We start from the raw sequence: 57,671 nt of genomic DNA, 5'->3' as shown, positions 1-57,671 counted from the left end.
GCCGCCTGTTCGTGACCTGTACGACCCGAGGAGGACGGAAATGAAGGCTGACAGCTGGGGCTACGTGACGCGGCTGCGGAAGTGGTTGGACTCGGACGCTGCCCCGACGTCGGTGGAGGACGCCCGGCTCCTGCGCGTGCTCAAGATCAGTGAGGAGCTGGGCGAGGTGGCGGAGGCCCTTCACGGGGCGCTCGGAGCGAACCCGCGGAAGGGCGCTTCCCACGGGTGGAACGATGTGGCGAAGGAGCTCGCGGACGTCATCGTGACGGCTGCGGTCGCCCTGGACAGCGTGAGCGGGGACGGCGCTGCCGTGGTGGAGCACCAGCTCCAGGCCCGCGTGGAGGACGAGATCGCGGCGACCGGGGACGTCCGGCTCCTCCAGGTCCTCGCGATCAGCGGCGACATGGGCGAGGTCGCGACCGCCGTGTACGGCGCGCTGGGCACTGGCCCGCGCGGTGAGGCGGCCGTGATCACGCACACGTGGGACGACGTCGAGGCACGCCTCGCCGAGCTGATCGGCACGGCGGCCGCCGCGCTGGACGAGGTCACCGGCGACGCCTGGGCGATCGTAGACGAGCGCCTGCGGGCTCTCGTGGACAGGGTCTCGGTCTAGGCCCGGCCATACCTTGGCCCCGGCACCAGAAGGGAGTGGTGCCGGGGCCGAGGTGTGCGCCTGCTGCTTAGGGGGAGGGGCCGGGTCAGCATGGCGGTCGTAGTCGGGAATGCCGCCGGGGCCGGGCGTTCCCGCGCTTGTTCCCGTGGGAACAGGCGCGGGAGTCGAAACGGCTTCGCTCGGGGGAATCCGGGTAATCTCGGGGATATTCGTGCAGGTCAATCACGTCTTCGCAGGTCAGGGGTCAACTCAAGGCCCACTGTGCGGGGGTTCGGGCCGTTCCGCGTTTCCCCGGAACGGGGTCGTCCGGCGCCCTCCCGTGCCCCGACACCCCCTCGCGCAAGGGCCTTTCGGGCCGTCTCGCGGGACGCACTGTCCGCGCACACAGGTGTTGCGGCAACAATGGGGGGCATGAGCGACAGCCCTGCCCCCCTCGCCGATCCGCATCTCGTCTTCGACGCGACGGAAGGCCGACGGGATCTCGTCATCCTCGGCTCCACCGGTTCCATCGGCACCCAGGCCATCGACCTGGTGCTGCGCAACCCCGACCGTTTCCGCGTCACCGCGCTCTCCGCCGCGGGCGGACGGGTCGCCCTCCTCGCCGAGCAGGCGCGGCGGCTGCGGGTGCGCACCGTGGCCGTCGCCGACCCCGCCGCCGTACCGGCCCTGCGCGAGGCACTGAGCGAGCAGTACGGGACGGGCGAGCCGCTCCCCGAGATCCTGGCCGGCCCCGACGCCGCCGCCGAACTGGCCGCGAGCGACTGCCACACCGTGCTCAACGGCATCACCGGCTCCATCGGCCTCGCCCCGACCCTCGCCGCGCTCGAAGCGGGCCGCACGCTCGCCCTGGCCAACAAGGAGTCGCTGATCGTCGGCGGCCCGCTGGTCAAGGCCCTGGCGAAGCCCGGCCAGATCATCCCGGTCGACTCCGAGCACGCCGCCCTCTTCCAGGCCCTCGGCGCCGGCACCCGCGCCGATGTGCGCAAGCTCGTGGTCACCGCCTCCGGCGGCCCCTTCCGCGGCCGCACCAGGAGCGAGCTGGCCGACGTCACCCGCGAACAGGCCCTCGCCCATCCGACCTGGGCCATGGGGCCGGTCATCACCATCAACTCCGCGACCCTGGTCAACAAGGGACTGGAGGTCATCGAGGCCCACCTCCTCTACGACATCCCCTTCGACCGGATCGAGGTCGTGGTCCACCCCCAGTCCTACGTCCACTCCATGGTCGAGTTCACCGACGGCTCCACCCTCGCCCAGGCCACCCCGCCGGACATGCGGGGCCCGATCGCCATCGGCATCGGCTGGCCCGGCCGCGTCCCCGACGCCGCCCCCGCCTTCGACTGGTCCACGGCGTCCACCTGGGAGTTCTTCCCGCTGGACGACGAGGCCTTCCCGTCGGTCGGCCTGGCCCGGCACGTCGGCACGCTCGGGGCGACCGCACCGGCCGTCTTCAACGCCGCCAACGAGGAATGCGTCGACGCCTTCCTCGCCGGACAGCTGCCGTTCAACGGAATCATGGATACGGTCACCGAGGTGGTGACCGAACACGGCACCCCCGCCACGGGAACTTCGCTCACGGTCGCGGACGTCCTCGAAGCGGAGACCTGGGCACGCGCCCGGGCCCGTGAACTCTCGGCGAAAGCGACAGCGGAGGCGCGCGCATGAGTCTGACGACGGTCCTGCTGACGATTCTCGGCATCGCCGTGTTCGTCCTCGGCCTGCTCTTCTCGATCGCCTGGCACGAGCTCGGCCACCTGTCGACCGCGAAGCTCTTCGGTATCCGCGTCCCCCAGTACATGGTCGGCTTCGGGCCCACCATCTGGTCGCGCAGGAAGGGCGACACCGAGTACGGCATCAAGGCCATCCCGGCCGGCGGCTACATCCGCATGATCGGCATGTTCCCGCCCGGGGCGGACGGCCGGCTGGAGGCGCGGTCCACCTCGCCCTGGCGCGGCATGATCGAGGACGCCAGGTCCGCCGCGTTCGAGGAGCTCGAACCGGGCGACGAGAAGCGCCTCTTCTACACGCGCAAGCCCTGGAAGCGCGTCATCGTCATGTTCGCCGGACCGTTCATGAACCTGGTCCTCGCCGTCGCGATCTTCCTCGGCGTGGCGATGACCTTCGGCTTCCAGACCCAGACCACCGAGGTGGCCGGGGTCCAGAAGTGCGTGATCGCCCAGAGCGAGAACCGCGACACCTGCAAGAAGTCCGACCCGGTCAGCCCCGCCCAGGCGGCGGGACTCAAGAAGGGCGACAAGATCGTCGCCTTCGACGGCAAGAAGGTCGACGACTGGGCCACGCTCTCCGACCGGATCCGCGACACCATCGGCCCCGCCACCCTCACCGTCCTGCGCGACGGCCAGGAGCAGACCCTCCACGCCGTGCTCAGGGAGAACGCGGTGGCGAAGAAGGACTCCAAGGGCGAGGTGATTCCCGACCAGTACATCCGGGCCGGCTACCTCGGCTTCGCCGCCCAGACGGAGATCGTCCCGCTCTCCTTCGGCGACTCGGTCGTCCGCATGGGAGACATGGTCGAGAACGGCGTCGAGTCGATCATCGCCCTCCCGTCCAAGATCCCGGGCCTGTGGAACGCGGCCTTCGGCGACGGCGAGCGCGCCGCGGACTCCCCGGTGGGCGTCGTCGGCGCGGCCAGGATCGGCGGCGAGGTGATGACGCTGGACGTACCGGCGGAGAACCAGGTCGCGATGATGCTGTTCCTGCTCGCCGGGTTCAACCTCTCGCTCTTCCTCTTCAACATGCTGCCGCTGCTGCCCCTGGACGGCGGACACATCGCCGGAGCGCTCTGGGAGGCCCTGCGGCGCAATGTCGCCCGGGTCTTCAAGCGCCCCGACCCCGGCCCGTTCGACGTGGCCAAGCTGATGCCGGTCGCCTATGTCGTCGCCGGTGTCTTCATCTGCTTCACGCTGCTGGTGCTGGTCGCCGACATCGTGAACCCGGTCAAGATCTCCTGATCCCGGCCCATTCCGCGCATCACGGACGACGGTTCCCCGGCACACGGTGTGTGCCGGGGCCGTCACGGCTTCGCGGCACTCCCGTACAGGTGTGCTTCCGCCCTCCGCCGGTGCCGTAACCTCGAAGCTCAAAGCCCGCCGTCTCGGGACCTTGATCCACACCTTGGGGATGCTCAGCGCATGACTGCGATTTCTCTCGGAATTCCGTCCGTTCCGACCAAGCTCGCCGACCGGCGGGTCAGCCGCAAGATCCAGGTCGGGTCGGTGGCCGTCGGCGGGGACGCGCCGGTCTCGGTCCAGTCGATGACCACCACGCGCACCTCGGACATCGGCGCGACGCTCCAGCAGATCGCCGAGCTGACGGCCTCGGGCTGCCAGATCGTCCGCGTGGCGTGTCCGACGCAGGACGACGCGGACGCGCTGGCGACCATCGCCAAGAAGTCGCAGATCCCGGTGATCGCGGACATCCACTTCCAGCCGAAGTACGTCTTCGCCGCGATCGACGCGGGCTGCGCGGCGGTGCGCGTGAACCCCGGCAACATCAAGCAGTTCGACGACAAGGTCAAGGAGATCGCCCGGGCCGCCAACGACGCGGGCACCCCGATCCGCATCGGCGTGAACGCGGGCTCGCTGGACGCGCGGCTGCTCGCCAAGTACGGCAAGGCGACCCCCGAGGCCCTGGTCGAGTCGGCGCTCTGGGAGGCGTCCCTCTTCGAGGAGCACGGCTTCCGCGACATCAAGATCTCCGTGAAGCACAACGACCCGGTCGTGATGGTCAACGCGTACCGTCAGCTGGCCGAGCGCTGCGACTACCCGCTGCACCTCGGTGTGACCGAGGCCGGCCCGGCCTTCCAGGGGACGATCAAGTCCGCGGTGGCGTTCGGCGCGCTGCTGTCGGAGGGCATCGGCGACACGATCCGGGTCTCGCTCTCGGCACCGCCCGCCGAGGAGGTCAAGGTCGGCATCCAGATCCTGGAGTCGCTCAACCTGCGCCAGCGCCGGCTGGAGATCGTCTCCTGCCCGTCCTGCGGCCGGGCCCAGGTCGACGTCTACAAGCTGGCCGACGAGGTGACGGCGGGCCTGGAGGGCATGGAGGTCCCGCTCCGGGTCGCCGTGATGGGCTGCGTCGTCAACGGCCCCGGCGAGGCCCGCGAGGCCGACCTGGGCGTCGCCTCCGGCAACGGCAAGGGCCAGATCTTCGTGAAGGGCGAGGTCATCAAGACCGTGCCCGAGTCGAAGATCGTCGAGACGCTGATCGAAGAGGCCCTGAAGATCGCCGAGCAGATGGAGAAGGACGGCATCGCCTCGGGCGAGCCCGAGGTCTCCGTGGGCTGACCCGCCGCCCATGGCAGCCGCGCCCCGCCGGACGGACACCGACCGGCGGGGCGCCGCCATGAGCGGACCCGTCGCGACCTCCGCCCACCGGCGGCGTCACTGGGCCACTTCGGTTAAAGTGCGGAAATCAGCAGACCATATGGTGAGGCCCCCTCGTGTTGACGCAGACCACCACCCGGGTCCTCGAACCCGGCGACCTCGGTGCCGCTCTCGCCGTCCTGGAGAGCGAGCCCGTCGCCAACGCCTTCGTCACGTCCCGGGTCCGGATCGCCGGGCTCGACCCCTGGCGCCTGGGCGGTGAGATGTGGGGCTGGTACGCCGACGGGCGGCTCCGCTCCCTCTGCTACTCCGGCGCCAACCTCGTCCCGATCTGCGCCACCCCCGAGGCCGTCCGCGCCTTCGCCGACCGGGCCCGCCGGACCGGCCGCCGCTGCTCCTCCATCGTCGGCCCCGCCGAGCCCACCGCCCAGCTCTGGCGGCTGCTCGAACCCGGCTGGGGCCCCGCCCGCGAGGTCCGCGCCAACCAGCCGCTGATGGTCACCGAGAGCCCCTCCGCCGACATCACCCCCGATCCGCACGTCCGCCGCATCCGCAAGGACGAGATGGAACTGCTGATGCCGGCCTGCGTGGCGATGTTCACCGAGGAGGTCGGCATCTCCCCGCTCGCGGGCGACGGCGGGCTCCTCTACCAGGCCCGCGTCGCCGAACTCATCGGCGCCGGCCGCTCCTTCGCCCGGATCGAGGACGGCGAAGTCGTCTTCAAGGCGGAGATCGGCGCCGCCACCCCGCAGGCCTGTCAGATCCAGGGCGTCTGGGTCGCCCCCGGACACCGCGGCCGCGGACTCTCCGAGACCGGCATGGCGGCGGTCCTGCGCTACGCCCTGGCCGACGTCGCCCCCGTCGTCAGCCTCTACGTCAACGACTACAACACCCCCGCGCGCCGGGCCTACGCCCGGGTCGGCTTCCGGGAGACCGGCGCGTTCATGAGCGTGCTCTTCTGAGCCCGGGGCGGGCCGCACCCCGGTCCCGTACCCCGCACCCCGCCCCGGCCAGTAGGGTCGGCACATGGCAGCACACTCCGAAGGCGGCCCCCGCGGCCCCGGCGTCCGGATCGGGCCCGTGGACCTCGCCGCCCGCGTGGACGAGGCACTCGCCGTGCAGGCCGTCGCCTTCGGGCTCGGGCCGGAGGAGGTCGAGGTGCGCCGCCACATCGTCCTCAGACACCTCGACCACCCCGAGGCCCGCGCCCTCGGCGCCACCACCGCGGCCGGACGGCTCGTCGGCTTCGCCTACGGCATGCCCAACGAGCGCGGCCAGTGGTGGTCCACCGTCGTCGAGCCCTACCTCCGCGACACCGGCCGCGCCCACTGGCTCGACGACGCCTTCGTCGTCACCGAACTCCACGTCCTGCCCGGCTTCCAGAACCTCGGCATCGGCCGCGCGCTGATCACCACCCTCACCGACGCCGTCGGCCACCCCCGGTCCATCCTCTCCGCCATCGACACCGACAGCCCCGCCCGGGGCCTGTACCGCAGCCTCGGCTACCAGGACCTGGCCCGGCAGGTGCTCTTCCCCAGCGCCGCCCAGCCCTACGCGGTCATGGGCGCCCCGCTCCCGCTGCGCCGGCGCCCCCGGGACGGGTGATCGCGGGGGTTATGGATTTCCGCCCACCCGCACCGCCCGGCTAACCTCCTGCACATCACCCTTCCAAGCAGGAGTTCACCATGGCCCAGGTCCAGCGCATGTCCCGGTTGATGATCAAGACACTGCGCGACGACCCGGCCGACGCCGAGACGCTCAACCACAAGCTGCTCGTCCGGGCCGGATACGTACGTCGCACCGCGGCCGGAATCTGGACCTGGCTGCCGCTCGGCAAGAAGGTCCTGGAGAACATCACCCGCGTCGTCCGCGAGGAGATGGACGCCATCGGCGGCCAGGAGGTGCTGCTCCCCGCCCTGCTGCCCAAGGAGCCGTACGAGGCGAGCGGCCGCTACGACGAGTACGGCGACCTGCTCTTCCGTCTCAAGGACCGCAAGGGCTCCGACTACCTCCTGGGCCCCACCCACGAGGAGATCTTCACCCAGGTCGTCAAGGACATGTGCTCGTCCTACAAGGACCTGCCCGTGATCCTCTACCAGATCCAGACCAAGTACCGCGACGAGGCCCGCCCCCGCGCCGGTGTGCTGCGCGGCCGCGAGTTCCAGATGAAGGACTCGTACTCCTTCGACACCACCGACGAGGGCCTGGCCGAGGCGTACCAGCTGCACCGCGGCGCCTACATCCGGATCTTCGAGCGGCTCGGCCTCGACCACCGCATCGTCTCCGCCGTCTCCGGCGCCATGGGCGGTTCGGCCTCCGAGGAGTTCCTCGCGCCCGCCCCGGCCGGTGAGGACACCTTCGTCGACTGCCCCGCCTGCGACTACGCCGCCAACACCGAGGCCGTGACCTTCAACGCCACGGCGGCGGACGGCTCGGCGCACGGCCCCGTCGAGGAGCTGGACACCCCCGACACCCCGACCATCGAGACGCTCGCCGAGCACCTCGGCGTCCCCGCCTCCGCCACCCTGAAGAACCTGCTGGTCAAGGTGGACGGCGAGATCGTGGCCGTGGGTGTGCCGGGCGACCGCGAGGTCGACCTCGGCAAGCTCGGCGAGCACCTGGCGCCCGCCGTCGTCGAGCTGGTCACCGCCGAGGACTTCGTCGGCCGCCCCGACCTGGTGCGCGGCTACGTCGGCCCGCAGGGCCTGGAGAAGGTCCGGTACATCGCCGACCCGCGCATCGCCCCCGGCACCGCCTGGATCACCGGCGCCAACCAGGAGGGCAAGCACGCGAAGAACGTCGTCGCGGGCCGCGACTTCGAGGTGTCCGACTACCTCGACGTGGTCGTCGTCGAGGCGGGCGACCCCTGCCCCAAGTGCGGCACCGGCCTCCAGGTCGACCGCGCCATCGAGATCGGCCACATCTTCCAGCTCGGCCGCAAGTACGCCGACATCTTCCAGCTCGACGTCCTCGGCCAGCAGGGCAAGCCGGTCCGGGTCACGATGGGCTCGTACGGCATCGGCGTCTCCCGCGCGGTGGCCGCCCTCGCCGAGCAGACCGCCGACGACAAGGGCCTGTGCTGGCCCCGCGAGGTCGCCCCGGCCGATGTGCACGTCGTCGCGGCGGGCAAGGCGCTCCAGACCGAGCTGGCGCTCGACGTCTCCGAGAAGCTGGGCGCGGCGGGGCTGCGGGTCCTGGTCGACGACCGCGCGGGCGTCTCGCCCGGCGTGAAGTTCACCGACGCGGAGCTCATCGGCGTCCCGAAGATCCTGGTCGCCGGCCGCCGCTCGGCCGAGGGCGTCGTGGAGCTGAAGGACCGCCGCACCGGCGAGCGCGAGGAGCTCACGGTCGACGAGGCGATCGCCCGCCTCTCCGCCTGAGCCCCGGACACCCGGCAGGCCCCCGCGCACCTCGCGCGGGGGCCTGCCGGGTACGGGCCCTCAGAGCCAGCTCGCGAACTCCAGCGTCAGCTCGCCCTCCTGGCGGCGGCCCGCCGCCAGCGCCCGGGCGCCCGACTCCACCGCGCGGAACAGCGTCCAGCCGCGCAGCCGCTCCCGGTCCACCTCCAGCGAGTCGGCGAGCTTCCCGATCCGCCGCCGGGCCGTCACCGCCCCGTTCGACGAGGCGATCAGGTCCTCCACGCGGTCGCGCACCAGCCGGGCCAGGTCGTAGGCGCGCTCACCGACCAGCGGTTCGGGGCCGACCGTCAGCCATGGCACCCGCTCACCGGCGAGCACCTTGCTCTGCCGGAAGTTGCCGTGCAGGAGCAGCAGCTCCGGGGCGTCGGCGACCAGCTCCTCGCGGACCGAGAGCGCGGCCGAGACCAGCGGTGCCAGCTCGGGCTGGGCACCGGCCAGCGCCCGCATCGCCCCGATCCGTTCCCCGGTCCGCCCGGCGACCGTCTCGAAGGCGTGCCCGGCCGGCGGCTCGACCCAGAGCCGGCGCACCGTCCCGGCCGCCTCCAGCAGAGCCTTCGCCTCCGGAAGCGAGCGCAGCGACACCTCGGGGTGCAGCCGCTCCAGCAGCAGCGCGCCCGGGGCGTCGGCCAGGAGCAGCACGGCGCCCCAGCCGTTCCAGTGGGCCAGCGCGGCCCGTTCCCGCTCCGGGGCGGCCGCGGGCGGCGCGAGCTTCAGCGCGGCCGGAGTGCCGTCGGCGCAGGTCACCAGCAGGACCAGGCTGCTGCGGCCGCCCGGTGCGGCGACCCGTTCGACGGCCGGTGCGCGCCCGGTGGCGGCCAGCGCCTCCTCGGTCAGCGCGGGAAGCCGGCCCAGCCAGTCGGCGGCGGACGTGTCCTCGTGCGACTCGCCCAGCGCCCGGACCAGACGCTGCGGCGGTTCGAAACCCATACGTGCTGTGTTCCCTTTCAGAGCCTGATCAGTGCGGAGCACCCGGCCCGTTCGTCACATCGGCCCCGTGCGGGGCCGTACGGGCCCCGGTCTGCGCCGCGGCCCCGGCCCGTGTGCCGGCGGTGTTCCGCTCGACGAGCCCGGGAAAGGGTACGCCGCCGCCCCGCCAGCGGACCGCGCGCACCGCGGCCTCCCGCAGCGCGTCGGCCGCCTCCCGCCGCAACGGCCCCTCGGCGGCGCGGACGAGGTCGGAGTACACCCCGGCGACCCGGTCCTCCAGCACGGCCGCCAGCCGTACCGCCGCGGCCGGGTCCGGCACGGTGAACGGCAGGGCGTACGCGGCGCGGGCCGCCTCCGGCTCACCGCCCAGCCCGCGCACCGTCCGCACCAGCGCGTCGCGGCGGGCCCGGTGCGCGTGGTACGCGGCCGCGGCCTCGGCCCGGCGGCCGGCGGCGACCCGGCCGCCGACCACCCCGTAGCCGTACACCGCCGCGTGCTCGGCGGCGAGGGCCGCCTGGGCGGCCCGCAGCGTCGTGGCGCTCATGCCCCGGCCTCCTTGGCGATCCCGGTCAGCAGAAAGGCGTGGGCCGCACCGGCAGCGGCGACCGACGCCAGCAGCCGGGCCAGTTCCGGCGGGGCCGCGGCCAGGGCCGCCAGCCGGGCGTCCGAGGCCCGGCGCTCCGCCGCGGCGAGCTCCTTCAGGGCGGACCGGGCGCTGCCCGGGGCGGCCGGGGACGGCACGGCGACGCCCTTGCCCGCACCGGCCGGGGCCAGCGCCTCGGCGTGGGCCCGTACCGCGTCCCGCAACGGCGCGAGGGCGGTGGCGGCCGACGGATGGGCCGCCGCCACCCGCTCGTACCGGCCGAGCAGCTCCAGGCTGGTCCGGGCCTCGGCGGTCCGGATCCGCTTCTCCACCCGTACCGCGGCGGCCTGCTCGGCCGCGGTCGCCGGGCCGGACCGGCCGGAGCCCTCCTCGCGCCCGCCGCCGCAGCCGGCCAGCACCGCCCCGAGGGCGGCCGCTCCCGTCGCGGTGAGCGCACCCCTGCGCGTCGTCCCCGTGCGCCGCACTGTTCTCCTCCGGGCCTGTACGTGTCTTGACTGGTTCTGTCCTGAAGTGATCACCGCAGGCGAGCGTACCCGCGGCGGGGGAGCGGGCGGACGGCAACACCCCTCGGGACCGGATACCCTTTGACCTGACACACGACGATCCCCACAACAGCACACGCGGCCGAGGAGTCACCCGGATGAGCACCACCCAGAGCGAGAGGCTGCGAGGGCTGCTCGAACCGCTCGTCAGCGCCGAAGGACTCGATCTCGAGGAGATCGACCTGTCCCGGGCCGGCCGCCGCCGCGTACTGCGTATCGTCGTGGACTCCGAGCAGGGCGTCGAGCTGGACGCCTGTGCCGATCTGAGCCGCGCGATCTCCGAGAGGCTCGACGAGACCGACGCGATGGGCGAGGACGAGTACGTCCTCGAGGTCAGTTCCCCCGGTGCCGACCGTCCGCTGACGGAGCACCGCCACTACGTACGTGCCACGGGCCGCCTGGCCAAGCTCCAGCTGCGCGAGGGCGGCGACCTGGTCGCCAGGATCCTCGCCGTCGACGAGGAGGGCCTCGACCTGGAGGTGCCGGGCGTCAAGGGACGCAGGCCCACCTCCCGCCGGGTCGCCTTCGACGAGATCGCCAAGGCGCGCGTGGAGATCGAATTCAACCGCAAGGACAAGAAGGAAGAGGAGGCGTAGCCGTGGACATCGACGTGAAGCTCTTGAAGGGCTTGGCGCAGGACAAGGAGATCCCCTTCGACGTGCTCGTCGAGGCGATCGAGTCGGCCCTCCTCATCGCTTACCACCGGACCGACGGAAGCCACCGCCGTGCGCGGGTCGAGATCGACGAGCGCGGCCATGTGACGGTGTGGGCGAAGGAGGACCCGGCCGACCTGGAAGAGGGTCAGGAGCCCAAGGAGTTCGACGACACCCCGTCCGGGTTCGGACGGATCGCGGCGACCACCGCCAAGCAGGTCATCCTCCAGCGGCTGCGCGACGCGGAGGACGACAAGACCTTCGGCGAGTACGCGGGCCACGAGGGCGATGTCGTCACCGGCGTCGTCCAGCAGGGCAAGGACCCGAAGAACGTCCTCGTCGACATCGGCAAGCTGGAGGCCATCCTGCCGGTGCAGGAGCAGGTCCCGGGCGAGGAGTACACCCACGGCCTGCGGCTGCGCACCTATGTCGTGCGGGTCGCCAAGGGCGTGCGCGGCCCGTCCGTGACGCTGTCGCGGACCCACCCCAGCCTGGTGAAGAAGCTCTTCGCGCTGGAGGTCCCGGAGATCGCCGACGGTTCCGTCGAGATCTGCGCGATCGCCCGCGAGGCCGGCCACCGCACCAAGATCGCGGTCCGTTCGACCCGCTCCGGGCTGAACGCCAAGGGCGCCTGCATCGGCCCGATGGGCGGCCGGGTGCGCAATGTGATGGCCGAGTTGCACGGCGAGAAGATCGACATCGTGGACTGGTCGGACGACCCGGCCGAGATGGTCGCCAACGCGCTGTCACCCGCGCGGGTGAGCGAGGTCGAGGTCGTCGACCTCGGTGCCCGCTCCGCCCGGGTCACCGTGCCCGACTACCAGCTGTCGCTGGCGATCGGCAAGGAGGGGCAGAACGCCCGCCTCGCCGCCCGGCTCACCGGCTGGCGGATCGACATCCGTCCGGACACCGAGACCGACGACGAGCGCGACGCGGCCGACCGGGAGCGCGCCGAGCGGGCCCGCGAGCGGTCCGAGCGCCGCTGACCCGGCCCGTACGGCAGGGAATACATCTCGGCGCCGAGTCGCTGAGATCACGACAACATCCGTTCGATTCTTGCCCCAAAGGGGTGAGGTCGATGCGGGGAGGTAGACTTAGCCGTGTCTGGCCGAACGCGCGCCCGCGCTTGCCCTGAGCGAACCTGTGTGGGATGCCGGGAGCGGGCGGCCAAGAGCGAGCTGCTGCGCATCGTCGTGGACGGGGACACCTGTGTTCCCGATCCTCGCGGTACGCTGCCCGGCCGGGGTGCCTACGTACACCCCGCCTCCGTCTGTCTGGACCTGGCGGTTCGCCGCCGGTCCTTCCCCCGGGCCTTCAAGGCCAAGGGACCGTTCGACCCCGCCGAGGTACGGCGGTTCGTCGAACGGGGGACACCGTAGAAGAACGAACGGCACGGAACCCCGTGCGGTCAGGTACCTCGCGAGTTGGAAGTAGGTCGAGATTGCGATGAGCACTCGATGAGTACGCGATGAGTACGCCCATGAAGTAGCGACGGTCCGGCGGTAACCCGGACCTAAAAGGAGCGAAGTGGCTAAGGTCCGGGTATACGAGCTCGCCAAGGAGTTCGGTGTGGAGAGCAAGGTCGTCATGGCCAAGCTCCAGGAACTCGGTGAATTCGTCCGTTCGGCGTCCTCGACGATCGAGGCGCCGGTTGTACGCAAGTTGACTGACGCACTGCAGGGGCCCGGCGGCAACGCCGGCAAGTCCGCTGCGAAGCCCGGCGCGCCCCGCAAGGCGACGCCGGCCAAGCCCTCGGCGCCGTCCCCGGCCGCCGCGGCACGTCCCGCTGCCCCGAAGCCCGGCGCACCGGCCCCCAAGCCGGCCGCCGCCGCCCCGGCGAGCAGCACCCCCGCGCCGTCCGCGGGCCCGCGTCCGGGTCCGCGTCCCGCGCCCAAGCCCGCCCCGGTGACCCCGGTCCCGGCCGCCGAGTTCTCGGCGCCGGCCCCGGCCCCGCAGCAGGCTCCGCGTCCCTCGGGCGCCACTCCTGGTCCGCGTCCCGCCCGTCCGGCCCCGGCCGGCGGTCAGCGTGACGGCGGCCAGCGCGGCGGCGACCGTCCGGCGCGCCCCGGTGGCCAGGGTGCTCCGCGCCCCGGCGCCCGTCCGGCGGGTCCCCGTCCGGGCAACAACCCCTTCACGTCCGGCGGCTCGACGGGCATGGCCCGTCCGCAGGCCCCCCGTCCCGGTGGCGCCCCGCGTCCCGGCGGTGGCCAGGACCGTCCCGCCCCGCGTCCGCAGGGCGGCCCCGGTGGCGCCCCGCGTCCCCAGGGTCAGGGCGGCGCCCGTCCGACCCCGGGTGGCATGCCGCGTCCGCAGGCGCCCCGTCCGGGTGCCCCCAGCGGTAACCGCCCGAACCCGGGCATGATGCCGCAGCGTCCCGCGGCCGGTCCGCGTCCCGGCGGCGGCCCCGGTGGCCGTGGTCCCGGTGGCGGCGGTCGTCCGGGCGGCGGCGGTGGCGGTCGTCCCGGCTTCGCCGGTCGTCCGGCCGGTCCCGGCGGCGGTGGCGGCGGCTTCGCCGGCCGTCCCGGTGGCGGCGGTGGCGGTGGCGGCGCGGGTCGTCCCGGCGGCGGTGGCGGCGGCTTCGGCGGTCGTCCCGGCTTCGGTGGCCGTCCCGGCGGCCCCGGTGGCCGTGGTGGCACGCAGGGTGCGTTCGGCCGTCCCGGCGGTCCGGCGCGTCGTGGTCGCAAGTCGAAGCGGCAGAGGCGCCAGGAGTACGAGGCCATGCAGGCCCCGTCGGTGGGCGGCGTCATGCTGCCCCGCGGCAACGGGCAGTCCGTCCGTCTGTCGCGCGGTGCCTCCCTCACCGACTTCGCGGAGAAGATCAACGCCAACCCGGCGTCGCTCGTCGCCGTGATGATGAACCTCGGCGAGATGGTCACGGCGACGCAGTCCGTCTCCGACGACACCCTCAGGCTGCTCGCGGACGAGATGAACTACGTCCTCGAGATCGTCAGCCCGGAGGAGGAGGACCGCGAGCTGCTCGAGTCCTTCGACATCGAGTTCGGCGAGGACGAGGGCGGCGAAGAGGCTCTGGTCTCCCGTCCGCCGGTCGTGACCGTCATGGGTCACGTCGACCACGGAAAGACCCGACTGCTGGACGCGATCCGCAAGACGAACGTCGTCGCGGGCGAGGCCGGCGGCATCACCCAGCACATCGGTGCCTACCAGGTCTCCGCCGAGGTCAACGGCGAGGACCGGAAGATCACCTTCATCGACACCCCGGGTCACGAGGCGTTCACCGCCATGCGTGCCCGTGGTGCGAAGTCCACCGACATCGCGATCCTCGTGGTGGCGGCGAACGACGGTGTGATGCCCCAGACGATCGAGGCGCTGAACCACGCCAAGGCGGCCGAGGTGCCGATCGTGGTCGCGGTCAACAAGATCGACGTCGAGGGTGCCGACCCGACCAAGGTGCGCGGTCAGCTCACCGAGTTCGGTCTGGTGGCCGAGGAGTACGGCGGCGACACGATGTTCGTCGACATCTCCGCCAAGCAGGGTCTGCACATCGACCAGCTGCTGGAGGCCGTGGTCCTGACCGCGGACGCCTCGCTCGACCTGCGGGCCAACCCGGAGCAGGACGCGCAGGGCATCGCGATCGAGTCCCACCTCGACCGCGGCCGCGGTGCGGTCTCGACCGTCCTGGTCCAGCGAGGCACGCTGCGCATCGGTGACACCATGGTGGTCGGCGACGCGTACGGCCGTGTCCGGGCGATGCTCGACGACAACGGCAACAACGTCGAGGAAGCGGGTCCGTCGACCCCCGTCCTCGTGCTCGGTCTCACCAACGTCCCGGGTGCCGGTGACAACTTCCTGGTGGTCGACGAGGACCGTACGGCCCGTCAGATCGCCGAGAAGCGTGCCGCCCGCGAGCGCAACGCCAACTTCGCCCGCAAGGGTGTCCGGTTCTCCCTGGAGAACCTGGACGAGGCGCTCAAGGCCGGTCTGGTCCAGGAGCTCAACCTCATCATCAAGGGCGACGCGTCCGGTTCGGTGGAGGCTCTCGAGTCCTCGCTGCTCCAGCTCGACGTCGGCGAAGAGGTGGACATCCGGGTCCTGCACCGCGGTGTGGGTGCGGTCACCGAGTCGGACATCGACCTGGCGACCGGCTCCGACGCCATCGTCATCGGCTTCAACGTCCGCGCTGCCGGGCGTGCCCAGCAGATGGCGGAGCGCGAGGGCGTCGACGTCCGCTACTACTCGGTGATCTACCAGGCCATCGAGGAGATCGAGGCGGCCCTCAAGGGCATGCTCAAGCCGGAGTACGAAGAGGTCGAGCTCGGTACGGCGGAGATCCGCGAGATCTTCCGCTCGTCCAAGCTGGGCAACATCGCCGGTGTGCTGGTCCGCTCCGGCGAGGTCAAGCGCAACACCAAGGCGCGGCTGCTGCGCGATGGCAAGGTCATCGCGGAGAACCTCACCATCTCCGGTCTCCGTCGCTTCAAGGACGACGTCACCGAGATCCGCGAAGGCTTCGAGGGTGGTATCAACCTCGGAAACTTCAACGACATCAAGATCGACGACGTCATCGCGACCTACGAGATGCGCGAGAAGCCGCGAGGCTGATCCACGGGGAAACCCGGGGGTGCGCCCCCGGGTCCTTCCGCAACAGTCGGGGCCGGTCGACGGGTCGTATTTCCGTCGATCGGCCCCGGCCGTTCCGTGTACGGTTCTGGTGTCCCCGCCCAGCACGGGCGGGGCACGAACCCGAACCGGCGGGACATCCGGACACTCATGTATGTGGGGACACTGTCCTTCGATCTGCTTCTCGGCGACGTACGGTCGTTGAAGGAGAAGCGCTCCGTCGTCCGCCCGATCGTCGCCGAACTCCAGCGGAAATTCGCGGTGAGCGCGGCGGAGGTGGGCGGTCAGGATCTCCATCGCAGGGCCCAGATCGGCCTTGCCGTGGTCTCCGGGGACACCGGACACCTCACAGATGTTCTGGACCGGTGCGAGCGGCTGGTGGCCGCTCGCCCCGAAGTGGAGCTGCTGTCCGTACGACGGCGGGTACACAGCGACGAAGACGACTGAGCAAGGCGAAGAAGGAGACGGACCAGTGGCCGACAACGCGCGGGCTAAGAGGCTGGCGGACCTCATCCAGGAGGTGGTCGCCGAGAAACTGCAGCGCGGCATCAAGGACCCGCGACTGGGTACGCACGTGACCATCACGGACACCCGGGTCACCGGTGACCTGCGGGAGGCCACGGTCTTCTACACGGTCTACGGCGACGAGGAGGAGCGGGCGAGCGCCGCGGCCGGTCTGGAGAGCGCCAAGGGCATCCTCCGGTCGGCGGTCGGCGCCGCGGCGGGTACGAAGTTCACCCCCACGCTCGCCTTCGTCGCGGACGCCCTGCCGGACAACGCCAAGGCGATCGAGGACCTCCTCGACCGGGCACGCGCCTCGGACGCCCGGGTGCGCGAGGCGTCCTCGGGCGCCAGCTACGCGGGCGGGGCCGACCCGTACCGCAAGGCGGACCACGAGAACGACGAGGACGCCGCCTCCGAATGACATCGCAGAACACGCCGGACGGCCTTGTCATCGTCGACAAGCCGTCCGGCTTCACTTCGCACGACGTCGTCGCCAAGATGCGCGGCATCGCCCGGACCCGGCGGGTCGGCCACGCCGGCACGCTGGACCCGATGGCGACGGGCGTCCTGGTGCTCGGCGTCGAGCGGGCCACCAAGCTGCTGGGCCACCTCGCCCTGACCGAGAAGGAGTACCTCGGTACGATCCGGCTCGGCCAGAACACCGTCACGGACGACGCGGAGGGCGAGATCACCTCGTCCACCGACGCCTCCGGGGTGACCCGCGAGGGCATCGACGCCGGGGTCGCCGCCCTGACCGGCCCGATCATGCAGGTGCCGTCCAAGGTCAGCGCCATCAAGATCGACGGCAAGCGGTCCTACGCGCGGGTGCGCGGCGGCGAGGAGTTCGAGATCCCGGCCCGCCCGGTGACGATCTCGTCCTTCCGGGTCTACGACGTCCGCCCCGAGACCGCCGAGGACGGCACCCCCGTCGTCGACCTGATCGTCTCGGTCGTCTGCTCCTCGGGCACGTACATCCGTGCCATCGCCCGGGACCTCGGTGCCGGGCTCGGCGTCGGCGGGCATCTGACCGCGCTGCGGCGCACCCGGGTCGGGCCGTACGGTCTCGACGCGGCGCGGACGCTCGACCAGCACCAGGAGGAGCTGACCGTGATGCCGGTGGCCGACGCCGCCGCCTCGGCCTTCCCGCGCTGGGACGTGGACGAGAAGCGCGCCCGGCTGCTGCTGAACGGCGTACGGCTGGACATGCCGGCCTTCCCGCCGGGACCGGTCGGTGTCTTCGGGCCCGACGGGCGCTTCCTCGCCCTGGTGGAGGACCAGAAGGGCAAGGCCAAGAGCCTCGCCGTCTTCGCCTGAGGACGGGGCGGCCCTCCCGGGGCCACATTCCCGCCGCGGGGCGGGTGCGGAACGATCCGCACCCGCCCCGCATCCGTCCACCCGGCGCCGGTCATTCACCCGCCCGGGGCAGCGCTCGGAGTGAATCCAGGGTGCATACAGGGGCGTTTCTACTCCGAGTGGCGCAGTCGCCGATCATCCGGGCCTAACGTCGGACCATGCGAAGCGGGGACCGGGCAGCGCTGGTGTGCATCTGCGATCCGGGCGGCCGGCCGAGAGGCACCGGATTCGTCGCCGACGACCGGGGCACGGTGGTGACGAGCCACGAAGCCGTGACCGGCCTGGCCCGGCCGGTGCTCCACGGGCCGGACGGCCGCGGCCACACGGTGGGGCCGGGCGACATCACACCGCTGCCCGCCCTGGGCCTCGCGCTGCTGCGCACCCCGGGCCCCGGCGCGCTGGGCGCGGAGCCGGTCCCGATCGCCCGGCGGGACGACATCGAGCCCGGAACGTACGTGACGATCGCCGCACACGGCCGGCGCGAGGCCCGGGTGCTCGGCACCGCCCCCGTGACGTACACCGCCGACGGCCGCCCCCACCGGATCGGCGCGGCGCTGGAGCTGGCGCTCGGGACGGACGGCCGGGACGCCGTGCGGACGGGCGGCGCGGCCGTCGGGGGGCCGGTCTTCGACCCGGAGAGCGGTGCGGTCCTCGCCGTACTGGGCACCGCGCTGCGTGCCGAGCACCCGGGCGCGGCCTTCGCCGTGCCGCTGTGGACGGCGGCGGGCGGTCGCGGCCCGCTCGACGAGCTGCTGCGGCGCAACGCGTGCACCGTCCCCGGATACGGCCGGGACCTGAACCTGGCGGGCGCCCTGCACCTCACCGCGACCTCGCTCGGTTCGGCGGACGGGCCGGGCGGCGGCCCCGATCCGGTCGAGCGCCCCGACGTCATCACCGAGTTCAACGCCTTCGCCGCCCCGGACCGGACGACGCCGGCGGTGGTCCTCGGCCTGGTCGGGGCGCCAGGCACCGGCCGCACCACGGAGCTGGCCGCGCTCACCGCGCGGCGGGCGCGCGGCCCGGTGCCCGCCCCCACCCTCTGGCTGCGCGGCGCCGACCTGCTGGCCGACGACACCTCGGTCGCCGACGCCGTCGCCCGCGCGCTGAGCAGGGCAGGGCGGATCGTCTCCGCCGCAGGGGCCCCGGGCGACATGGCGAGTGCCACACCCGAGCGGGTGGCCCGGCTGGCCGAGGAGTCCGGCAGCCCGCTGCTCGTCCTGCTGGACGGACCCGAAGAGATGCCGCCCGCCCTGGCCCTCGAACCGGCCCGCTGGACCACCGCCACGGTCGCCTGGCTGCGCGAGCACGGCGCGCGGCTGGTGATCGGCTGCGGGCCCGAGCACTGGGAGACGGCCGGGGCGCTCTGCCCGCCCGGCTCGCTGCACCGCCCCGCCCGCCCGCTTAAGCGGCTGCCGGACGCGGTCCCGCTGGGCGAGCTGACCGCCGTCCAGGCGGAGCGGGCCAAGGAGCGGTACGGCATTCCGCCCGACGCCCTCGCCCCCGGCCACGACCGGCACCCGCTCACCCTGCGGCTGCTCGCCGAGGTGCGCGCCGCGCTCCCCGGGGAAGTGGCCGGACAGCCCGACACCGAGGAGGTGTTCGCCGCGCATCTGGACCTGATGTGCCTGCGGATCGCCGTCCGCATCGCGGCGGCGGCCGGTCCGGCGCCGGGCGGGACGGCGGTCCGCAGGCTGGCCGCCCGGGTGGCGGGGCAGGTCCACGAGGCGGCGCGGCGCTGCCTGGGCCCCGGGCAGGGGGAGCTCGGCCGGGAGGTGTTCGAGGCAGTCTTCCCCTGGCGCACGGGCTGGGCCTCGGCCGTCCTCACCGAGGGCCTGATCGTCCCGGCGGGCAGCGGCTACCGCTTCGCCCACGAGGAGCTGGGCGACTGGGTGCAGGGCACCCACCTGGACGTCGACGCGGCGCTGCGCGCCCTGGTCCACCGCTGGCACGCACCGGCCGGCCCGGACGGGGAACCGGCCCCCGACACCACCGCGGCCGCCGGGGTCCGGGTACCGAGGCCGAGGCGCTCGGCCGCCCCACCCCCGCCGGAACGGGCACCGGAGCCGGAGCCGGACGCGCCGCGCACCCTGCCCGTGCCGCGCCACCGCATCGGTCCGGTGGTCCAGGCCCTCCTGCTCATGGGCCGCCGCCAGGGGCCCGCCGCGCTCTCCCACCAGCTGGCCGATCTGATCGGCGCGCTGGACCGCCTCCCGGCCCGGGGCGTTCCGGAGCCGGAGCGGGAGCCTGATGCCGGTTCCCCGGAGCGCGACGCCTGCTGGTGGGCGGTCCGGCTGATCGCGCAGACCCTGCTCCGGGTGCCCGACGCGCGGCCGTACCTCGGCGTGCTGCGGCTGCTGGCCGGCCGGGTGGTGCGCCGGGCGGCCACCGGAGGGCCGGGCGGGCCGGGGACGTACGCCGTGCTCGGGCCCTGGTTCTGGCGGCGGCTCAGGCTCGCCGAGAAGGACCGGCTCGACCTGTTCCGCCTCCTGCTGCCCGCCGACGTTCCGGGCGGGGGCGGCGAGCGGTTCCTGGACGCCGTCGCGCGGCGGCTCGCCGAACGCCCCCGGGAGGTGCAGCCGCTGCTCTGCGGCTGGTTCACCGACGAGCGCCCGTTGGCCGCCGGGGCCGGGGACACCGCGCGCCCGACCGTGGCCACCGCCGTCCAGGCGCTTCTGCACACCCGCCGCGACCTGGCCGTCGACGATCTGACCGACGCCCTCGTCTCGACCCACCACCCCAGGGCCGAGGAACTGCTCGCCGCCCTCGCCGAGGACGAGCCCGCCGCGCTGTGCCGGGCCGTCCACCGCTGGGCCCACGACGAGGAGCGCAGCGCCCGCCGCACCGCCGCCGCCTCCTACGCCCTGCTCGCCCAGGCGCACGCCACACCGGAGACCGACCGGGAGCTGCTGCGCGGCACGGCCCTCGCCCTGCTGGCCCGCCCCGCCGACGCCGCCCAGCACGGGGCCGCGCTCGCCCTGCTCGTCCAGGACCCCGACACCCGCGACCGCTACCTCCCGCAGGCGCTGCGGGCCTTCGTCGCGGGGGAGGCCGGGCCCGGCGCCGAGGCGCTCGCCACCGCGCTGCCCTCCCACCCGGAGCAGGTCCTCGCGGCCTTCCGGGAGCGGCTGACCCGGCCGGACGAGGGGGCCGGCGAGGTGCTGTGGGCCCTCGCCGGGGTCGACGCCCCCGCGCTCGCCCTGCACACCGCGGGGCTCGTCCGCGCCTACGTCGACAGCCACCCGCGCGACGCCGTGCACGCCGCCGGGTACGTGGACCGCAGGCTGGAGCGCGGCCCCGCCGCCCGCGCCCTGCTGCTGCCGCTGGTGACCGGCCTGCTGCGGGGCCGGCCGGTGCCGCCGACGGTCCGGGCCTCGCTCGCCGGAGCGCTCGCCTCGCCCGGCAGCGCCGCCTCCGGGCCGCTGCGCGAGCAGCTGCTGGAGGTCCTCCTCGACTTCGAGCAGGAGGACCACCGCGACCCCGTCGTGCTCGACGCGCTGCTGCGTGCCGCCGCGACCGGCTCGGGCACCCGCGCCCCGGTCCGGACCCGCGCCCTGGTCCACCGCACCGGCACCCTGCTGTCCCGTACCCCCGAGGGCGCGGCCCGGTTCGAGGCCCGGCTGGTGGAGCTGGCCCGTGCCGTGCCAGGATTCGCCGGGCTGGTGACCGGCTGGCTGGCCGACGCGCCGGGGCAGTGGGAGTCCCTGATCGGGCCGGACGCGCGGCGGGCGGTGGCGGGGGCGGGCGACCCGAAGGCGATGCCGATGCAGGCCGCGCGGCGTGAGCATGGCAGTCTTAGACCTGCGTAAGGGACACCCACGTACACAGGTGAGGGCGAGGAGCGGTCAGAGTGCAGCGCTGGCGTGGCTTGGAGGACATCCCCGAGGACTGGGGACGCAGCGTCGTCACCATCGGCTCCTACGACGGGGTGCACCGTGGGCACCAGCTGATCATCGGGCGGGCCGTGGAGCGCGCCCGCGAGCTGGGCGTGCCGGCGGTCGTGGTCACCTTCGACCCGCACCCCAGCGAGGTCGTACGGCCCGGCAGCCATCCGCCGCTGCTCGCCCCGCACCACCGGCGCGCCGAGCTGATGGCGGAGCTGGGTGTGGACGCGATGCTCGTCCTGCCGTTCACCACCGCGTTCTCCCAGCTGGCGCCCGCCGACTTCATCGTGAAGGTGCTCGTCGACAAGCTGCACGCCCGGCTGGTCATCGAGGGACCGAACTTCCGCTTCGGCCACCGTGCCGCGGGCAATGTGGAGCTGCTCACCGAGTTCGGCGCGACGTACGACTACCGCGTCGAGGTCGTCGACCTGTCCGTGAGCGGCGAGGCGGGCGGCGGCGAGCCGTTCTCCTCCACCCTGACCCGGCGCCTGGTCGCCGAGGGCGACGTCGCGGGCGCCGCCGAGATCCTGGGCCGCCCGCACCGGGTGGAGGGCGTCGTGGTGCGCGGGGCGCAGCGAGGCCGCGAGCTGGGCTTCCCCACCGCCAACGTGGAGACCCTGCCGCACACCGCGATCCCCGCCGACGGCGTCTACGCGGGCTGGCTGAACGTGGACGGCGAGGCGATGCCCGCCGCCATCTCGGTCGGCACCAACCTGCAGTTCGACGCCACGGAGCGGACGGTGGAGGCGTACGCGATCGACCGCGTCGGCCTCGACCTGTACGGGCTGCACGTCTCGGTGGACTTCCTCGCGTACGTGCGCGGGATGCTGAAGTTCGGCTCGGTCGACGAGCTGCTGGTGGCGATGGCCGCCGACGTGAAGCGGTGCAGCGAGCTGGTCGCCGCGTACGAACGGGGCTGAGAGCAGCCGGGGGCCGGGACCGTGCGGAACGGTCCCGGCCCCCGCGCGTCTACGCCCCGGCCTCGGTGGCGGCGGCCCAGTGGCAGGCCACCTGGGTCTGCCCGCCGCCCGTGAGCACCGGCAGGTCCTTCGTACGGCAGTCCGCCGCGACGCCCGCCCGCTCGGCCTCGCCCGAGGCCAGCACCTGGCACCGGGCATGGAAGCGGCAGCCGGACGGCACCTTGGACGGGTCCGGCGGCTCGCCGGTGAGGATCACCGGTTCCTCCCCGGACTCCGGCAGCACCGACAGCAGCGCCCGGGTGTACGGGTGCCGGGGCGCGGTCAGTATCTCCTCGACCTTGCCGGTCTCCACGATCCGCCCGAGGTACATCACGGCGACCCGGTCCGCGATGTTCCACGCCAGGCCGAGATCGTGCGTGACGACCAGCGCGGAGAGCCCCAGCTCGTCCCGGAGCCGCAGCATCAGGGCCAGGATCTCGCCGCGTACCGAGGCGTCCAGCGAGGCCACCGGTTCGTCGGCCACGATCAGCTCGGGCTCCAGCACCAGCGCGCCGGCGATCACCACCCGCTGGCGCTGCCCGCCGGACAGCTCGTGCGGGTACCGCAGGAAGAACCGTTCCGGCGGCCGGAGCCCCGACCGCGACAGCGCGTCGGCGACCGCCGCCCGCTCGTCGCCCGTGTATCCGTGGATGCGCAGCCCCTCGGCGACGGCGTCGTACACCGTGTGCCGGGGGTTGAGGGAGCCGCTGGGGTCCTGGAGCACCAACTGGACCCGCTTGCGGTACTTCTTCAGCGCCCGGCTGCCGTAGTCGAGCGGTTCGCCGTCGAAGGTGACCCGGCCGGACGTCGGGGGGACCAGGCCGAGCAGCGAGCGCGCCAGTGTGGTCTTGCCGCAGCCGGACTCCCCGACCAGGGCGACGATCTCGCCCGGCCGGATGTCCAGGTCGACACCGTCCACGGCCCGCGCCGGGGCGGCCCCGCGCCGGCTGGGGAAGGCGACCTTCAGCTCCTGGGCGCTGAGCAGGGGAGGGGGCGTGGTCATGTTGTGCTCCTTGCTTCCTCGGCGCCCGGCAGGGCCGTTTCCACGGCCGCCCCGGGCCCCACCAGCGCGCAGGCGACCCGCCGCCCCGCGTCCACGGCCCGCAGCTCCTGGTCCTCGCTCGCGCAGGACTCCACGGCCGCCGGGCAGCGCGGGTGGAAGGTGCAGCCGCCGGGCAGGGCCGCGGGGTCCGGCGGATCGCCGGGCAGCCCGCGGGGGGCGAACCGGGAGGCCGGGTCGCCGATGCGCGGGAACGCGCCGGACAGGGCCTTGGCGTACGGATGGTGCGCGTGCTCGTAGACCTCGGCGGCCGGGCCCTCCTCGACGACCCGGCCCGCGTACATCACCGCGAGCCGGTCGCAGGTGTCCGAGAGCACCGCGAGGTCATGGCTGATCATGATCAGACCGAGGTCCTGCTCGGCCACCAGCCGCTCGATCAGCCGGAGGATCTGCGCCTGGATCATCACGTCGAGGGCCGTGGTCGGCTCGTCCGCGATGATCAGGCCCGGATCGCAGGCGAGCGCCATCGCGATCATCACGCGCTGCCGCTGCCCGCCGGAGAGCTCGTGCGGATAGGCGGAGGCCCGGGAGGCGGGCAGCCCCACGTGCTCCAGCAGTTCGCCGACCCGCTTCGCCGCCCCTTCCGGTGTCGCCAGCTTGTGCAGCAGGATCGGTTCGGCGATCTGGTCGCCGATGCGGTGCACGGCGTTGAGCGAGTGCATCGCGCCCTGGAAGACGATCGAGGCGCCCGCCCAGCGCACCGCCCGGACCTGGCCCCACTTCATGGCGAGGACGTCCTCGCCGTTCAGCAGGATCTCGCCGGTGACCTTCGTGCCGGCGGGCAGCAGCCGCAGCAGTGCCAGTGCCAGCGTCGACTTCCCGCACCCGGACTCACCGGCGATGCCGAGCTTCTGCCCCGCGCCGACCGAGAGGTTCACCCCGCGGACGGCCTGTGCCCCGCCCGCGTACGTCACCGTGAGGTCGCGTACGTCGAGGAGCGGCGGCTTCTGGATGCTCGTCGTGCTCAACGGGCCACCCCCAGCTTGGGATTGAGGACGGACTCGACGGCGCGCCCGCACAGCGTGAACGCCAGGGCGACCAGCGCGATGGCGATGCCGGGCGGGGCCAGGTACCACCAGTCGCCCGCGCTCACCGCGCCCGCCGAGCGGGCGTCCTGGAGCATGCCGCCCCAGGAGGTGGTGGTCGGGTCGCTGAGGCCGAGGAAGGCGAGGGTCGCCTCGGTGAGGATCGCGCTGGAGATCACCAGGGTGGTCTGGGCGAGCACCAGCGGCATCACGTTCGGCAGCACGTGCCGCACCATGACATGGCCGTGGCCACCGCCCAGCGCGCGGGCCCGCTCGATGTACGGGCGGGACTCCACGGAAAGCGTCTGGGCCCGCACCAGCCGGGCCGTGGTCGGCCAGGTGGTGACGCCGATCGCGATGATGACCGTCCACATCGAACGGTCCATCACGGCGGCGAGCGCGATGGCGAGGACCAGGGTCGGCATCACCAGGAACCAGTCGGTGATCCGCATCAGGACCGTGGAGTACCAGCCGTGGAAGTGCCCCGCGACGATCCCGACGACCGTGCCGATGGCGACACAGAGGAACGCCGCGAGCAGCCCCACGGTGAGCGAGATCCTGGCCCCCCACACCAGCAGCGCCAGCACGCTCCGGCCGTACGAGTCGGTGCCCAGCGGGAATTCACCGCTCGGCGACTCCATCGCGCTGCCCGGGGCCTCGGTCACGCTCTGCGCGTCGGCGCCCACCAGCTGCGGCGCGAACAGGGCGATCAGCGCGATCAGGGCGAGCGCGCCCAGCCCCCACAGCCCGCTCCGGTGCTTGCGGTACTCCCGCCAGAAGCGGGCGGCGGACCGGCGTCTGCGGGCCCGGGCCAGGGCGCGCGCACTCTGCGCGGGCGCGGGGGCCGGCTCCGTGGGAGTCCCGGTGGACGTGGGCATGGATTCGGTCGTCATCGGCCCACCCGGGGATCGAGCAGCGGATAGAGCAGGTCGGCCAGGGTGTTCGCCAGGATCACCGCGGTGGCGAAGACGAAGAACAGCGCCTGGACGAGCGGGAGGTCGGGCACCCTGAGCGACTCGTAGAACAGCCCGCCGAGCCCCGGCCAGGAGAACACCGTCTCCACCAGGATCTGCCCGGCGACCACATGCCCGAGGTTCACGAACATCAGCGTGAAGGTCGGCAGCATCGCGTTCGGCACGGCGTGCTTGCGCCGTACGGAGTCGTCCCGCAGCCCCTTCGCGCGGGCCGTCGTCAGATAGTCGCTGCCCATCTCGTCGAGCAGCGAGGAGCGCATCACCAGCAGCGTCTGCGCGTAGCCGACGGCCACCAGGGTGACCACCGGCAGCACCAGGTGGTGCGCCACGTCCAGGACGTGGGCGAAGCCGGTCGTGCCGTCGGCGGAATCCAGGCCGCCGGTCGGGAACAGGCCGGGGATCGGACCGATGCCCACCGAGAAGACGATGATCAGCAGCAGGCCCAGCCAGAACGACGGCACCGAGTAGAGGGTCAGCGCGAACGCGGTGTGGAAGCGGTCGCTCCGGGAGCCGTTCCGCCAGGCGGTACGGGTGCCGAGCCAGATGCCGAGCGCGGTGTACAGGAGGTACGAGGTGCCGGTGAGGAGCAGGGTGGCCGGAATCGCCGCGGTGATCTTGTCGATGACCGGCATGTGGTACTGGAACGACATCCCGAAGTCGCCGGTGAGCGCGTCGCCGACGTACGAGACGAACTGCCGCCACATCGGCAGGTCGAGGCCCAACTCATGCCGCATGGACTGGAGTTGTTCGGCAGAGGTGGGACGTCCGCCGGTCATCTGCTTGACCGGGTCGCTCGGGATGAGCCGGAAGAGGAAGAAGCTGGTGACCAGGACCGCGAAGAGCGAGACCGCCGCGCCCGCGATCTTGGTCACGACGTATCGGAGGTATGCCTTGGTGTTGCGCGCCCGTGGGCCGCGTGCGGGCGACGGACCGGACTGTGCCGGGCCCTCGGTCTCCGCATCCGCGTGCTGCACGAGCGCCGGAGTGCTGTCAGCTGTCATGGGGAACTCTCGTTACTCGTGCCGCACGTGCAGAGGGCCGGCCGGTGAGGTGCATATTCCCCGGCCGGCCCCTCTTCACCCGATCAGGTGATTACTCGCGATCGTCCGCCGTGGTGCTGCGGCGCCGGGCGAGGAACAGCCCGCCACCGGCGAGCACCACGACCACCACGATGATGCCGATGACGACACCGGTCGAGCCCGACCCGCCGGAGCCGTCCGAACTGTCGCCGGACGCGGGAACCGCGGACCACCAGCTCCAGTAGCCGTCCTGGCCGTAGATGTTCCCGGCCGCCTCGGGCATGGTCGTGATCGACTTGATCTGGTCGGTGCGGTACGCCTCGACCGCGTTCGGGTACGCCATGACGCTCATGTACCCGGAGTCGTACAGCCACGACTGCATCTGGTTGACGAGCTCGGTGCGCTTCGCCGGGTCGTACTCGGCGAGCTGCTTCTTGTAGAGCTCGTCGTACGTCTTGTCGCAGATGAAGTTGTCGGTGGTGGCGCTGTCCTTCGCCTTGACGGGCAGGGCGGCGCAGGTGTGGATGCCGAGCACGAAGTCGGGGTCGGGGTTGACCGACCAGCCGTCGAAGGCGAGGTCGTACTCACCGGCGTACCAGGGAACGGAGGCCTCGTCCGTGCACTCGACCTTCAGGCCGATACCGAGCTTGCCCCACCACTCCTTGAGGTACTTGCCGATCGCGCCGTCGTTCGGATCCGTGGCGTGGCAGAGGATGCGCAGGTCGAGCGGCTTGCCGTCCTTGCCGACCCGCTTGCCGCCCTTGAGCTCGTAGCCGGCCTCGTCGAGCAGCTTGGCCGCCTTCGCCGGGTTGTAGGCCAGGCTCTGCTCGGCGGTCGGCTTCCACGCGTACGCGGTGTAGCGCGGCGGGATGTAGCCCTGGCCCTCGACGGCGTGGCCCTGGAAGACCTTGTCGATGATGGTCTGGCGGTCGACGGAGAGGAAGAGCGCCTGGCGCACCTTCTGGTCGTGCAGCGCCGGGTTGCCGTCGCCGAACTTCTTGCCGTCCTTGGTCTGCGCGCCCGGGTTGACGGCCAGAGAGTAGAAGCGGCGGCCCGGACCCTCGTTGACCTTGATGTTCTTCTCGCCCTTGAGCGAGGCGGCCTGGGCGGGCGTCAGCGCGGGGGACCCGGCGACGAAGGAGACCTCGCCCTTGCGGAGCGCGGCGACGGCGGCGTCCTGGTCCTTGTACGTCTTGAAGACCAGCTCGTCGAACTTCGGCTTGCCGCGCCAGAAGTCCTTGTTGGCCTTGAGCTTCACGTACTGGTCGACCTTGTAGTCGGTCAGGATGAAGGGCCCGTTGCCGACCACCGGGAACGACTTGTCGTTGTTGAACTTGGAGAAGTCGCCGACCTTCTCCCAGACGTGCTTCGGCACGATCGGCACGTCGAGCGCGGCCATCGTGGCCTGCGGCTCCTTCAGCTCGATGACGAGCTGCGTGGGGCTCGGGGCGGTGACCTTCTTGAAGTTGGCGACGAAGTTGCCGTTGGCCTGCGCGGCGGCCGGATCGGTCATCATCTTGTTGAACGTCCAGGCCGCGTCCTCGGCGGTGGCCTGCTGCCCGTCCGACCACTTGGAGTCGGAGCGGATGGTGTACGTCCAGGTCAACTTGTCCGCGGACGGCTCCCACTTGGTGGCGAGGCCGGGGATCGCGTGGTTGTCCTTGACGTCGTAGTTGGTGAGGAAGTCGTACATGAGCCGGCTGATGCTGGTGCTGAGCAGCTTCTGCGCCAGGAACGGGCTCATCGAGTCGACGCTCTGCGCGACGGCGACGGTCAGGGTCGACTTCCCGCTGTCGGCGGCCTGCGCCTGCTGCGGCGCGGCACCGAACGGCACACCCGGGACGACGGAGCCGGCGGCCAGCGCCAGCGCGGCGGCACCGGAGGCCAGGAGAACACGCAGACGGGAACGTGGCTGGGTGGAGAGTGGTGGGACTCTTACGACCATGGTCAGGGACCTCGCGTCATGACTCGCACGGAGAAGGCGGGTTGATCTGTGGTTCGCCAGCTGGTGAAGCGAAGGTTTATCAGCGGTGGTCGAGCCACGTCAACGGTCGTCCAAACCGCGTGTGGTCTGCGGGAATACCCCAAAGGGCCCGCACCGTACGGACGGTGCGGGCCCTCATTGGTTTAGACCTCTGCTGCCTTACTGCTGAGGCGCTGACGGCGGCTGCTGCTGCCATCCCGCGGGGGACTGCGGGGCGCCCGGGGCCTGCGGCGGCTGGTGCTGCCAGCCGTTCTGTCCCGCTCCGGGGGCGGGCTGCGGCGGGTACGGCTGCGCGGGCGGCCGGCCGCCGTACGGCTGCTGCTGCGGGTACGGCTGGGGCTGCTGCGGGGGGTACTGCTGCTGACCGGGCATCGGTGGGGCGAACTGCGGCGGCGGGGTGGAGCCGTTGGCCGTCCACAGCCCCTGCTGCTGCTGGGCCCGCGCGAAGTCCTCGGCGACCAGGGCGGAGAGGTGGAAGTACGCCTCGCGGGTCTTGGGGCGCATCATGTCGAGGTCGACCTCGGCGCCCGCCGCCAGGTGCTCGTCGAACGGTACGACGACCACGCCGCGGCAGCGCGTCTCGAAGTGCTGCACGATGTCGTCGACCTTGATCATCTTGCCGGTCTCGCGGACCCCGGAGATGACGGTGAGGGAACGCTGCACCAGTTCCGCGTATCCGTGCGCGGAGAGCCAGTCCAGTGTGGTGGAGGCGCTGGACGCGCCGTCGACCGAGGGGGTCGAGATGATGATCAACTGGTCGGCGAGGTCCAGCACTCCGCGCATCGCGCTGTAGAGCAGGCCGGTGCCCGAGTCGGTGAGGATGATCGGGTACTGCTTGCCCAGCACGTCGATCGCGCGCCGGTAGTCCTCGTCGTTGAAGGTCGTGGAGACCGCCGGGTCCACGTCGTTGGCGATGATCTCCAGACCGGAGGGCGCCTGCGAGGTGAACCTGCGGATGTCCATGTACGAGTTGAGGTACGGGATCGCCTGGACCAGGTCGCGGATGGTCGCCCCGGTCTCGCGGCGCACCCGGCGGCCGAGCGTGCCCGCGTCCGGGTTGGCGTCGATGGCGAGGATCTTGTCCTGCCGCTCGGTGGCCAGCGTCGCGCCGAGGGCGGTGGTCGTCGTGGTCTTGCCGACGCCGCCCTTGAGGCTGATCACCGCGATCCGGTAGCAGGACAGCACCGGTGTACGGATCAGTTCGAGCTTGCGCAGGCGCTCGGCCTCCTCCTTCTTGCCGCCCAGCTTGAAGCGGGACGCGCCGGAGGGGTTGCGGCTGCTCTTCGCCTTCTGCTTGCCCCGTACCAGTCGGTCGGAGGAGAGCTCCACGGCCGCCGTGTATCCGAGCGGGGCGCCGGGGACGGAGCGCTCGCGCTGGTCGTGGGTGACCGGACTGGGCCAGGCGGCGCCGGTGCGCGGGTCGACGGGGGCGCCCGGCTGGTGCTGAGGCGGCTGCGGCTGCGGGTGTGGCGGCTGGCCCGGCTGGGGCTGGGGGACCGGCTGAGCCGACTGGGGCTGGGGCTGTTGGGCGGCCTGGGCGGGTGGCTGCGGGGTGTGGGGCGCCTGGGGCGGCAGCGGTGCGCCGGACTGGGCGGGCCACTGGGGCTGGGCCTGCGCCTGCGGCTGGGGAGGCTGCTGCTGGGGGAAGCCGTAACCGCCCTGGGCGGGGTGCTGCTGCGCCGGGGGCTGCTGCTGCGCCACCGGGGGAGCGGGCTGCTGGGGCTGCTGCTGGGGGAAGCCGTAGCCGCCGGGGACCTGCCCGGCCGGGGCCGAAGCGGGCCACTGCGGGGCGGACGGGGGCGCGGCGGGGTGCGGCGCGGCCGGCTGGAAGGCCGGCGGCAGCGGCGGCAGCGCCCCGCCCTGCGGAGGAGCCGACGACCAGGGGCTGGGCGCGGCGGGCGCCGGGGCGCCCGGCAGCGCGCCCGGAGGCGGAGCGTCCTGGGGCGCCGCAGCCGGGGCGGCATCGGCGGGAACGGCGTCCCGCGGCTCCTCGGCCGGACCGCTCGCCGGGTCCGTACGATCCTCGGGCGCGGACGGCTCCTCCGCGCCACCGGCGGATCCGCCCGGGGTCACGGCGGCGGGGGCGTCCTCGACGTCGCCCGCCGGGGCCGTCCCCGTCCCCGGGCCGTTCCCGTCGTCGCTCGCGGAGGCCGGACCGCTACCGGCGCCGTCCTCGGCACCGCCCTCGATCCGGGCGATCTGGCGCTTCAGCGCGGCGGGCGAGAACCGCATCGTCGAACCGCTCTCGACGTCACCGCTCCCGAACGGGTCCGACACCGCAGCGGAGTCCGCCCGGCCGGAGTCCGCCGGAACGGCGGGCTCGGGCATGACGGGCGCGGGCGGCGGAGGCGTGGCGTCGCCGCCCGCCGGGGCCGCCGGAGTCTGGGCCGCCGGGGCCGGGGTCGGCGGAGCGGGCACCTGCGCGGGCAGCGGGACCGGCGAACCGCCCGGCGGGGTGGGCGGCGCGAGGTGCGTCCCGACGCCCCCCGACGAGTCCCCCGGCGCGTTCTGCGTGTACCAGGCGGGCGGGGTGTAGTCGATGGTGAACTCACCCGTCACCTCGACGGGCTCCGCGTCGGACGACTCGTCGACGGGCTTGTTCCAGCCCCCGCGGATCTCGTCCCGATCGCCGCTCACTTTGCCTCCTGGTGTGGTCGAGCACCCTTGTGCCGTGGTGGGTGGGGGCGACCGTTTCCGTCTGCCTGACCGCCTGGCTCTCCCCCCGGGCCCGCATTGCCTGCCCGCAGGTTCTTGCCGCGCCCGGCCCCAGCCTAATCGCCAGGGGGCTCGCTCCGGCAGGCCGTTCCGCAGGACAGGAACTGTCCAGTAGGTCACGTCATGGCCACAACTCACCGGGGCGCGACGGAGCCTGTGGAACGAAGTATTCGATTGCGTGTCGAGAGTGGATGTGCCCGTCAACTCGTCATCACAGATAAGAAAAGGGGCATTCGTCCTGCCGGACGGATGCCCCTCCCGGACCGGTCGTCGCCTACGCGAGGTCGAACTCGCCGTCCCGTGCGCCGAGCACGAAGGCACGCCACTCGGCCTCCGTGTACCGCAGCACGGTGTCCGGATCCAGCGAGGAGCGCATGGCGACCGCGCCACCGGGGAGATGGGCGATCTCGACCCGCTCCTCGACTTCCTCGGTCCCCGGTGCGCACAGCCACTCCACATCCGAGATGTCGAGAGCGTAGAGCTCGTCCTTCTCCTGCTGGGTGCCCATGTCGGCGTCCCTTTCGATCGAACCGTGTCGTTCTCTGGCCATCTTCCCCGGAGCCAGTGGTTCCGGGGCGGTGAATGGACAGTATTCAGTCCATCCGGCGGGCATCCCCCAGCAGTTGTGTCTCGACCTCCGTCGCGTCCGTCCGCACCCAGTGCCGTTCACCGCCCGCGACCCAGAGCGTGACGCCGTCCGACAGGGTCGGCAGTGCCTCGCTCTCGATACGGGAGAGCCCCAGGATCCCGCCGATCCGGTCGGCCTCTTCCGGCGAGACCCGCTGGACGCCCACGAGCGCCGAAGCCCGCATCAGGCGCGGCGCCACCGGGCTCAGATAGGGCAGCAGTGTCAGCACCGACTGCCAGGGCGAGGACACCACCCGGCCCCGGGGCGGCCGCATCCCGCAGTCCCGCACCACCACCACCGGGCTGCCCACGGTCGCCCCGGTCGGCGGAACCCGGCCCACGTCATGGAGGGAGACGCATTCGAGGCCGGCGCCCGCGGCCTGCGCCAGGGCCGTCCACGCCCGGGAGCGCCCGGTCTCGACCGCCACCCGCGCCCCGGTCGCCGCCGCGCGCAGCGCCAGGACCTGGGCCGTCCACAACCCGCCGACCAGCAGGACGTCGTACGGCGCCGGCCGGTGGAACCCGATCATCTGCGAGTGCCCCTCGGCATCGGTGCCGATGATCACGCCGTCGTCCCCGACCGGCAGCGACAGGGCGCCCAGGTGCTCCGCGGTCAGGGTGTGCCCCGCGTGGCGCGGACCGCGCAGCCCCCGTCCCGATGGGATCCGTACCGTCATCGCGCACCTCCCAGCGGAAGCGTCGCCAGCACACCCGGCACCTGCTCCCGGTCCAGGCGCACCAGGCCGACCTCGGCGTGCCGTGCGGCCTGCTCCAATGTCCTTCGCACGCCGACCAGTTCCGTGTCCGATCCGCCCGTGACCCGTACATGGCCGACGACCGACACCTCGCCCCGGTGCGCCCCGCGCCGCACCGTCAGGCTGAAGGCCGTCGCGTACGCCGGGACCGAGGTCAGCAGGGAGACGAGGAGGGGGAGCGGGGTCGCCCCCCGGCCCAACTCGGGCCAGCGGCCCACCACGTAGGCGGTGTGCCGGCGGTCGTCGCACCGCCAGGCCCTCGCCGTCTCAGACGTCCGCCGCTGCGGGGCGGCGTCCGGCCGCCCGGCGCGGGCCGACAGCATGGGGCTGGCGCAGGCGGACGCGGCCACGGCGGAGTGCAGCTCCTCCTGGTCCAGCACCACGGCCCGGAACCCGGCGCCGGTGATCCGGCTCGCCACATGGTCGGCGACCCGTACCAGGCAGCGCTGGGCCCCGCCGATGCCGCCCCCGCGCGCCTCGACCGCCTCCCGGCACAGTTGCGGATCCAGCTTCACGGCCACCCAGGTCATCCGCAGCGCGGGCGCCCCGATCCGTTCCTGGAGCGGGGCGTAGGAGAGCCGCGCCGCCGACCGCTGCGGCAGATGCTGCGCCGGAGCGGGGCGTACCTGCTGCAGGAGCTGCGCGGACTCCAGCACGATGTCGTCCACCGTCAGGGCGTTGCCCAGGAGGGAGAGCGGGAGCGCCCGCGCCCCGCGCGCCCGGTGCAGCGACTCGCCGTCGGCCTCGACCCGTACGACGGCCGTCAGGAACGTGCCGTCCCCGACCATGCCCACCGTGCGCCGGCTCCGGTCGACGTAGGCGTACGGGGCGAGGCCCGGAACGCTCTCCGCCACCGGGGCCAGCTGCGGCTCCGTGCCCGGGGCGGGCGCCGCCGCCGTCCGCCTGCGCTCGCGAAGGGCGAGTGCCGTGGACAGCCAGTCGCGCACGGCCCGGCCCCGACGGCGCACCACCGCGACGACCACCAGCAGACAGGCGACCGGGACCGCGGCCACAAGCCAGGGGCCACCGAGTGCGAGGCCCGCCACGACGAGGGCCAGGGCGGCCTCGACGAGCACCATCCGCCGCAGTACGGCGGCGGGGAGGCCGGTCCGCGCGACCGACCGCAGGGCCGTCGTCGCGGGCACACTCACCGACCGGCCGGCCGGCGCGCCGGCCGAGGCATTGCCCCGTTGCTGTCGGGAAGAACCGGGTGCCCGGCGGGCCTCCCGCCTAGTGCGTTCACGCGTGGCCGCACCCATCGCCGCGTTGCCCCCTTGTGTTCAAATGCGCAGTTTTCTCACGGGTCCTGATCGGGCGATCACCCTACCGGAGCTGCGGTGGCCGAGTGTCAACTGGCTTGATTCTGGCCCTAGTCGGCGCTCCCGGGTCATGGTGCGTGTGGGAACCTTGTCGTTCACCGGGGAAGAGGGGGCGGCGGGCAGATGGCATCGCGACGGGATGAACTCAATGCCTACACATTCGCGAAGCGGCGGTTGATCGCACAGTTCCTGCAGCCCGGACCGAGCGGCTCGGAGGAGGGCGCACCGCGCCCGCTGCGCGCGGTGCTGCCCGGCGCGGTCGTCGGTGTGGTCGTCATCGCGGCGTTCGGGGCCTGGGGCATGTTCAGACCGGTGGCGCCCCAGAACTGGGACACCCCCTACGAGAACGTCATCATCGCCAGCAAGTCCACCACGCGCTACGTGGTCCTCAGGACCGACGGCAGGGCGCAGCTCCACCCGGTGCTGAACATGTCCTCCGCCAGGCTGCTGCTCGAACCGGGCAAGGGCAACGTCATCAAGGTCGACGAATCGGTTCTCGACAGCGGCAGGATCCCGCACGGCGCCACGCTCGGCATCCCGTACGCCCCCGACCGGCTGCCGGACGGGGCCGAAGCCGGTGCGAAGAAGCGATGGGCCGTCTGCGAGCGGCCCGGCGGGGGCGACCGGGCCATCCAGAAGGCGGCGTTCGTCCTCGCCGAGCGCGACCGGGGCAGGGTCGAGGGCAAGGGCCGGCTCCGCGGCGGCGAACTGATGTACGTCGAGGGACCGGGGCCGGACCGGACCCGCTACATCGTGGACGCCGCGGGCCGGGCGTACGAGGTGAAGAAGGACGAGCTGCTGCTGCGCACCCTGGTGGGCGACCGCCGCACCCCCCAACGGGTCTCCGCCTCGTGGCTGGCCACCCTGCACACCGGGGACGCGATCGACTTCCCGGTCCTCCCCGGGAACCCCGGATCGGGCGCGGGAGCGAGGGGGGAGCTGCCCCCCGGGGCGAACAAGGTGGGCATGGTCCTCGCGGCGACGTCCGGCACGAGGACCCAGCAGTACGTGGTCCTGCCCGGCCGGGTCGCCCCCGTCTCGGACTTCGTCGCGAAGCTCCTGCTCAGCAGCCGGACCCTGGTCGGCCTCGGCCAGAACGGCAAGGAGCGGCCGGTCAGCGCGGGGGCGTTCGAACCGGGCGAGCCGTTCGCACGGGACCTGGACTGGCCCACGCGGGCCCCGAAGCCGGTCAACTCCGCGAGTGCTTCGGCCGGCAGCCGCAACACCGTGTGCAACGTGCTGCGCGGTGTCGACGGGAAGAACGGCGCCACCACCCTCGGCACATGGGCGGGCACGCGCTTTCCCGCGACGCTCCCCACCGGTTCCAGCAGCGCCTACGTGACGCCCGGATCCGGCCAGCTCTTCCGGCAGTTCAAGGGCTCCGGCGCCGGATCCGGACCCCTCTTCCTGGTCACCGACACCGGCCTGCGGTACGCCATGCAGTCCAACGGGGACGGGGTGGAGGACGACTCCGGCATCGGCGAATCGGGCACGAAGGAGCAGCGGGCGCAGCGGCAGCAGGAGGCGCAGCAGGCGCAGAACCGGCTCGGATACAAGGACGTCGTGCCCGCCCCCGTCCCGGCGGCCTGGTCCTCGTTCCTGCCCACCGGACCACGGCTGTCCACCGGTGCGGCCCGCCAGCCACAGGGTTCCTGAGGGGCGTGCGCACATGACGAAGCGTCCCTTCGCGTACCGGCGCCCACTGGCGGCGGCGGCCGCCACCGCCGTCCTGCTCCTCGTACTGCCGACGTCGACCGCGGTGGCGGAGGACTCCACCCGGTGCACCTTCCCCTCGAAGAAGTACGCGGGCCGCCCCTGGGCGCTGCAGCGCGTCCTGCTGGACGAGTTGTGGAAGCAGTCCACCGGCAAGGGGGTGCGGGTGGCCGTCATCGACACCGGCGTGGACATCAGGAACCCCCAGCTCAAGGGGGCGGTGGACGTGCGGAGCGGCCACAACTTCCTGCCGCGGGACCTCAAGGACGAGAACGGCGGCAAGGCCGAGCGGGGCAGGGAGGACGGCACCACCGACCGGGTCGGGCACGGCACCAAGGTCGCCGGGATCATCGCCGCGCGCGAGGCGAAGGGCACCGGCTTCACCGGCCTGGCCCCGGACGCGACGATCATCCCGATCCAGCAGAACGACGCCGAGGGCAACGGAACGGCCAGGACACTGGCCGACGCCATCCGCTACGCCACCGACGTCGCCCACGCGGACGTCATCAACATCTCCCAGGACACGGCCAACGCCGTGGAGCCCGAGAGCGTTCTGGAACAGGCGGTGGACGCGGCCCTGGCCAAGGAGGTCGTGGTCGTCGCCTCCGCGGGCAACGACGGGCTCGGCGGCAACGTCAAGGAGACGTACCCGGCCTCGTACGCGGGAGTCCTGGCCGTGGCCGCGTCGGACCGCAACAACGAGCGGGCGCCCTTCTCGCAGTCCGGCGACTTCGTGGGTGTGGCCGCCCCCGGTGTGGACATCGTCTCGACGGTCCCCGGCGGCGGACACTGCGCCGACAACGGAACCAGCTTCTCGGCCCCGTACGTCGCCGGGGTCGCCGCCCTCATCAAGGCCAAGCACCGGGACTGGACGCGGCGACAGATCGTCGCCCAGATCCAGCAGACGGCGGAACGCTCGGTGGCGGGCCACGACCACCTGGTGGGCTGGGGCGTCGTCGACCCGGTGCGCGCCCTGACGGAGGACGAGAAGCCCATCGAGCGTCCGGTGGCACACGAGGGCGTGAGCAGGGGCGAAGCTCCGACACCGGCCGAACTCCAGCTGGGTGAGACGGCGGACGAGCGCAATGCCCGCCTGGCGACCTACGTGATGGTGGGCACCGCCGTGCTGGTCGCCGCGGCTGCGGGCGTCGCCGTGGCCGTGCGCGACGCCCGCCGACGGTCCGCTCGATTTTCGGCCGGAAACAGTTCCATGGACGCCACGTGACGGGCGAGAAGGGCGGCCATGTCGTAGCCAGTGGCTAGGGTGCACGGAAACGGGGCCGGACACCGTTCACTTGAGTGCGAAAGCAACGAGTGGTGGTCCGGACCGGACGGGGAAACGGGGAGGACGGGGCCGTGACCGGTTCAGGCGACCTCCGGCGTGGTGTGGGCGCGCTGGAGAAGTTCAGAAGACGTGTCGACACGCTGCTCGCCGAGCTGGAGGGTTCGGCGGCCGGCCGGTCGAGGATCGCGGCGCAGAAGGTGTCACGGTCCGCCCTGAGCGGCCGGAACACCTGCTTCGCGGAGGCGGACGGGCTGCACACCCAGTACAACCGCGTCCACGAGGAGCTCGTCGCGCTCTCCCGGACGCTCGGCGACCAGATCGAGTACCTGAGCCTGGGCGTGCACGCGGCGTCGGTCGGCTTCGACAACGTGGACGACGAGGTCAGGCGCCGTTTCTACGAGATCCAGGCACGCCTGGACAAGGGGCAGGAGAAGGCCGACGGGGAGAGGTCCGGGAAGCCCGAACAGCCACGCTCCGACAGCAGGTCCGGTTCCGCCTACGACGACTTGGGGGACGACTGATGGGCGAGGGCAGGCTGCCGGAACCGACCTCCGGGGAGCAACGCGCGCGGGACCAGCAGCGCGTCCAGAACGAGTTGATCGCCGCTGACGTCAACCGCCAGGTCCAGGGCGTCATGGAATCGTTCGGTTCCGGCCGTTCCGGTACCTCGGGCCGGACGTCGTTCGAGGGCCACGAGCTCAACACGCTGATCGACCTGATCGAGAACTCCGACCCGGAGAACCTGGAGAAGGCGGGCGAGGCACTCCTGACCGCCAGGCGGGCCATCGACAGGGCCGCGAACGAGCTGGGCGACTTCATCAAGGCCGTCGACTGGGAGGGCGAGTCCGGAACCGCCTTCCGCGACTGGGGAAAGGGCCTGGTCGCCCATGCCCTGAAACTGGGCGACTTCGCGGAGGCCACCGGAATCCAGATCACGGTCGCGGGCGCTGGCCTCGCCTCGGTACGCAAGTCCCTGCCCCCACGCGACACCCGTCTGGTCCCCCAGTCCGTCGAGGAGATCGAGACCCCGAAGCGGATCGACGGCAACCCGGAGTACGTTGCCGCGGTCAAGGCCGAGAAGCACCGCCAGGAGGCCATCAACCAGGCGAACCGGCTGGCGTCGTACTACGCGGTCTCGGAGGAGGCGCTTGCGAAGCAGGCACCGCCTCGGTTCGAGAAGAGACTCGATGTGGCGATGCCGCGTCCGCAGGGCGACGTCCGGGAATATCCCAGCTCCGAGGGCTCATCGGCAGGTTCCGGGCGATTGGGGGTCAGTCCGACACAGGGCCACTCGGAGCGCGCTGACACGGCTGATGGAGGCACCTCGGGCGTCACAGGCAATCGAGCGGCAATCGAGTCACTCGGAACTGCACCAGCGCCCGACACAAGCACTTCGACTGAGATCGACAGTGTGAAGGCGCCACCAGCCCCCGTGACGGTTCCCGACACGCCCCCCGCGCCGCCGACCGCAAATGCTACGGGCCCGAATACAGGTCCGAATCCGCCCATGGCGAGGGAGTTTGTGAATCCTGTGGCAGGTGGCTCCCGACGTTCCACTCCACCAACCGGGCTGCCCAGAACAATTGCGCAGCCCGGAAGGAGCGGACCCACGAGCAGCGGGCCTACGACGACCGGGCGCACTGGAGCTCCGGTTGGGAGTCCGGCTCCCATCGGCGGTGGCCCGGGATCAGGCACGGCCGGTCGCCCTGGCGGAGGCGGAAGCCAGCCACCCGCTGCTGGTCGGCCCAGCGTGACTGGAGGCAGGCCCATGACAGGTGGTCCTGCAAATGCCTCCAAGTCCCCTGGTCCGCTTGCTGATCGTGCCAGGGCCATTGTGGGTGGGACCCCACAGCGCACCACTCCGGGCACGGACTCGGCTGGCGGCACTCGCGGTGTTCCGCGCGGCACGGTGATCGGAGCCGGCGGACCCAACACTGCGACTCGACCTGGCAGGCATGGGACTCCCGGTTTGAAGGGCGTCGTGGGCACACCTCGCAGCGCTGCCGGATCCGGTCCGGGTTCCAGGGGCTTCACGGCGGGAGGCGCGGGCCTCGTACGTGGTCCGGCTGGGAGACGGGACTCCAATGACGAGGACCAGGACGGCGGCGCCCCACGCCCGCACTACCTGGTGGAAGACAGAGAGACGTGGGAGGCCGGACGGCGTGGAGCTGCACCCCCGGTGATCGAGTAGGTAGAGGGAAGGTTCGGAAGTCAGGATGGCAGCAGGAATGAGCCAGACCCGGAAGCGCCGAATGCCTGTCGGATTGCGAGGACGTCTGCTTGGCACGATGGCTGTGGTCGCTGCCTGGAATGCAGGATTTGCGGGGGCTGCCCCTTCTGTGGCGGCTGCAGACGTGCAATCGAAGCAGTGGTACCTCAGCGCCATGCGTGCGGAGGAGATGTGGAAGGTCACCACGGGCGAGGGCATCAAGGTTGCTGTCATCGACACCGGGGTCAACCCGTCGACTCCGTCCCTGAAGGGCCAGGTCCTGAAGGGATTGGACGCTACAGGTGCCGACGGTGACGAGTACGACGACTACAACGGGCATGGCACCACCATGGCTGAGTTGATCGCCGGAACGGGTAAGGGCGGGGGCCTGAAAGGCCTCGCTCCGGGTGCGAAGATTATTCCGATGCGAATCACCAATACAGATCTCCAGAATAAGAAATCGGTGAACGCTCACGACACTGCGGACGCCATCCGGGCTGCAGCGGACAGCGATGCGCAGATCATCAGCATGTCTTTTGCGAGCGATTTCCCAGGGCGGGAAGAGCGGGTGGCGGTTGAATACGCAGAAAGTAAGGGGAAGCTATTCTTCGCAGGAGTTGGAAACAACGCTGAGAAGGGCAACAAGGAACAATTTCCCGCTTCGTATCCGCAGGTGGTTGGTGTCGCCGCAACTGACAGAACCGGCAAGGCTTCTGCGTACTCTCAGCACGGGAGTAGCGTAGATATCGCCGCTCCCGCAGATGGCATCCCGTATTGGTGTGACGGAAAATTCCGAGGCTACTGCGACGGCAACGGCGGCACCAGCGCAGCCACTGCCATCACGTCAGCCTCGGCTGCCCTGATCTGGTCCGCCCACCCCGACTGGACGGCCAACCAAGTTCTCAACGTCCTCTTCGACACAGCCGGGCGGGGCGACTGGGAAAAGGGAACTCTCAGTAATTATCTCGGCCACGGAATCATCAGGCCGGCCGTCAACATCCTCAAGGGCAAGGGAGACCCCGGCCCCCCGGACATCAGTCCCCTCACCAAGGAGAAGACGTCCGGTTCCACGGCCTCCCCGGCCGCCTCCCCGGCCGCCTCCGCGCCGGGCTCGGCGCGGCCCGGGGAGAAGGAGAAGGCCGACGATCCCGTTGCGGCGGGAGTCGGCGACGAGAAGAGCGGTGGCGGCTCGCTCGGCCTGCTCCTCGGCGGGGCGGCGGCGGTGGCCGTAGCCGGCGGCGGGGCCTTCGTGCTCGCCCGCAGGCGCCGCACCTCCTGACCGGCCGTACGTCTCCATCCGCACCCACCGGCGAGCAGAGCCGGCGGGCCGAAACAGAGCACCAGGAAGGAAGCCGAACCATGGCCGACCAGAAACTCTCGGATGCCGCGCTCCGCAAGCTGGAGGGCGAGCTCACCACGCGATTCGACTCGGTGAAAAGCCAGTTGAAGACGTTGCAAGGAACGATCGACGGCCTTGAGGGCCGCTGGAAGGGCATCGGGGCCGGTGCCTTCAACGCGAAGCAGGAGGAGATCAACCGGCGAATGGTCAGCATCGCCCGTCGCCTCCTGAACTTCCAGGAGGCCATCGAGGCGGCGCGCACCATTTCCGGCAACACCGAGGAAGAGGTCAAGCAGGCGCTGCAGGGCGTCGATGTCGTCGGCGGCTACTCGGGCGACGCGGTCGCAGAGGCCAGGACCTCGAACCTCAACAACTTCTGACCCGGCCCACTCCGCGCCCGGCAGGGCGTCTTCACACCGAACCTTGACGAAACGGGAGGACCGCATGTCGAACAACGACGGCACGATGGTTGTCACTTACGCGAGCCTGGACCTCGCCGCCGGCGCCATCGACCGGCAGAGCAAGCAGTTGGAGGAGGACCTCGCGTCGATCAAGCGGATGATCGCCAATGTGTCCGAACTCTGGGTGGGCGAGGCCAAGAGCGCCTACGACACCGCTCAGAGGGGCTGGGACAACGACGCCACGGCCATCCACAACGCCCTGAGCGAGATCTCGCGCAAGGTGCGCGAAGCCGGCGCCTCTTACCACGCCGGCGACAAGCGGGCGAGGGCCAACTTCGAGTAGCGCCCGCCGGAGCACAGGCCGGGGTGGGCACGCACGGGAGGTGCCCACCCCGGTTCGCCGTTCCTACCGCTGCCCGTCCACGAGCCCCGTCTGCACCAGCGGATTACCGCGTCGACGGGTGACGAGGACGCCGCGCCCCGGGGGCATCGGACGCGGTCGTACGCTGCCCAGGACATCCCCTTCGGCGGGGTCGCCGGAGAGCATCAGGCCCTGTGTGCCCAGCTCCATGACACGCTGCATGAACGACTCGTACAGTGCGCGTCCCGCCCCCGCCGTGGAGCGGGCGATGATGAACCGGACACCGACGTCCCGTGCGAACGGCAGCATCTCCGTGAGCTTGGCCAGCGGGTTCCCGCTGGACGTGGAGACCAGGTCGTAGTCGTCGACGACCACGTACACCGTCGGACCGCTCCACCAGCTGCGCGCGCGCAGTTCCTCCGCCGTGACGTCGGGCGACGGCGTACGGCGCTGCATCAGGTTGTACAGCGCGTCCACATGGTGCTCCATGTTGTTGGACATGGGCACGTACTCCGCCAGATGCGTCGCGGGGGTGGCGTCCAGGAGCGCTCGCCGGTTGTCGATGACGAAGAACTTGCAGCTGTTCCCGTCGTACCTCTCGGACAGCTGCCTGATGAGGAGCCGCAGCAGATTGGACTTGCCGGACTCGCTCTCGCCGAACACCAGGAAGAACGGATCGCGGTCGAAGTCGAGGAAGACCGGCTCCAGGCTGTTCTCGTCGATGGCGAACGCGACGCCCCGCTCCGGATGGGCGTGGCCCGCCGGCAGCGAGCCCGCCGGGAGTTCGCGGGGCAGCAGCCGGACCGCCGGGGCGGGCGCCGCGGTCCAGTGCCGGGCCACCTCCCGGTTCATGGCCGCCGTCGCCTCGGCGAGGTCGCTGTCGGAGTTGATGGAGTCGATCCGCGGCACCGCGGCCATGAAGTGCAGCTTCTCCGGGGTGAGACCGCGGCCGGGCACACCGGCGGGCACATTGACCGCGGCCTTCCGGTCCAGTTCGGAGTCCATGACGTCACCGAGCCGCAGTTCGAGCCGGTTCATCAGATGGTCCTTGAGACCGGCCCGGACCTCCATGGAGCGCGACGCCGTGACGACCAGGTGGATGCCGTACCCGAGGCCGCGCGCCGCGATGTCCAGCACCGCCGGTTCCAGGCCCTCGTAGTCGGTACGGAAGCTGCCCCAGCCGTCGACGAGCAGGAACACGTCGCCCCACGGCTGGTCCACGGCCGAGATGCCGCCGCGCGCCCGCAGCCTGCGGAAGGTGGCGATCGAGTCGACCCCGGCGCTGCGGAAGTACTCCTCGCGCCGCGCCATGATCCCGTACACCTCGGCGACCGTGCGCCGCACCCGCTCGGGGTCGAGCCGGGAGGCGACTCCGCCGACGTGCGGCAGGCCGGAGACCGAGGCCAGGGAACCGCCACCGAAGTCGAGCCCGTAGAACTGGACCTCCTGGGGCGTGTGGGTGAGCGCGAAGCCCGCGACGAGTGTCCGCAGCAGTGTGGACTTCCCGGACTGCGGACCACCGATGATCTGCATGTGCCCCGCCGCACCGGAGAAGTCCCGGTAGAGGGTGTCGCGCCGCTGCTCGTACGGCTTGTCGACCACGCCGAGCGGTACGACGAGACGCCCCGAACCCTCGAACCCGGGCCGGGTCAGCCCGCGCCTCTCCACCGGGGCGAGGCCCGGGAGCAGGTCGTCCAGCGACGGCGGGTTGTCCAGCGGGGGCAGCCACACCTGGTGGGCCGAGGCCCCGCGCCCCTCCAGCCTGCGCACGATCACATCGAGCACCGTGTCCGCCAGGGCGTCGTCCTCCGACGTGCGCGCGTCGGGCACGGAGGCGCCCGGCAGCGGGTCCGGCCGCACGTACCGCACCGGCACCGGAGCCGCCGTGAACACCACCGGCCTGCGGTCCACCGGCAGCGGACCGGAGGACACGGCGGGCCGCCCGCCCGAGCGGTACACACCGGAGACGTACGCAGCCTTGAAGCGCACCATCTCGTCCGTGCCGTACTTCAGGTACCCGGACCCGGGCACGTTGGGCAGGTGGTAGGCGTCCGGCACCCCCAGCGCCGCCCGCGACTCGCCCGCCGAGAACGTACGCAGACCGATCCGGTACGACAGATAGGTCTCCAGACCGCGCAGCCGCCCCTCCTCCAGGCGCTGCGAGGCCAGCAGCAGGTGGACGCCCAGCGAACGGCCGATGCGGCCGATCTGCACGAACATCTCGATGAAGTCGGGCTTGGCGGTGAGCAGTTCGCTGAACTCGTCGATGACCAGGACGAGGGAGGGGATGGGCTCCAGCGGGGCGCCCGCCGCGCGCGCCTTCTCGTAGTCGTGGATGTTGGCGTAGTTGCCCGCGTCGCGCAGCATCTCCTGCCGGCGGTTGAGCTCGCCGCTGATGGAGTCGCCCATGCGGTCGACCAGCGTCAGATCGTCCGCGAGGTTGGTGATCACCGCCGCGACATGGGGCATCTGGGCCATACCGGCGAAGGTGGCGCCGCCCTTGAAGTCCGCGAGGACGAAGTTGAGCGTCTCCGAGGTGTGGGTGACGGCGAGGCCGAGCACGAGCGTGCGCAGCAGCTCGGACTTGCCGGAGCCGGTGGCGCCGACGCACAGGCCGTGCGGCCCCATGCCCTCCTGCGCCGCCTCCTTGAGGTCCAGCATCACGGGGCCGCCGTCCTCGCCGACGCCGATCGGGACGCGCAGCCGCTCCGCCTGGGAACGGGTGCGCCAGGTCCTCCCGACATCGATCGAGGCCGCGTCACCGAGGTTCAGCAGATCGGTGAACTCGAGATTGGCGAGAAGTGGTTCGTCGTCGTCCCCGCCGGAGGCCACGTGGAGCGGTGCCAGCTGCCGGGCCAGCGCCTCGGCCGCCTCCTGGCCGAGCAGGTCGGGGACGCCGTCGTAGACCAGCCCGTGCCCGGACTCCAGCCGGAGCAGATCGGGGCGGACCACGACGGACAGGCCGCCACGCGCCCCGTCGGGCTCACCCGGCACGAGCTCGACGACCGTCACGCCCTGGAGGCCCTCGGCCGCGGCCAGCGCGGACACCGGCGACACGGACCGGCCGTCGAGCACGACGACGACATGCGGCTGGTCCACGAGCGGCTGGCCGTCGGGCTGGAAGCGGGGCCGCCCGTCGAGCCGGGGAGCGAGCATCTCCTCCAGCTCCCCGACGCTCGTGGCGATCAGACGGCGGACGCCGGCACCGTCGACGAGGCCCGGCGCCTGCGCGTGCGGAAGCCACTTCACCCACTCCCAGCGCGGGGCGGCGCCCGGGCCCGCCGCGACGGCGACGACCAGGTCCTCGGGGGAGTGCAGCGAGGCGAGCGAGCCGACCATCGCGCGGGCGGTCGAACGGACGGACTCCGCCTCGCCGCTGATCGTCAGGTGGTAGAAGGCACGCAGCGAGACCGCCATGGGCAGTCCGTCCAGGGTGCTGTGGACGGTCAGGAACTGCTGCATCGCCCCCGCGGTGAGCGGCTCCAGCTCGTCGACCGGCGCCGTGTCGGGCGCGACGAGCGGCGTGGCGAGCTCCTGACTGCCCAGCCCGATCCGTACCTGCGCGAAGTCTGCGTCGCCCGGGCGCCGCTCCCAGACCCGGCTGCCCTCCGCGACGAGCGCCCACAGCTGGTCCGGAGACGGGTGGAGGTAGAACTGCGCGTCGCGCTGGACGCGGGCCGTGCTCAGCACGGTGCGTCTGGTCTGCGTCAGGTACTTCAGGTAGTCGCGCCGCAGGTCGGCGAGGTGCCCCTGGGTCCCCCGCCGGAAGCGGACCATCATCGCGACCGCCATGGCGACGGTCGAGGCGATCATGATCATGCCCATGATCCGCATGATCGGGTTCGGGGTCATGAAGAAGAAGACCACGGAACCGCCCATGCCGAGCATCGGCAGCAACTGCATCATCACCCCCTCCTGCTGGCCGCGCGGCAGCTCCGGAGGTGATTGCAACTGCACCTGGCCGTCCGGAACCCGGGAGGGCAGCGCCCTGGGCGGGCGCTTGACGACGATCTGGCTCACGGATCACCAATTCCCTTACCGGACAGAGCTGTTCGTGTCGAGGTCCCGCGGCGGAGGGCTCCGTCCGGAGGAGGAGTCCACGGCGTACGGCGGGGCGCCGGGAGCGATAGGGTGTCGCAACGCGTGTAAGCATTCGCTAATTTCTGCAACTACCGCAAGGAATCGGCCGTTCGAGGCGCGAGGGCGCCCCGGGCCCCGGTGGGCCGGTGTACGGCGCCGGACGGGGACGACTCCGGCGAGGCCCGCGGCCCCGGCCGGTCGCGGAAGGTGACGAGGGGGAACATCAGGTGACTGTGACGGCCCAGACGGCGGCCACCGGGCGGACGAGGCCCGCTCCAGGAGGCGACGGAACCGGCTTCTGCCGGGTCACGGTCGTCGCACCCGACGGCCGCGTCGACGTGGCGCTGCCCGAGGACATCGCCGTGGCCGACCTGTACCCGGAGATCCTCCGGCTGTCCGGGCAGAGCCCCGACCGGGGCGCCCCGGTCGGCTACCACCTGGTGCGCCGCGACGGCACCGTCCTCGACGGCGGGCGCACCCTGGCCGGCCAGCGCATCCTCGACGGCGAACTGCTCTCCCTGCGCCCCTTCGCCGAGTCGCTGCCCCCCGCGGTCTTCGACGACGTCTCCGACGCGGTCGCCACCGCCGTCGCCCGCGACCGCACCCTCTGGGGCGACGGCCCCATGCGCGGTGCCGGACTCTTCGCGGGCTCGCTCCTGCTGGCCCTGCTCGCCTTCGTCCTGTGGAACTCCGGCCTCCGGCACGACATGCACGGGCTGCCGGGCGTTCTCGCCGGGATCGTCGCCGTACTCGCCCTCGCGCTCGCCTGCGTGCGCGCCCGGGTGTACGACGACCGGGGCTCGTGCACGGCACTGGGGATCGGCGCCCTCGCGAACGCCGCGGTCTCCGGGGCCGGGCTGCTGCCGCTCGGCGAGGGGCAGGGCGTCGGCAGGCTCCAGTTCCTGCTCGCCTGCGCCGCCGTACTGGTGGCCGCGGTGGTCCTCATGATCGCCGCCCCGGGCGGGGACGGACTCTTCGTCGCGTTCGTGTTCGCCGCCGCCGTCGGCGTGCTGGCGACCTTCGCCGCGATCGTCGCCGGCCTGGAGCCCGTCGAGACCGCGGCGGTGTGCGCTCCGTTCTCCGTGGGCGTCCTTGCCTTCCTGCCCGGTCTCTCCACCCGGTTCGCCCGCCTCCCCATCGGCTTCGAGCCGCCCCGCACCACCGCCGGCGACTACGGGGCGTCCGAGCCGGCCCCGCAGGGCCCCGTCGACGCCGGCCGCGTCGCCGCCCAGGCGCGGCGCGGCCACGAGCTGCTCGTCGGCCTGGTCGGCGGCTGCGCGCTGGTGGCCGTGGGCGCCGCGGCCGTCCTCGGGTTCTCGGACGACGTCTGGGGGCAGCTGCTGGCGCTCGCCACCGGGACCGCCATGCTGATGCGCTCCCACCTGTTCCGCTACACGGTCCAGGTCGGCTGCGTGCTGGCGGCGGGGCTCGGCGCGCTCGTGCTCCTGGGCCTCGGCCTGTCCCTCCACCCGCCGGCCGGGATCGTGCGCGACGCCGTCGCGGGGGACGGCTCCGCGCTCGACATCCGGACGGTCTGGCTCGCCGCCGCCGTCGCGGGCGCCGCCGCGCTGGTCACCGCCATCGGACTGATCGTCCCGCGCAAGGGGGTCACCCCCTTCTGGGGCCGCTTCCTGGAGATCGCGGAGGCGGCGGTGCTCCTGACCCTGATCCCGCTCTGCCTCGCCGTCTTCGACCTCTACCACGCCGTCCGGGCACTCACCGGCTGACCCGCACCACCACCCGTCGCACCTGCACCGGCCGTACCGGCTCCGCCGGACTGGTACGCTGTGTGACGGCCGTTTGTGTACGCCCTCCCGGATCTTCCTGGGAGCTGCGCTCATCGGACCTTCGCTCCCGAGTCATGGAAGCCCCCCTGAGAACGGACCAGGGGCACTCGCGGGCGCATCGAACACCAAAAGAGGAGTACCGCGTGTCGCTCGACGCCGCTACGAAGAAGCAGATCATGGCCGAGTTCGCCACCAAGGAGGGTGACACCGGTTCCCCCGAGGTCCAGGTCGCGATGCTCTCCCGTCGCATCTCGGACCTGACGGAGCACCTGAAGGTCCACAAGCACGACCACCACTCCCGCCGTGGTCTGCTGATCCTGGTCGGCCAGCGCCGCCGCCTCCTGCAGTACCTGGCCAAGAAGGACATCCAGCGCTTCCGCGCCCTGGTCGAGCGCCTCGGCATCCGCCGCGGTGCGGCCGGCGCCAAGTAAGTCGCCGTGAAGGGAGCGGTTCCCACCACTGAGGGGGGCCGCTCCCTTTGCCGTACGCACGCTTGTGCGTACACCGCACGCGCACGGCACGTGACGGACCCGTCCGCCCGGCCGTGATGCCAAGCGGAACCGATTCTCAGTAACCTGGTCGGAGAACGACCGACAGACGAGCGAGAAGCAGACCTCCCCGCCGCCGGTCCTCGGTAGTGGCCCCCGGACTGATCGACCCGGGTGCTTCGATCGAAGACCGGCCCGCCGATGGAGGGCTTCTCCGCAACCGTCCCCCCGCCACACGGGCTCGGGGACGCGAAGACGATACGTAACGGAGAAAACGCTAGTGGAGAACGAGACCCACTACGCCGAGGCCGTCATCGACAACGGCACCTTCGGCACCCGCACCATCCGCTTCGAGACGGGCCGCCTGGCCAAGCAGGCCGCCGGCTCCGCCGTCGCGTACCTGGACGACGACACGATGGTGCTGTCGGCCACGACCGCTTCCAAGCGGCCCAAGGACCAGCTCGACTTCTTCCCCCTCACGGTGGACGTCGAGGAGCGGCAGTACGCCGCCGGCAAGATCCCCGGCTCCTTCTTCCGCCGGGAGGGCCGCCCCTCCGAGGACGCGATCCTCACCTGCCGCCTGATCGACCGCCCGCTGCGCCCGTCCTTCAAGAAGGGCCTGCGCAACGAGATCCAGATCGTCGAGACGATCATGGCGCTCAACCCCGACCACCTGTACGACGTGGTCGCGATCAACGCCGCCTCCTGCTCCACGCAGCTGGCCGGCCTGCCCTTCTCCGGCCCGGTCGGCGGCACCCGTGTCGCCCTGATCAAGGGCCAGTGGGTCGCCTTCCCGACGCACACCGAGCTCGAGGACGCCGTCTTCGACATGGTCGTCGCCGGTCGCGTCCTGGAGGACGGCGACGTCGCGATCATGATGGTCGAGGCCGAGGCCACCGAGAAGACCATCCAGCTCGTCAAGGACGGCGCCGAGGCCCCGACCGAGGAGGTCGTCGCCGCCGGTCTGGAAGCCGCGAAGCCCTTCATCAAGGTCCTCTGCAAGGCCCAGTCGGACCTCGCCGCCAAGGCCGCCAAGCCCACCGGCGACTTCCCGGTCTTCCTGGACTACCAGGACGACGTCTTCGAGGCGCTCGCCGCCGCCGTGACGTCCGAGCTGGCCCAGGCGCTCACCATCGCGGGCAAGCAGGACCGCGAGGCCGAGCTGGACCGCGTCAAGGAGATCGCCGCCGAGAAGCTCCTCCCGGCCTTCGAGGGCCGCGAGAAGGAGATCTCCGCCGCCTACCGCGCGCTGACCAAGAAGCTGGTCCGCGAGCGCGTCATCAAGGACAAGGTCCGCATCGACGGCCGCGGCGTCACGGACATCCGTACGCTCGCCGCCGAGGTCGAGGCCATCCCGCGGGTGCACGGTTCCGCGCTGTTCGAGCGTGGCGAGACCCAGATCCTGGGCGTCACCACCCTCAACATGCTCCGCATGGAGCAGCAGCTGGACACCCTCTCGCCGGTGACCCGCAAGCGCTACATGCACAACTACAACTTCCCGCCGTACTCCGTCGGTGAGACCGGCCGCGTGGGCTCGCCCAAGCGCCGCGAGATCGGCCACGGCGCGCTCGCCGAGCGCGCCATCGTGCCGGTGCTGCCGTCGCGCGAGGAGTTCCCCTACGCGATCCGCCAGGTCTCCGAGGCGCTGGGCTCCAACGGCTCGACGTCCATGGGCTCGGTCTGCGCCTCCACCATGTCGCTGCTGAACGCCGGTGTGCCGCTCAAGGCCGCCGTCGCCGGTATCGCCATGGGCCTGATCTCCCAGGAGATCGACGGCAAGACCCACTACGTCGCCCTCACCGACATCCTCGGTGCGGAGGACGCCTTCGGCGACATGGACTTCAAGGTCGCCGGCACCAAGCAGTTCGTGACCGCGCTCCAGCTCGACACCAAGCTCGACGGCATCCCCGCCTCGGTCCTGGCCGCCGCGCTGAAGCAGGCCCGCGACGCGCGTCTGCACATCCTCGACGTGATGAACGAGGCGATCGACGTTCCGGACGAGATGTCCCCGAACGCCCCGCGGATCATCACCGTCAAGATCCCGGTGGACAAGATCGGTGAGGTCATCGGCCCCAAGGGCAAGATGATCAACCAGATCCAGGAGGACACCGGCGCCGACATCACGATCGAGGACGACGGCACCATCTACATCGGTGCCGCCGACGGCCCGGCCGCCGAGGCCGCCCGCGCCACGATCAACTCGATCGCCAACCCGACCATGCCGGAGGTCGGCGAGCGCTACCTGGGTACGGTCGTCAAGACCACCACCTTCGGTGCCTTCGTCTCCCTCATGCCGGGCAAGGACGGCCTGCTGCACATCTCGCAGATCCGCAAGCTCGCCGGTGGCAAGCGCGTGGAGAACGTCGAGGACGTGCTCGGTGTCGGGACCAAGGTCCAGGTCGAGATCGCCGAGATCGACTCGCGCGGCAAGCTCTCCCTCGTCCCGGTCATCGAGGGCGAGGACGACGAGAAGAAGGACGACGCCGCCAAGTGACGTCCCGTAGTTCCGTGACGACGGCCCGCGCCTCCTCTGGGGCGCGGGCCGTCGCCCGTACCCAAACGCTTCTCAAGGGCAGCAACGGCGCCGGAACGGTCCGCCGTACCGTGCTCCCCGGCGGCCTCCGGGTCGTCACCGAGACCCTGCCCTCCGTACGCTCCGCCACCTTCGGCATCTGGGCCAACGTCGGTTCCCGCGACGAGACCCCCTCGCTGAACGGCGCGACGCACTACCTCGAACACCTCCTCTTCAAGGGCACCGCCGAGCGCAGCGCCCTCGACATCTCCGCCGCGATCGACGCGGTCGGCGGCGAGATGAACGCCTTCACGGCGAAGGAGTACACCTGCTACTACGCGCGGGTCCTCGACACCGACCTGCCGCTGGCCATCGACGTGGTCTGCGACATGCTGACCGGCTCGCTGATCACCGCCGAGGACGTCGACGCGGAGCGCGGCGTCATCCTCGAAGAGATCGCGATGACCGAGGACGACCCGGGCGACTGCGTGCACGACCTGTTCGCGCACACCATGCTCGGCGACACCCCCCTCGGCCGCCCGGTCCTCGGCACCGTCGACACCGTCAACGCGCTCGACCGCGACCGCATCGCCCGCTTCTACAAGAAGCACTACGACCCCACGCACCTGGTCGTCGCCGCCGCCGGCAACATCGACCACGCCACGGTCGTGCGCCAGGTCCGCCGGGCCTTCGAACGGGCCGGCGCGCTCTCCCGCACCGACGCCGTCCCGGTCGCCCCGCGCCAGGGCTCCCGCACCCTGCGCACCGCGGGCCGGATGGAGGTGCTGAACCGCAGGACGGAGCAGGCCCATGTCGTCCTCGGCGTCCCCGGCCTGGCCCGCACCGACGACCGCCGCTGGGCGCTCGGCGTGCTCAACACGGCCCTCGGCGGCGGCATGAGCTCCCGCCTCTTCCAAGAGGTACGGGAGAAGCGCGGCCTCGCCTACAGCGTGTACTCGTACACCTCGGGCTTCGCCGACTGCGGCCTCTTCGGCGTGTACGCGGGCTGCCGCCCCAGCCAGGTCCACGATGTCCTGAGCATCTGCCGGGACGAGCTCGACCGGGTGGTCTCCGAGGGGCTCAGCGACGAGGAGATCGGCCGCGCGGTCGGCCAGCTCTCCGGTTCCACCGTGCTCGGCCTGGAGGACACCGGCGCGCTGATGAACCGCATCGGCAAGAGCGAGCTGTGCTGGGGGGACCAGATGTCGGTCGACGACATGCTGGCCCGGATAGCGCGGGTCACCCCCGACGACGTCCGCGCCGTCGCGGCAGAGGTCCTGGGGCGCCGCCCCTCCCTCTCGGTCATCGGCCCGCTCAAGGACAAGCAGGTCGCCCGCCTCGAAGAAGCGGTCTCCTGACCGCCGGGGCGGACCGCCCACCACCCGTCCACTCCCGTTAAGGAAGCAGAGCACATGAGCAAGCTGCGCGTGGCCGTTCTCGGCGCGAAGGGCCGGATCGGCTCCGAGGCGGTACGAGCCGTCGAGGCCGCCGACGACATGGAGCTGGTGGCCGCCCTCGGCCGGGGCGACTCGCTGGAGACCCTCACGGAATCCGGGGCCCAGGCCGTCGTCGAGCTCACCACCCCCGCGTCGGTGATGGACAACCTCGAATTCTGTGTCCGGCACGGCATCCACGCCGTCGTCGGCACCACGGGCTGGACCGACGAACGGCTCGCGCGGCTGAACGGATGGCTCGCCGCCTCCCCGGCGACCGGCGTGCTCATCGCGCCGAACTTCTCCATCGGCGCCGTCCTCACCATGAAGTTCGCGGAGCAGGCCGCCCGCTACTTCGAGTCCGTCGAGGTCATCGAGCTGCACCACCCCAACAAGGTCGACGCCCCCTCGGGCACCGCCACCCGCACCGCCCAGCTGATCGCCGGGGCCCGCCGCGCGGCCGGCCTCGGCGACCAGCCGGACGCCACCGCCACGGCCCTGGACGGTGCCCGCGGCGCCGACGTCGACGGCGTACCGGTCCACGCGGTCCGGCTCCGGGGCCTGCTCGCCCACCAGGAGGTGCTGCTCGGCGGGGAGGGCGAGACCCTCACCATCCGCCACGACTCCCTGCACCACAGCAGCTTCATGCCGGGCATCCTGCTCGGCACCCGCCGCGTGGTGACCACTCCCGGCCTCACGTTCGGCCTGGAACACTTCCTCGATCTGAACTGACTGAGCCCTGCCATGCGCGCAAAGATCACCTATTTCGTCACCGCTGCCGTCCTGGTCTTCTACTTCGTCCTGGTCGGCAGCCGCGGGTTCCTGCTCATCGAGCACGGCACCCCGCTGACGGTCACCTTCGGGGTCGCGGTGCTGATCCTGCCGGTGATCGGGGTCTGGTTCCTCTGGAAGAACACCCAGTTCGTCTCCCGGGCCAACGCGCTGGCCGCGCAGCTCGACACGGAGGGCGGCCTGCCGGTCGACGAACTGGTCCGCACCGCGTCCGGCCGGATCGACCGCGATTCGGCCGACGCGGTCTTCGCCCGCCGCCGCGAGGAGACCGAGGACTCCCCGGACGACTGGCGCTGCTGGTTCCGCCTGGCCGTCGCCTACCAGGACGCCAGGGACACCCCGAGGGCCCGCAAGGCCATGCAGCGGGCCATCGCCCTGCACGGCACGGAGAAGGCCCGGCCCGGCACGCCCTGATCGGGCGGTGCGGGGCCGGGCCTTCCGGTCGTACGGGGGCTCAGGCCGGCCGGTACTCGTCCGCCCAGGCCTCGACCGTGTCGGCCGCGCGGTCGAAGGCCTCGGACCGGGTCAGGAAGTCGGCGTTGCTGTCGGTGAGCAGCGGCGGTACCGGCTCGCCCCCCTGACGTACGAGGAGCAGCGCCTGCCCCTGGACCGTACGCGGGAAGCCGAGCCACTTGACCGGCTGCTGCACCGTGCGGACGGCGGTGACCCGGTTCCACGGCACGGTCACCGTGCTGAGGAAGCCGACCCGGCGCACGCCGTGGCGGCTGACCCAGGTACCCATCCGCAGCAGCCGCAGGGCGGAGGCGATGATCACCAGAGCCAGCACCAGGCACACCGTCGCACCCGGAAGCTCCGCGGCGAAGGCGATGATCATGCCTGCCAGCAGCACGAACGACGCCAGCAGCAGCGCGCCGGCCGCGGCCGCGACCCGCCAGGGACCGGGACGGTAGGGACGCCGCCAGCTGTCGTGGTCGTCGAACGGCAGCGCGATGTCCTCGGCCTGCGCGTCAAACGCGCGGTCGGCCGTCAGGAAGGGCAGGGGCACGTCTGATCCTCACTCACAAGCACACTCGATTGCTGTGCCCGGTGAGGCTACCGAGACGATCACGGCCGGACCACCCCAGGGGGCCCGTATGTGTCACTGCCCCTGGGCGGCCTCGGTCTGTTCCGTGTGCGTGGGCCCCTGGGCGGGGCTGAGCGCGGGCAGGCCGAGGACCACCGCCCCGACCAGGCCGGCTATCACCGTCAACCCCACGAGGGAACGGGCGGTGAGCTGGGAGACACTGGGCCGCTCGCGCGGCGGCGGGGTCACATTACTGCGGAATCGGTCGCTCTCGGCCACGAACGAGAACGGAACGGATTCACGCCGGCGGAACATGAGGAGGATCTCCTTGAACTGTGCGGTGGATGCTGCTATTAGGTCAGACGAGCGAACGGGCCGATCGGTGCCCCGAATCGCCGATTTCGTCGAAGAAATCCCGGCACGGCCCTTCCGACCTGCTTGTCAGTGGCGGCCCGTAGAGTGGGCGCCGCCCGAGCGACGCGATTGGAAGGACCCCGCCGGTGACCGAGACCCCCGAGCCCGCAAAGCCCAGCTTCCGCAGTGATGTCACCGTCGAGCTGGTGAAACACGCCGCGGGCGACGCCGACGTCCTGTTCGCGGCCCGCGTCTCCACGGCCGGCGAGCAGTCCCTGGAGGAGGTCACGAAGGACCCGGAGCGCTCCAAGGGCCTCATCAACTTCCTGATGCGCGACCGCCACGGCAGCCCGTTCGAGCACAACTCGATGACCTTCTTCATCAGCGCCCCGATCTTCGTGTTCCGGGAGTTCATGCGCCACCGCGTCGGCTGGTCGTACAACGAGGAATCGGGCCGCTACCGGGAGCTCCAGCCGGTCTTCTACGTTCCCGACGCCTCCCGCCGGCTGGTCCAGCAGGGCCGCCCCGGCAAGTACGAGTTCGTCGAGGGCACCGCGGCCCAGCTGGAGCTCACCGGCCGGGTCATGGAGGACTCCTACCGCCAGGCCTACGAGGCGTACCAGGAGATGCTCGCCGCCGGAGTGGCCCGCGAGGTCGCCCGCTCCGTGCTCCCCGTCGGCCTCTTCTCCTCGATGTACGCCACGTGCAACGCCCGCTCGCTGATGCACTTCCTCGGCCTGCGCACCCAGCACGAGCTGGCCCAGGTGCCGTCCTTCCCGCAGCGCGAGATCGAGATGGTCGGCGAGCAGATGGAGGAGCACTGGGCCCGGCTGATGCCGCTCACCCACGCGGCCTTCAACAAGAACGGACGGGTCGCCCCGTAAGCGGTGTCCGTATTGCGGCGTTTCATGAAGTTCATCTAGGCTGATCAAACGGACCCGGCACTGCTTGAACCCCCGAGCAGGCAGTGCCGGGCTCCTTCTGGCTGCCCCGAGGGGGCAGTCCCGGCTGAGCAGCGAGTAGCGTGTTACCCATGGCTCCGATCTCCACTCCGCAGGCCCCCTTCGGGCGGGTCCTCACCGCTATGGTCACGCCCTTCACGGCGGACGGCGCACTCGACCTCGACGGCGCCCAGCGGCTCGCCACCCATCTCGTGGACGCAGGCAACGACGGCCTGGTCGTCAACGGCACCACCGGTGAGTCCCCGACCACCAGCGACGCGGAGAAGGACCAGCTCGTACGAGCGGTCCTGGAAGCCGTGGGGGACCGGGCCCACGTCATCGCCGGCATCGGCACCAACGACACGCGGCACAGCGTCGAGCTCGCCCGCACCGCCGAGCGCTCCGGCGCCCACGGCCTCCTCGCGGTGACGCCGTACTACAACAAGCCGCCGCAGGAGGGGCTCCACCGCCACTTCTCGGCCATCGCGGACGCCACCGGCCTCCCGGTGATGCTCTACGACATCCCCGGCCGCAGCGGAGTGCCGATCGACACGGAGACGCTCGTACGCCTCTCCGAGCACCCGCGCATCGTCGCCAACAAGGACGCCAAGGGCGACCTCGGCCGCGCCAGCTGGGCCATCGCCCGCTCGGGCCTGGCCTGGTACTCCGGCGACGACATGCTCAACCTGCCGCTCCTCTCGGTCGGCGCCGTCGGCTTCGTCTCCGTGGTCGGCCATGTCGTCACCCCCGAGCTGCGCGCCCTGATCGAGGCGCACACCACCGGCGACGTCCAGAAGGCCACCGAGATCCACCAGAAGCTCCTCCCGGTCTTCACCGGCATGTTCCGGACCCAGGGTGTGATCACCACGAAGGCCGCGCTGGCCCTCCAAGGCCTCCCCGCGGGGCCGCTGCGCCTCCCTCTGGTGGAGCTCACCGAGCAGGAGACGGCCCAGCTCAAGGTCGATCTCGCGGCCGGTGGGGTAGAGCTGTAACCACAGACTTCACAACTGAATAAGCGAAGAACATCCGCAAGTACGACACCCCAGACAACAGCAAGTGCACGAATGACATGCGCGCCACGTGCCCAAGCGGTACGTGGCGTGCGTGGTAAGGAGAGTCTTTTGAGTCATCCGCATCCCGAACTCGGCACCCCGCCGAAGCTCCCGAAGGGCGGACTGCGCGTCACCCCGCTCGGCGGCCTCGGTGAGATCGGCCGCAACATGACGGTCTTCGAGTACGGCGGCCGCCTGCTCATCGTCGACTGCGGCGTCCTCTTCCCTGAGGAGGAGCAGCCCGGCGTCGACCTGATCCTGCCGGACTTCTCGACGATCAGGGACCGCCTCGACGACATCGAGGGCATCGTCCTCACGCACGGCCACGAGGACCACATCGGCGGCGTCCCGTACCTGCTGCGCCTGAAGCCGGACATCCCGCTGATCGGTTCCAAGCTGACCCTCGCGCTCATCGAGGCGAAGCTCCAGGAGCACCGCATCCGTCCGTACACCCTTGAGGTGGCGGAGGGGCAGCGCGAGCGCATCGGCGTCTTCGACTGCGAGTTCATCGCGGTCAACCACTCGATTCCGGACGCCCTCGCGGTCGCCATCCGCACCCCCGCGGGCCTGGCCGTGGCGACCGGCGACTTCAAGATGGACCAGCTCCCGCTGGACGGTCGCCTGACCGACCTGCACGCCTTCGCCCGGCTGAGCGAGGAGGGCATCGACCTCCTCCTCTCCGACTCGACGAACGCGGAGGTCCCCGGCTTCGTACCGCCCGAGCGCGACATCTCCAACGTCCTGCGCACGGTCTTCGCCAACGCCCAGAAGCGCATCATCGTGGCGAGCTTCGCCAGCCACGTCCACCGCATCCAGCAGATCCTCGACGCGGCGCACGAGTACGGCCGCAGGGTCGCCTTCGTCGGCCGGTCCATGGTCCGCAACATGGGCATCGCCCGGGACCTCGGCTATCTGAACGTCCCGGCGGGGCTGATCGTCGACGTACGGACCCTCGACGACCTGCCGGACGACGAGGTCGTGCTGGTGTGCACCGGTTCCCAGGGCGAGCCGATGGCCGCGCTGTCCCGGATGGCCAACCGTGACCACCAGATCCGGATCGTCCCGGGTGACACGGTGATCCTCGCGTCGTCCCTGATCCCGGGCAACGAGAACGCGGTCTACCGCGTGATCAACGGCCTGACGCGCTGGGGTGCCAACGTCGTCCACAAGGGCAACGCCAAGGTCCACGTCTCGGGCCACGCCTCGGCGGGCGAGCTGCTGTACTTCTACAACATCTGCCGCCCGAAGAACCTGATGCCGGTGCACGGCGAATGGCGCCACCTGCGGGCCAACGCGGAACTCGGCGCGCTCACCGGAGTGCCCAAGGACCACATCGTGATCGCCGAGGACGGCGTCGTCGTCGACCTGGTCGACGGCCGGGCAAAGATCGTCGGCAAGGTCCAGGCCGGCTACGTGTACGTCGACGGCCTCTCCGTCGGCGACGTCACCGAGACCTCGCTGAAGGACCGCCGCATCCTCGGGGACGAGGGCATCATCTCGGTCTTCATCGTGGTGGACAGCTCCACCGGCAAGATCGTGGCCGGCCCCCATATCCACGCCCGGGGCTCCGGCATCGACGACGCGGCGTTCAACGCCGTCGCGCCGAAGATCGAGGAAGCGATCAACAAGTCCGCGCAGGACGGCGTGATGGAGCCGCACCAGCTCCAGCAGCTCGTCCGGCGCACGGTGGGCAAGTGGGTCTCCGACACCTACCGCCGCCGGCCGATGATCCTCCCGGTCGTCGTCGAGGTCTGACCCCGACCGGTACGGACACGGGAGCGGGGCCCCGATTTGCATCGGGCGCCCCGCTCCAGTACGTTTACGGCTCCGCCTGAACGGGAACAGCCGCGCACACTTGTGTGTCTGCGCTGTAGCCGGACAGGGCGGGAATTCCGACTCAGAATCTCTGATAAAGTCGGATCCGCCGAAAGGCAAAGACCTTCCAACAGGTCACCGGAATTCAAATTCGGACCGGAAACGGGACGGAAAAGAGTCTGGTAAGGTTGGAACCGCCGGAAAGGGAATCGCGGAAGCGAGGAACTG

The 57,671-nt window shown here is 71.7% G+C and carries 47 protein-coding genes; 31 read left to right on the top strand and 16 right to left on the bottom strand.

The window, feature by feature from the left end; all coding sequences use genetic code 11:
• Positions 1-40: 40 nt before the first annotated feature.
• From ACIQGQ_RS20450 to ACIQGQ_RS20420, 7 genes are all read left to right on the top strand, one after another.
• Positions 41-613 carry a hypothetical protein gene (locus ACIQGQ_RS20450; RefSeq protein ID WP_402397824.1) on the top strand — a complete coding sequence of 191 codons (573 nt, stop codon included), beginning with the start codon at positions 41-43 and terminating at the stop codon, positions 611-613.
• A gap of 402 nt (positions 614-1,015) precedes the next feature.
• On the top strand, positions 1,016-2,278 hold the full coding sequence (dxr, locus tag ACIQGQ_RS20445; protein ID WP_366295948.1) for a 1-deoxy-D-xylulose-5-phosphate reductoisomerase: 1,263 nt from the start codon (positions 1,016-1,018) through the stop codon (positions 2,276-2,278).
• Positions 2,275-3,585 (top strand): M50 family metallopeptidase, encoded by a 1,311-nt coding sequence (locus tag ACIQGQ_RS20440; RefSeq protein WP_402397819.1) that lies wholly within the window; start codon positions 2,275-2,277, stop codon positions 3,583-3,585. Before dxr ends, ACIQGQ_RS20440 begins: the two co-directional genes overlap by 4 nt.
• Positions 3,586-3,765: 180 nt before the next feature.
• Positions 3,766-4,920, top strand: a complete 1,155-nt coding sequence (ispG, locus tag ACIQGQ_RS20435) for a flavodoxin-dependent (E)-4-hydroxy-3-methylbut-2-enyl-diphosphate synthase (RefSeq protein WP_366295945.1) — start codon at positions 3,766-3,768, stop codon at positions 4,918-4,920.
• Between the two features lie 155 nt (positions 4,921-5,075).
• Entirely contained in the window at positions 5,076-5,921 is an 846-nt protein-coding gene (locus ACIQGQ_RS20430) for a GNAT family N-acetyltransferase (RefSeq protein WP_402397816.1), read from the top strand.
• A gap of 64 nt (positions 5,922-5,985) precedes the next feature.
• Positions 5,986-6,564, top strand: a complete 579-nt coding sequence (locus ACIQGQ_RS20425; RefSeq protein WP_402397813.1) for a GNAT family N-acetyltransferase — start codon at positions 5,986-5,988, stop codon at positions 6,562-6,564.
• A gap of 80 nt (positions 6,565-6,644) precedes the next feature.
• Entirely contained in the window at positions 6,645-8,339 is a 1,695-nt protein-coding gene (locus tag ACIQGQ_RS20420; RefSeq protein WP_402397810.1) for a proline--tRNA ligase, read from the top strand.
• A 60-nt stretch (positions 8,340-8,399) separates the two neighbouring features.
• On the opposite strand, the gene ACIQGQ_RS20415 is transcribed toward ACIQGQ_RS20420, so the two are convergent.
• From ACIQGQ_RS20415 to ACIQGQ_RS20405, 3 genes are read right to left on the bottom strand one after another with little or no spacing between them, the layout of a single operon-like run.
• Positions 8,400-9,305: an aminoglycoside phosphotransferase family protein gene (locus ACIQGQ_RS20415; protein ID WP_402397807.1), complete on the bottom strand. Its 906-nt coding sequence runs from the start codon at positions 9,303-9,305 to the stop codon at positions 8,400-8,402.
• 28 nt (positions 9,306-9,333) lie between these two features.
• Positions 9,334-9,849, bottom strand: coding sequence for a ferritin-like domain-containing protein (locus tag ACIQGQ_RS20410; RefSeq protein WP_402397804.1), 516 nt, complete (start codon positions 9,847-9,849; stop codon positions 9,334-9,336).
• Complete coding sequence (locus ACIQGQ_RS20405; protein WP_402397801.1) at positions 9,846-10,373, bottom strand: hypothetical protein; 528 nt, start codon at positions 10,371-10,373, stop codon at positions 9,846-9,848. The genes ACIQGQ_RS20410 and ACIQGQ_RS20405 overlap by 4 nt, the downstream gene beginning before the upstream one ends.
• Before the next feature lie 176 nt (positions 10,374-10,549).
• Here ACIQGQ_RS20405 and rimP point away from each other — a divergent pair, with 176 nt between their 5' ends.
• The 9 genes from rimP (at position 10,550) to ACIQGQ_RS20360 (ending at position 22,340) form a co-directional block, all read left to right on the top strand.
• Positions 10,550-11,047: a ribosome maturation factor RimP gene (gene rimP / locus ACIQGQ_RS20400; RefSeq protein ID WP_402397798.1), complete on the top strand. Its 498-nt coding sequence runs from the start codon at positions 10,550-10,552 to the stop codon at positions 11,045-11,047.
• A 2-nt stretch (positions 11,048-11,049) separates the two neighbouring features.
• Entirely contained in the window at positions 11,050-12,090 is a 1,041-nt protein-coding gene (gene nusA / locus ACIQGQ_RS20395; RefSeq protein WP_352276410.1) for a transcription termination factor NusA, read from the top strand.
• A 114-nt stretch (positions 12,091-12,204) separates the two neighbouring features.
• The gene (locus ACIQGQ_RS20390; RefSeq protein ID WP_366295929.1) at positions 12,205-12,483 is read left to right on the top strand and encodes a YlxR family protein; all 279 of its coding nucleotides are present in this window, start codon (positions 12,205-12,207) and stop codon (positions 12,481-12,483) included.
• A 148-nt stretch (positions 12,484-12,631) separates the two neighbouring features.
• Entirely contained in the window at positions 12,632-15,664 is a 3,033-nt protein-coding gene (gene infB / locus ACIQGQ_RS20385; protein ID WP_402397794.1) for a translation initiation factor IF-2, read from the top strand.
• Positions 15,665-15,832: 168 nt separating this feature from the next.
• The gene (locus ACIQGQ_RS20380) at positions 15,833-16,129 is read left to right on the top strand and encodes a DUF503 domain-containing protein (protein WP_402397791.1); all 297 of its coding nucleotides are present in this window, start codon (positions 15,833-15,835) and stop codon (positions 16,127-16,129) included.
• Between the two features lie 25 nt (positions 16,130-16,154).
• Positions 16,155-16,607 carry a 30S ribosome-binding factor RbfA gene (gene rbfA, locus ACIQGQ_RS20375; protein WP_402397788.1) on the top strand — a complete coding sequence of 151 codons (453 nt, stop codon included), beginning with the start codon at positions 16,155-16,157 and terminating at the stop codon, positions 16,605-16,607.
• Positions 16,604-17,500: a tRNA pseudouridine(55) synthase TruB gene (gene truB, locus ACIQGQ_RS20370; RefSeq protein WP_402397786.1), complete on the top strand. Its 897-nt coding sequence runs from the start codon at positions 16,604-16,606 to the stop codon at positions 17,498-17,500. Before rbfA ends, truB begins: the two co-directional genes overlap by 4 nt.
• Positions 17,501-17,697: 197 nt before the next feature.
• Complete coding sequence (locus ACIQGQ_RS20365; protein ID WP_402397784.1) at positions 17,698-21,345, top strand: trypsin-like peptidase domain-containing protein; 3,648 nt, start codon at positions 17,698-17,700, stop codon at positions 21,343-21,345.
• A 41-nt stretch (positions 21,346-21,386) separates the two neighbouring features.
• Positions 21,387-22,340 (top strand): bifunctional riboflavin kinase/FAD synthetase, encoded by a 954-nt coding sequence (locus tag ACIQGQ_RS20360; RefSeq protein ID WP_402397781.1) that lies wholly within the window; start codon positions 21,387-21,389, stop codon positions 22,338-22,340.
• A gap of 49 nt (positions 22,341-22,389) precedes the next feature.
• Here ACIQGQ_RS20360 and ACIQGQ_RS20355 read toward each other — a convergent pair whose 3' ends face one another.
• The 9 genes from ACIQGQ_RS20355 to eccE form a co-directional block, all read right to left on the bottom strand.
• On the bottom strand, positions 22,390-23,382 hold the full coding sequence (locus ACIQGQ_RS20355) for an oligopeptide/dipeptide ABC transporter ATP-binding protein (protein WP_402397778.1): 993 nt from the start codon (positions 23,380-23,382) through the stop codon (positions 22,390-22,392).
• Positions 23,379-24,407: an ABC transporter ATP-binding protein gene (locus ACIQGQ_RS20350; protein WP_402397775.1), complete on the bottom strand. Its 1,029-nt coding sequence runs from the start codon at positions 24,405-24,407 to the stop codon at positions 23,379-23,381. Before ACIQGQ_RS20350 ends, ACIQGQ_RS20355 begins: the two co-directional genes overlap by 4 nt.
• Positions 24,404-25,357 (bottom strand): ABC transporter permease, encoded by a 954-nt coding sequence (locus ACIQGQ_RS20345; RefSeq protein WP_402397772.1) that lies wholly within the window; start codon positions 25,355-25,357, stop codon positions 24,404-24,406. Before ACIQGQ_RS20345 ends, ACIQGQ_RS20350 begins: the two co-directional genes overlap by 4 nt.
• On the bottom strand, positions 25,354-26,439 hold the full coding sequence (locus tag ACIQGQ_RS20340) for an ABC transporter permease (RefSeq protein ID WP_402397770.1): 1,086 nt from the start codon (positions 26,437-26,439) through the stop codon (positions 25,354-25,356). Before ACIQGQ_RS20340 ends, ACIQGQ_RS20345 begins: the two co-directional genes overlap by 4 nt.
• 91 nt (positions 26,440-26,530) lie before the next feature.
• Positions 26,531-28,402: an ABC transporter substrate-binding protein gene (locus ACIQGQ_RS20335; protein ID WP_402397767.1), complete on the bottom strand. Its 1,872-nt coding sequence runs from the start codon at positions 28,400-28,402 to the stop codon at positions 26,531-26,533.
• A 198-nt stretch (positions 28,403-28,600) separates the two neighbouring features.
• Positions 28,601-31,078 (bottom strand): SCO5717 family growth-regulating ATPase, encoded by a 2,478-nt coding sequence (locus ACIQGQ_RS20330; RefSeq protein WP_402397764.1) that lies wholly within the window; start codon positions 31,076-31,078, stop codon positions 28,601-28,603.
• A gap of 352 nt (positions 31,079-31,430) precedes the next feature.
• Entirely contained in the window at positions 31,431-31,664 is a 234-nt protein-coding gene (locus ACIQGQ_RS20325; protein ID WP_402397762.1) for a DUF397 domain-containing protein, read from the bottom strand.
• 85 nt (positions 31,665-31,749) lie between these two features.
• Complete coding sequence (locus tag ACIQGQ_RS20320) at positions 31,750-32,460, bottom strand: hypothetical protein (protein WP_402397759.1); 711 nt, start codon at positions 32,458-32,460, stop codon at positions 31,750-31,752.
• Positions 32,457-33,797 carry a type VII secretion protein EccE gene (gene eccE, locus ACIQGQ_RS20315; RefSeq protein WP_402397756.1) on the bottom strand — a complete coding sequence of 447 codons (1,341 nt, stop codon included), beginning with the start codon at positions 33,795-33,797 and terminating at the stop codon, positions 32,457-32,459. Before eccE ends, ACIQGQ_RS20320 begins: the two co-directional genes overlap by 4 nt.
• 183 nt (positions 33,798-33,980) lie before the next feature.
• Here eccE and eccB point away from each other — a divergent pair, with 183 nt between their 5' ends.
• The 3 genes from eccB (at position 33,981) to ACIQGQ_RS20300 (ending at position 37,376) form a co-directional block, all read left to right on the top strand.
• Positions 33,981-35,513, top strand: a complete 1,533-nt coding sequence (eccB, locus tag ACIQGQ_RS20310) for a type VII secretion protein EccB (protein ID WP_402397754.1) — start codon at positions 33,981-33,983, stop codon at positions 35,511-35,513.
• Between the two features lie 13 nt (positions 35,514-35,526).
• Positions 35,527-36,795, top strand: coding sequence for a type VII secretion-associated serine protease mycosin (mycP, locus tag ACIQGQ_RS20305; protein WP_402397751.1), 1,269 nt, complete (start codon positions 35,527-35,529; stop codon positions 36,793-36,795).
• A 131-nt stretch (positions 36,796-36,926) separates the two neighbouring features.
• Positions 36,927-37,376: a hypothetical protein gene (locus ACIQGQ_RS20300; protein ID WP_402397748.1), complete on the top strand. Its 450-nt coding sequence runs from the start codon at positions 36,927-36,929 to the stop codon at positions 37,374-37,376.
• Here the strand turns inward: ACIQGQ_RS20300 and ACIQGQ_RS20295 are convergent.
• Positions 37,352-37,939 (bottom strand): hypothetical protein, encoded by a 588-nt coding sequence (locus ACIQGQ_RS20295; protein ID WP_402397745.1) that lies wholly within the window; start codon positions 37,937-37,939, stop codon positions 37,352-37,354. The two genes, ACIQGQ_RS20300 and ACIQGQ_RS20295, sit on opposite strands and share 25 nt — an antisense overlap.
• 1,132 nt (positions 37,940-39,071) lie before the next feature.
• On the opposite strand from ACIQGQ_RS20295, the gene ACIQGQ_RS20290 reads away from it, so the two are divergent.
• The 3 genes from ACIQGQ_RS20290 to ACIQGQ_RS20280 all read left to right on the top strand — a co-directional run bounded on the left by ACIQGQ_RS20290 (position 39,072) and on the right by ACIQGQ_RS20280 (position 41,147).
• Positions 39,072-40,343 carry a S8 family serine peptidase gene (locus ACIQGQ_RS20290; RefSeq protein WP_402397743.1) on the top strand — a complete coding sequence of 424 codons (1,272 nt, stop codon included), beginning with the start codon at positions 39,072-39,074 and terminating at the stop codon, positions 40,341-40,343.
• An 80-nt stretch (positions 40,344-40,423) separates the two neighbouring features.
• On the top strand, positions 40,424-40,783 hold the full coding sequence (locus ACIQGQ_RS20285) for a WXG100 family type VII secretion target (protein ID WP_402397741.1): 360 nt from the start codon (positions 40,424-40,426) through the stop codon (positions 40,781-40,783).
• Between the two features lie 64 nt (positions 40,784-40,847).
• Positions 40,848-41,147, top strand: a complete 300-nt coding sequence (locus ACIQGQ_RS20280; protein ID WP_402398300.1) for a WXG100 family type VII secretion target — start codon at positions 40,848-40,850, stop codon at positions 41,145-41,147.
• A gap of 63 nt (positions 41,148-41,210) precedes the next feature.
• On the opposite strand, the gene eccCa is transcribed toward ACIQGQ_RS20280, so the two are convergent.
• Entirely contained in the window at positions 41,211-45,185 is a 3,975-nt protein-coding gene (gene eccCa, locus ACIQGQ_RS20275; protein ID WP_402397739.1) for a type VII secretion protein EccCa, read from the bottom strand.
• Positions 45,186-45,472: 287 nt separating this feature from the next.
• On the opposite strand from eccCa, the gene eccD reads away from it, so the two are divergent.
• From eccD to ACIQGQ_RS20245, 6 genes are all read left to right on the top strand, one after another.
• On the top strand, positions 45,473-46,972 hold the full coding sequence (gene eccD, locus ACIQGQ_RS20270) for a type VII secretion integral membrane protein EccD (RefSeq protein ID WP_402397736.1): 1,500 nt from the start codon (positions 45,473-45,475) through the stop codon (positions 46,970-46,972).
• Between the two features lie 203 nt (positions 46,973-47,175).
• Complete coding sequence (gene rpsO, locus ACIQGQ_RS20265; RefSeq protein ID WP_352276449.1) at positions 47,176-47,463, top strand: 30S ribosomal protein S15; 288 nt, start codon at positions 47,176-47,178, stop codon at positions 47,461-47,463.
• A gap of 337 nt (positions 47,464-47,800) precedes the next feature.
• The gene (locus ACIQGQ_RS20260; protein WP_366295878.1) at positions 47,801-50,014 is read left to right on the top strand and encodes a polyribonucleotide nucleotidyltransferase; all 2,214 of its coding nucleotides are present in this window, start codon (positions 47,801-47,803) and stop codon (positions 50,012-50,014) included.
• Positions 50,011-51,390 (top strand): M16 family metallopeptidase, encoded by a 1,380-nt coding sequence (locus ACIQGQ_RS20255; protein ID WP_402397732.1) that lies wholly within the window; start codon positions 50,011-50,013, stop codon positions 51,388-51,390. Before ACIQGQ_RS20260 ends, ACIQGQ_RS20255 begins: the two co-directional genes overlap by 4 nt.
• Before the next feature lie 54 nt (positions 51,391-51,444).
• The gene (gene dapB, locus ACIQGQ_RS20250) at positions 51,445-52,197 is read left to right on the top strand and encodes a 4-hydroxy-tetrahydrodipicolinate reductase (protein WP_402397730.1); all 753 of its coding nucleotides are present in this window, start codon (positions 51,445-51,447) and stop codon (positions 52,195-52,197) included.
• A 12-nt stretch (positions 52,198-52,209) separates the two neighbouring features.
• Positions 52,210-52,671 (top strand): hypothetical protein, encoded by a 462-nt coding sequence (locus ACIQGQ_RS20245; protein WP_402397727.1) that lies wholly within the window; start codon positions 52,210-52,212, stop codon positions 52,669-52,671.
• 40 nt (positions 52,672-52,711) lie between these two features.
• Here ACIQGQ_RS20245 and ACIQGQ_RS20240 read toward each other — a convergent pair whose 3' ends face one another.
• Entirely contained in the window at positions 52,712-53,263 is a 552-nt protein-coding gene (locus ACIQGQ_RS20240; protein ID WP_402397725.1) for a hypothetical protein, read from the bottom strand.
• Between the two features lie 93 nt (positions 53,264-53,356).
• Positions 53,357-53,596, bottom strand: a complete 240-nt coding sequence (locus ACIQGQ_RS20235) for a hypothetical protein (protein WP_402397723.1) — start codon at positions 53,594-53,596, stop codon at positions 53,357-53,359.
• Between the two features lie 185 nt (positions 53,597-53,781).
• On the opposite strand from ACIQGQ_RS20235, the gene thyX reads away from it, so the two are divergent.
• From thyX to ACIQGQ_RS20220, 3 genes are all read left to right on the top strand, one after another.
• On the top strand, positions 53,782-54,519 hold the full coding sequence (gene thyX / locus ACIQGQ_RS20230) for an FAD-dependent thymidylate synthase (RefSeq protein ID WP_352276458.1): 738 nt from the start codon (positions 53,782-53,784) through the stop codon (positions 54,517-54,519).
• Between the two features lie 149 nt (positions 54,520-54,668).
• On the top strand, positions 54,669-55,568 hold the full coding sequence (gene dapA, locus ACIQGQ_RS20225) for a 4-hydroxy-tetrahydrodipicolinate synthase (RefSeq protein ID WP_366295867.1): 900 nt from the start codon (positions 54,669-54,671) through the stop codon (positions 55,566-55,568).
• 129 nt (positions 55,569-55,697) lie between these two features.
• On the top strand, positions 55,698-57,383 hold the full coding sequence (locus ACIQGQ_RS20220; protein ID WP_402397719.1) for a ribonuclease J: 1,686 nt from the start codon (positions 55,698-55,700) through the stop codon (positions 57,381-57,383).
• Positions 57,384-57,671: the final 288 nt, after the last annotated feature.

This window comes from Streptomyces sp. NPDC092952 (genome assembly GCF_044754785.1).
Classification (GTDB): domain Bacteria; phylum Actinomycetota; class Actinomycetes; order Streptomycetales; family Streptomycetaceae; genus Streptomyces.
This window is presented reverse-complemented; position numbering and strand designations above follow the sequence as displayed.

Excerpts from the sequence above, each read along its gene's own strand:
- ACIQGQ_RS20245 (WP_402397727.1), top strand. The coding sequence starts at position 52,210 with ATGCGCGCAAAGATCACCTATTTCGTCACCGCTGCCGTCCTGGTCTTC.
- ACIQGQ_RS20290 (WP_402397743.1), top strand. The coding sequence starts at position 39,072 with ATGGCAGCAGGAATGAGCCAGACCCGGAAGCGCCGAATGCCTGTCGGA.
- eccB (WP_402397754.1), top strand. The coding sequence starts at position 33,981 with ATGGCATCGCGACGGGATGAACTCAATGCCTACACATTCGCGAAGCGG.
- eccE (WP_402397756.1), bottom strand. The coding sequence starts at position 33,797 with ATGGGTGCGGCCACGCGTGAACGCACTAGGCGGGAGGCCCGCCGGGCA.
- ACIQGQ_RS20325 (WP_402397762.1), bottom strand. The coding sequence starts at position 31,664 with ATGGGCACCCAGCAGGAGAAGGACGAGCTCTACGCTCTCGACATCTCG.
- ACIQGQ_RS20415 (WP_402397807.1), bottom strand. The coding sequence starts at position 9,305 with ATGGGTTTCGAACCGCCGCAGCGTCTGGTCCGGGCGCTGGGCGAGTCG.
- ACIQGQ_RS20355 (WP_402397778.1), bottom strand. The coding sequence starts at position 23,382 with ATGACCACGCCCCCTCCCCTGCTCAGCGCCCAGGAGCTGAAGGTCGCC.
- ACIQGQ_RS20425 (WP_402397813.1), top strand. The coding sequence starts at position 5,986 with ATGGCAGCACACTCCGAAGGCGGCCCCCGCGGCCCCGGCGTCCGGATC.
- ACIQGQ_RS20420 (WP_402397810.1), top strand. The coding sequence starts at position 6,645 with ATGGCCCAGGTCCAGCGCATGTCCCGGTTGATGATCAAGACACTGCGC.
- ACIQGQ_RS20335 (WP_402397767.1), bottom strand. The coding sequence starts at position 28,402 with ATGGTCGTAAGAGTCCCACCACTCTCCACCCAGCCACGTTCCCGTCTG.
- rimP (WP_402397798.1), top strand. The coding sequence starts at position 10,550 with ATGAGCACCACCCAGAGCGAGAGGCTGCGAGGGCTGCTCGAACCGCTC.
- ACIQGQ_RS20450 (WP_402397824.1), top strand. The coding sequence starts at position 41 with ATGAAGGCTGACAGCTGGGGCTACGTGACGCGGCTGCGGAAGTGGTTG.
- ACIQGQ_RS20235 (WP_402397723.1), bottom strand. The coding sequence starts at position 53,596 with ATGTTCCGCCGGCGTGAATCCGTTCCGTTCTCGTTCGTGGCCGAGAGC.
- dapB (WP_402397730.1), top strand. The coding sequence starts at position 51,445 with ATGAGCAAGCTGCGCGTGGCCGTTCTCGGCGCGAAGGGCCGGATCGGC.
- mycP (WP_402397751.1), top strand. The coding sequence starts at position 35,527 with ATGACGAAGCGTCCCTTCGCGTACCGGCGCCCACTGGCGGCGGCGGCC.
- dxr (WP_366295948.1), top strand. The coding sequence starts at position 1,016 with ATGGGGGGCATGAGCGACAGCCCTGCCCCCCTCGCCGATCCGCATCTC.
- dapA (WP_366295867.1), top strand. The coding sequence starts at position 54,669 with ATGGCTCCGATCTCCACTCCGCAGGCCCCCTTCGGGCGGGTCCTCACC.
- ACIQGQ_RS20280 (WP_402398300.1), top strand. The coding sequence starts at position 40,848 with ATGTCGAACAACGACGGCACGATGGTTGTCACTTACGCGAGCCTGGAC.
- truB (WP_402397786.1), top strand. The coding sequence starts at position 16,604 with ATGACATCGCAGAACACGCCGGACGGCCTTGTCATCGTCGACAAGCCG.
- ACIQGQ_RS20345 (WP_402397772.1), bottom strand. The coding sequence starts at position 25,357 with ATGACGACCGAATCCATGCCCACGTCCACCGGGACTCCCACGGAGCCG.
- ACIQGQ_RS20440 (WP_402397819.1), top strand. The coding sequence starts at position 2,275 with ATGAGTCTGACGACGGTCCTGCTGACGATTCTCGGCATCGCCGTGTTC.
- ACIQGQ_RS20365 (WP_402397784.1), top strand. The coding sequence starts at position 17,698 with ATGCGAAGCGGGGACCGGGCAGCGCTGGTGTGCATCTGCGATCCGGGC.
- ACIQGQ_RS20285 (WP_402397741.1), top strand. The coding sequence starts at position 40,424 with ATGGCCGACCAGAAACTCTCGGATGCCGCGCTCCGCAAGCTGGAGGGC.
- ACIQGQ_RS20380 (WP_402397791.1), top strand. The coding sequence starts at position 15,833 with ATGTATGTGGGGACACTGTCCTTCGATCTGCTTCTCGGCGACGTACGG.
- ispG (WP_366295945.1), top strand. The coding sequence starts at position 3,766 with ATGACTGCGATTTCTCTCGGAATTCCGTCCGTTCCGACCAAGCTCGCC.
- ACIQGQ_RS20340 (WP_402397770.1), bottom strand. The coding sequence starts at position 26,439 with ATGACAGCTGACAGCACTCCGGCGCTCGTGCAGCACGCGGATGCGGAG.
- ACIQGQ_RS20320 (WP_402397759.1), bottom strand. The coding sequence starts at position 32,460 with ATGACGGTACGGATCCCATCGGGACGGGGGCTGCGCGGTCCGCGCCAC.
- ACIQGQ_RS20410 (WP_402397804.1), bottom strand. The coding sequence starts at position 9,849 with ATGAGCGCCACGACGCTGCGGGCCGCCCAGGCGGCCCTCGCCGCCGAG.